The following is a 54,466-nucleotide window of genomic DNA, read 5'->3' as shown; positions in this document are numbered from 1 at the left end:
AGCTGTTGCAATGATCAACTTGTCAGTGTTGATGCAACCGGACAGAAACTCTGTTGCTGCGTCAACGCAGCTCGGCCTTGGGTAAAAGGATTATGCATGGCGAAAATGCCCAAGATAAGTCTGGTTATTCCAAACCTGAACTGCGCCGATTTTCTCGAGCAGACCATTACGTCAATTGTCAGCCAATCTTATCCTAATCTTGAGCTGATCTTGTCGGATGGAGGCAGCACAGACGGGTCGCTTGATATTGTCGAAAGATATCGCGGGGCATTCGCACATATCATATCCGAGCCGGATACAGGGCAGGCCAACGCTGTCAACAAAGGGTTTTCACGCGCCACTGGCGAGGTGATGGGGTGGATAAATTCCGATGATGTCCTGATGTCAGGGGGGCTGGGGCTTGTTGGGTCTCTTTTTGCGCTAAAACCAAAGTTGGATTGGGTGACGGGCAAGCTCACGACGATAGATGAAACGGGGCATGTTCTGGCCTCTCGACGCCCAAGGCCGATTTCGTACCAGCGGCTTCTTGCGGGCGACTATCAATGGGTGCAGCAGGAATCGACGTTCTGGCGGCGCAGCTTATGGGATAAAGCCGGTGGACAGCTTGACGAGCGCCTGTCCTTGGCTGTCGATGGTGAGCTTTGGCTGCGGTTTTCGCGCTGCGCCGAACTAATAGCAGTTCACGACAAGATCGGTGCGTTTCGGTTCCGCAAAGGCCAGCGCTCAGAGGCCATGGACGCCTATCATGCAGAAATGCTAGCTGTGATAGCCGCTGAAAAGCAGAAGGCAGACAGCGCGGACGCAGTTACGAAATCCATTGTGGCCGCGCCCACCATACTGCGGAGCCGGTCGGAAGCTGACAGCACCTTTCCCGGACTGATCGACTACGATCCTAAACCGTTGAAGCACTTGAGCCTTTGGAGACACCGGTGTGAACGAGCTATTCGGAAGCTTTGAACCCCGCTGACATTCAGGCGGTCCATCATGTCAGATCAACGCGTTTCATGATCCAGTCGCTGCCGCGCGATTTCTTCGTTCCGTAAAGCCTTTTGGTGATCTTGTGTGCATTGTTGAACGAAGTTCAGGTGTTTCTGAACAGCCTCGCGGGCGCCTTCCGGGTCGCGCGCCTGTAGCGCGGTATTGATTGCACGGTGCTGATCCAAGATGGCTTCTCGGGTTGTGCGTTGATTGAACATCATTTGACGGTTGTAAAAGACGCCTTGGCGCAACAGGTCGAACATCGACCGCATCATATGCAGCATTACGACGTTATGGCTCGCCTCGATAATGGCCATGTGGAATTGCGCGTCCAGATTGGCCTCATCTTTCGGAGCGTTGCGGGCATGGGCGGCCTCCATCTTTTCAAAGATCGTTTGGACCACTTTCAGGTCGCTTTCTGATCCCATTCTCGCTGCGCGCTCAGCCGCCAAGCCCTCCATGTCCCGACGGAATGAGAGATAATCGAAAACTGCTTCTGGATGACTGCCAAAAAGGCGGATCAGGGCGGGTGAAAAGGCAGAGCCCAACACCTCGGCCACATAGATCCCGGATCCGGCCTTGGCGGCCAAAAGACCTTGCTCCTGAAGCTCCGAAATCGCCTCGCGCAAGGATGGGCGCGACACGCCCAACCGCTCGGCGAGTTCACGTTCAGCGGGCAAGCGTTCGCCGGGGCGTAGAATGCCGCGCAGGATCAGCAACTCGATCTGCCGTACCACTGCGATTGAGAGCTTCTCGGTCTGAACTTTTTGGAAGGGCATAGGGATGTCGTCGCTGAAATTGGTCAATTCATATGACCATGGAATGCAGGCGGGTACAAGAATGTCGCGGCCTTGAGGTGAGAATAGGTCAGAATTATTGACTTTAAAAAATTCCTCGATACGCTGCCCATGTCCGAACAGGGAGGGGGCACATGTCGACACAAGCGCTGTTCGCTGCGCGCGCATCGCGAATGAAAGCGTCCGAGATCCGCGAGTTGTTGAAACTTCTTGATCAGCCCGGAATCATTTCCTTCGCTGGCGGTATTCCCGACCCGGCCTTGTTCCCGAAAGAAGAATTTGCGCAGGCGTTCCAGACCGCAATGACCGCAGATCACAGTGACCGCGCGCTGCAATATTCGGTCAGTGAGGGCTATGGTCCTCTGCGTGAATGGCTAGTCGATCATACGCGGGGCAACGGCATTGCTTGTGGGGCTGATAACATCCTGATCACCTCGGGGTCACAACAGGCGTTGGACTATCTTGGCAAGCTCTACCTATCGCCCGGGGATACCGCCTTGGTCGGTTGGCCAACCTATCTGGGGGCGATCAACGCGTTTGACGCCTATGAGCCGCGCTTCGACAGGCTGCACCTGAACGGCAACCAAGGAGCGGCGGAGTACGCCGCGGCAGCGGGCGAAGGGCGGGTGAAATTTGCCTATTTGTCACCGGACTTCGCCAACCCGACAGGTGAGACCGTTGATTTGCGCGCACGAGAGGGCCTGCTGGATCTGGCTGATGCGCTGGATATCGCGGTGATCGAGGATGGGGCCTATCAGGCGTTGCGTTACGAGGGCGATGCGATCCCGCCCATTCTGGCACTGGAGCAAAAGCGTAAGGGCTCGATCGAGGCGTGCCGGACGATCTATTGCGGCAGCTTCTCGAAAACCCTTTCGCCGGGCTTGCGTGTGGGTTGGATCGTGGCCGCGCAGCCAGTGATCCAGCAGCTTGTTCTGATCAAGCAGGCGGCTGATCTGCATTCGCCAACACTCAACCAGATGGCGACCGAGCAGGTGGCGCGCACCTGTTTCGATAGCCACATCCCGATGTTGCGCCGAACCTATGGCGCGCGCCGAAACGCGATGTTGCAGGCGTTGGAGGACCATATGCCCGACGGGGTAGAATGGACCCGGCCCGAAGGCGGGATGTTCATCTGGCTGACCTTGCCCGAAGGGGTCGACGGCGCCGCGCTGTTGGCGCGGTCGCTGGAGACAGTCAAGCTGGCCTTTGTACCCGGTCGGGCGTTTTTCCCCGATGGTAGTGGGGCGAATACCGTGCGACTTAGCTTCTCGAACTCTGATGAGGCGACGATCCGCGAAGGGATCGCACGATTGGGGCAGGTCCTGAAAACCCAGATCGGGTAAGGTTTCATTAACGGTTTGCCCGCAACACTGGGCGTATGATCCGATATCTGTCTCTCCTGGTGCTGGCCGCATGTTCGGCCGGCACGCCCCATTTTCGCGATGTGCCAGCCACGCGCGTGGCGGTGAATGGCAGTGTCTTTGACGTGCGCGTGCGTGGTGAACTGGCCGAGGCGGTGCGGATCAACATGCAATACGCGCCGCGGCTTGGTCCAATCCGCGACCGCGCAGCGTTGGCAATGGCACAGGTGTCGGGGTGTCCGATTCTGGATGTGCTGGGGGATGCCGCAGTCACCGTTGGTGTACTGGGCTGTGATCGAGAAATGGCCGAGCGCCTTTTGCTGACTGCAATTTCGCGCCCGAACTATGAATGCGTAGATACGGGCGTCTTCGACGATATCGGCGGCGATTACGGCTATCAGGTGTTTGAATGCACGCCCTACTGACTTGCGCGTAATCTTGCGTATTTGAGCAAGATGTTGTGGATAACTCAGGTCGAATTCCCATATCCTGCGCAACTGCGTTGACAGGTCCCCAATCCCTTGCGCAGACTTCAAGCATATAGGAATCACGGGACTCATTGCCTTTGCGCTTTAGCAAACTCAAACTCACCGGCTTCAAAAGCTTTGTCGATCCGACCGATTTGATCATCGCGGATGGGCTGACCGGTGTGGTGGGGCCAAATGGTTGCGGCAAGTCCAACCTGCTTGAAGCGTTGCGCTGGGTGATGGGCGAAAACCGTCCCAAATCCATGCGCGGCGGGGCGATGGAAGATGTGATATTCGCGGGGGCGGCTACGCGTCCCGCGCGCAACTTTGCCGAAGTGGTCCTGACTATGGACAATTCGGAACGGTTAGCGCCTTCGGGGTTCAACGACACCGACCAGTTGGAAATCATCCGCCGCATCACCCGCGACGTCGGCAGCGCCTACAAGACCAACGGCAAGGACGTACGCGCGCGCGATGTGCAGATGCTGTTCGCGGATGCCTCAACCGGGGCGCATTCGCCAGCGCTGGTGGGGCAGAACCGTATTGCCGAGCTGATCAACGCCAAACCCCGTGCCCGGCGGCGTATTCTGGAAGAGGCGGCTGGAATATCGGGCCTCTATCAGCGGCGGCATGAGGCCGAGCTGAAACTCAAGGGCACCGAATCCAACCTGACCCGCGTTGATGACGTGTTGGAACAGTTGGGCACGCAGCTGGCGCAACTTGCGCGTCAGGCCCGTCAGGCCGCGCGCTATCGCGAGATCGGTGAACAATTGCGGCAGGCCGAGGGAATGCTGCTTTACCGTCGTTGGAAAGAGGCCGATATGGCCCGCCAACAGGCCGAGGAGAAGCTGCGCGATCGGATCACAGAAGCCTCGCGTGCTGAGGCAGAGGCCCGTGTCGCCGCCGCAAAGCGCGCCGAGATCGAAGAAACCCTGCCGCCGCTGCGTGAGGAAGAGGCCATCGCCGCCGCCGTGTTGCAGCGCCAGCAGGTGCAACGTGACCAGCTTTCTGATCAGGAAACCCGCGCCCGTCAGACCATCGAAACGCTCACCAACCGTATTCAGCAGTTGAGCAATGATATCGAGCGTGAAACCGGCCTGAACCGCGATGCGGGCCAGATGATCGAACGGCTGGAATGGGAAGCCCGCGAGCTGACAAAGGCCGCGGAAGGTCATGATGACAAGGTGGCCGAGGCGGCCGAAATCGCGCGCGAGGCGGCGTCGGTCTTGCAGGATCGAGAAGATCACCTGTCACAACAGACCGAGGATATGGCTCGTTTGGTCGCCCGTCACCAATCGGCGCAGCGTCTGGTCGAAGACAGCCGCAAAACGCTGGCCCGGTCCGAGGGCGAAGAGGAAAAAGCGCGCGGTGCTGTGAATGAAGCGCACGAAGCGCTGACACGCGCCGCCGAAGCATTCGAAGCCGCGCAAGAAGGCGAGGAAGAAGCGCGCGAGGCCGCCGAGGCCGCCGAAGAGGCACTGGCCGCCGCCGATGAGTTGCGCAGCGAAACGCAAGCGCGCGAAGCTGAAGCCCGCGCGCAACGGTCTGAGGCCGAGGGAGAGTTGGGGGCCATAAGGGCCGAGACCTCCGCGCTGTCCAAGCTTGTTGAACGCGACACCGCAGAGGGCGGACAGGTGCTGGACCTGCTGCGCGTCGCTCCAGGCTATGAAAAGGCGCTAGGTGCCGCGCTGGCCGATGATCTGCGCGCGCCTTTAGTCGACGGTGACGGGCCGTCGGGCTGGGTGCAGGTTGCGGGCTATGACGCGGATCAACCCTTGCCTGAGGTTGCCGAACCTTTGGCGCTGCATGTATCGGGGCCGGATCGCCTCAGTCGCCGGATCGCGCAGATCGGGTTGGTTGATGCAGATCAGGGCGCGCGGTTGCAGGCAGCGTTGAAACCAGGTCAGCGGCTGGTGTCGCGCTCGGGCGATCTGTGGCGTTGGGACGGGTTCCGTGCTTGGGCCGAGGACGCGCCCAGTGCAGCGGCGCTGCGGTTGGAACAGCTGAACAAGCTGGAAGCGCTGAAACAGGAACTGGCCCGGACCGAGGCGCAGGCCGATGGCGCGCGGGCGGCGCATGAGGCGCTGTCGCAGCAACTGGCCGACGTGACCGAGGCCGACCGCCGCGCGCGCGAGGCCCGCCGGGCTGCCGATCAACGCATGGCTGAAACCGCGCGGCAACTCAGCCGGGCCGAGGCGGATCGCAATCTGGCGCAGGGCAAGCTGGAAACCCTGACGCTGGCCGTGGATCGCCACAAGGAAGACGCCATGTCCGCCCGCGCCCAACTGCGCGAGGCCGAGGGCGCGCTCGCTGGCTTGGGCGATCTGGACAGCGCCCGTGCGCAGGTCGAAGACATCAAACAAACGGTCGAGGCCGCGCGGATCACCATGCTGACCCACCGCTCGACCCATGACGAATTGCGCCGCGAGGGCGAGGCACGGACCCGTCGCAGTCAAGAGGTCAAGAAAGATCTCAGCGGTTGGAAACACCGGTTGGAGACGGCGGAAAAGCGAATCTCGGAGCTGGTCGAACGCAAGGAAAGTTCTGAGGAAGAGTTGTCCGAGGCGTTGGCTGCCCCCGGCGAAATCGCCGAAGCGCGCGAAGAACTCAACGAATTGATCGAAGCTGCCGAAGCGCGTCGTGCCGAGGCTGCGGACAAGCTGGCCCAAGCCGAAGCTCAGCAGCGCGAATGGGTGATGGCCGAACGTGATGCGGAACGTCTGGCCTCGGAAGCGCGCGAAAGCCGGGCCGCCGCCGAGGCACGCTGTGACGGCGCCAAGGAAAGCGTGACCGCTGCGGCGGAGCGTATTGCCGAGGATCAGCAGCTGACCCCGAACCAGTTGCTGAACCAGCTGGACGTGAACCCCGACCAGATGCCCGCCGCCGACGCGCTTGAGGCCGAGGTCAACCGCCACAAGCGTCAGCGCGACGCGATGGGTGCGGTGAACCTGCGGGCCGAAGAGGACAGCAAAGAGGTTCAGGAAGAATTCGACACGCTGAATGGTGAAAAGGCCGATCTGGAAGAGGCGATCAAGGCCCTGCGCAGCGGTATCGCCAGCCTCAACCGCGAAGGGCGCGAGCGGTTGCTGACGGCGTTTGAGCAGGTGAATTCGAACTTCGCCATGCTGTTCAAGCATCTGTTCGGCGGTGGAGAGGCCAATCTGGTCATGGTTGAAAGCGACGATCCGCTGGACGCGGGTCTCGAGATCATGTGTCAACCGCCGGGCAAGAAACTCTCGACGCTCAGCCTGCTCTCGGGCGGTGAACAGACCCTGACTGCAACCGCGCTGATCTTTGGCGTGTTCCTCGCCAACCCCGCGCCGATTTGTGTGCTGGATGAGGTCGACGCGCCTCTGGACGACGCCAACGTGACGCGGTTCTGCGACCTGCTGGACGAGATGTGCCGCCAGACCGACACGCGGTTCCTGATCATCACCCACCATGCGGTGACGATGGCGCGGATGGACCGGCTGTTCGGCGTGACCATGCAAGAACAGGGCGTCAGCCAGTTGGTTTCAGTCGACCTGAAGAAAGCCGAACAGATGGTCGCCTAACCTTTCACTGCAACGTTATGCCTGTTGCAGAGCAGTTCGGTCTAGACTGTTCCCATGACGCGACTATTGATCCTCGCCTTGCTGACCGCTGGCCCCGCCCTTGCCGCCGAATGGCCCACGAAACCCGGAGACGTCCCCCTGTCGCCCGAAGAGCTGGACGCTTTGGCCGGACGCACGCTGACATTTTTTGACGACGGTCAGGCAAAATTCTCGGCCGGAGGGGCCTATTCCTACACCTACGCCAGCGGAGACGCCGCCTTTGGCACCTATTCCATCGCCGAGGACGGCAGCGTCTGCATCGCCTATCGTAATGGGTTCAGCAGGTGCGATCTGTATGTGCGCAGTGGTGAGCGGTTGGTGCTGATTGACGAAAAAGGGGATCGTTATCCGGTGAGGCCAGAGTAACTGATCCATCAGGAAAGCGCGGTCTCCAAACGTTTTAGCGAACTCGGGGGCCACACTTCATCGAATTTGTAAAACTCCTCAAAGGCGGGAATGTCTTCGCTAAGTGGTACCCAAGCTTGTTTGCTGTTCGTGAAAATCTGCGCATCCGGAGGACACTTATCCGGGTTGTCCAATGTTCCAACACGCACGTACTTTAACTTGCCAAGACGGATCATGTAGCTGCTGAACACGGCGACGCCGCAATTCTTGCAACGCGTGATAATCTGACCTTTGCCGCTTGGGGTGGAAAGTTCATGTTCAGTGGTCGGCCCCTCAAGCTCTACGCGGTCAGCCTCAATAATGGCGTTCAAGACATAAGCCGCTCCGGTTTGTCGCTGGCATTCGCTACAGTGACAGCAATGGACGAACATAGGTGGTGTCGTCATCTGATACGTTACGGTTCCGCAGCCGCATTTCCCCTTGATCATTGCTTCCCCCAAGTTGTTGTTTGAATTCACGCCATCGTCTTTAATCGACCAGCTCATAGTGTTTGATCGAACGCGACTCGACCAATTCGGCCTCCGCGGGGTCGATGTGAGGACTCTGGTAGTCTTCGCCGACAAACGCCTTAAGTGACTCTAAATTTTCCCACACCATGACAAAGCTGAAGTCTCGGGGTGTGTCGGTGCGCGCGGCCCCAGGAAATATTTGAACGATGCCCTTGGTGCCTCTCATCAAGGGGATCGCTGTTTCATGGAAGAACTTGCTGAACTCTTGCTCTTTCCCCGGCCGAGTCACGACCTGAAAAATGCGCATGATCATTCTTCCGTCCTCCGTAAAGTTCGGTTCCTGCACGCACAATCGCCTCTGCTCCTAGGAGCATATCATTTTGCAATGACTTTGTCCGCTTTGGACTCAAACCAGACGCCGCTTCACAAACGACCCAGCAGCTCCACCGTCGGCCACGCATCTGCTGGCAGACCCAGTCGCTGTTGCTCAGCTTGCACCGCCGCCCGTGTTCCGGCTCCCAGAATGCCATCGATCTTGCCCACATCATGGCCGCGTGCCTGAAGTTTGCTCTGTAGCTGCTTCATCTGCGCGCCCGACAAGCCCTGCGCCGGGTTGCCCGCGTCATAGATCTGTGCGCCCTCAAGGCGGGTGCCGAAATAGGCGGCGGTCAGGACGTAGGTAAAGCTCTGGTTCCATTCGAAATAGACGTCGAAATTCGGATAGGCCAGAAAGGCGGGCCCTTTATGCCCCTGCGGCAGGATCAGCGAGGCGGGCAGGTTGGACAGCGACCCGCTGCGGGCCTGAACGCCCATCGCCTGCCACTCGGACACCGGGCGCGATTTGCCGGGGCCGGACAGGGACCAATCCATTTCGCCGGGCACAGTGACCTCTTGCAGCCAAGGCTGACCCGGTTGCCATCCCAGACCCGACAGCATCTTGGCCCCCGACATCAGCGCATCCGGAGCGGAGGTTTTCAGCGAGACCTTGCCGTCCCCATCCCCGTCCACGCCGTTCTCAAGAATATCGCGGGGCAGCATCTGGACCATGCCGATTTCTCCGGCCCAAGCCCCGGTGGTGCGGGCGGGGTCGAAATTGCCCTGCGCGTACAATTCGATGGCAGCGAAGATCTGCGGACGGAACAGCTCGGGCCGACGGCAGTCATGGGCCAGCGTAACCAGCGCATTGCGGGTGTTGAAATCGCCTTGAAAGGCACCGTAATCGGTCTCGAACGCCCAGAAGGCCAAAAGTACGCCGCGTGAGATGCCGTAGTCGCGTGCGATCCGGTCAAACACGGCGTCATATTTGCGCGACATAGCCTGCCCGCGATCAATGCGGTTTTGCGAGATCAGGCGGCGCGAAAACTCGATGAACGGTTTCTGGAACACGCCCTGCGCGCGGTCAGCTTTCAGCACCGCGCTGTCTTGCTGAACGCCTTTGAAGAAGGCGTCGACGGTGGCGCGGTCAAAGCCCTGTTGCAAGGCCTCGGATTTCAGGCCTTTGACAAAGGCGTTGAACCTGCCTCCGCATTGGGCAAAGGCGGGTGACACGAAAAGAGCGGCGGCTATAAGGCCAGAGAGCAAACGCATGAAACGGGTCCGTCAGAAAATGAAGCTGACCCCAACCGACACCGACACGAGGCCAAGCGCAAGCCCCCAAACCCGCCAGAGCATGTCGCATGCGCGGAAAACCTCTGACGCGCCGATATCGCGTGGGGCGTCGCCGTTGACCCAGGCCAGATCGCGCAGCTGCCCGTCATAGCTGCGCGGTCCAGCCAGGGCGACGTTCAAGGCGCGGGCCATGGCGGCCTCAGGCCAGCCAGCGTTGGGCGAGATATGGCGGCGGGCATCCGCGACCATCTGAGGCCAGCGCGCCCATTGGCCCGACAGCGCCACGATCATCACGCAGGTCAGGCGGGCGGGGATCAGGTTAAGTACATCGTCCAACCGTGCCGAAGCCCAGCCGAAGTCGCGGTATTTTTCGCTGCGGTAGCCGATCATGCTGTCGGCGGTGTTTACGGCCTTGTAAACCAGCAGACCGGGCAGGCCGCCGAGAAGAAACCAGAAAGCGGGCGCGATGACCCCGTCGCTGAGGTTTTCGGCCGCGCTTTCGATCGCTGACCGCGCGACCTGCGCCTGCGTCATGTCGCGTGTATCGCGCGAGACGATCATCGCCACTTTCCCCCGCCCGTCTTCCAGCGAGACGGCCAAACCGGCACCAACATCGCGCACATGGCTGACCAATGACTTCTGAGCCAGCAGAATGGCGCAGGCGATTATTTCGACTACTGGTCCCAGAAGGGTCAGCGCGCGCCCAATAATCAATGCGCCGCACACCAACAAGGCGACAACCGCGACACCTTTCAGACGCCGTTGCGCACCGTGGTTGAGGCGTTTGTCAAGCCAGCCAATAAGGTTGCCGATCACGACGGCGGGGTGTTTCACCCGCGACCACAGCCAGTCGGGCTCGCCCAGGGCCGCATCCAGACAGAGGGCGTAGACCAGAAGGAAGGCGGTGCTCACAATGCCGCCTCAAGCCGGGCCCAACCGTCTGCTGGTGGCAAGCCCAGACGCAAGTAAGTTGTCGAATAGGGGAAGATACGGCTCCAGATAAGGGCGCGGGCCAGACGGTCCTGCCACTCCGCGGCGTCTTCGACGGAGTAAAGGCGAAAGAGCGGTGTACCCCCGACCAAACAGGCACCCTGACCCGTCACGAGGGTATCCAGCCGGTCCGCGCCTTGCTGAAGATACCGTCGGGTGGCTGCGGCCCAATCGGTGTCTTGCAAAGCCCGCGCGCCAATTCGCAAAGCAGGACCCGAGACCGCCCATGGGCCAGTCAGATCGTTCAGCCGTGCGATCAGCTTTGGGTCGCCGATGGCAAAGCCAAGGCGCAGCCCGGCCAACCCCCAGAACTTGCCAAAGCTTTTCAGCACGATCACGCCGGGCCGCTCGGCCAGATGGATCAGCGAGGCTTCGGGGGCGACATCGCAGAAACTCTCGTCAATGATGGTCAGCGGCGCGTTGGCGTCGGCATCGGTCCAATAGCGACCATCGGGATTGTTGGGGTGAACGATCACACGCGCGTCGGCTGGACCTTCGGGCTGAACGCTCCAGCCTTGCGCGGAAAAGGCGGCGGCGTGCTCGTTATAGGTGGGGGTTGTGATCTGAACCCGCCCCTGCGGCGCCAAGGCCGGAATGCGGGCGATCAAAGCCGAGGCGCCGGGCGCAGGCAAAATCGCGGCGTTATCACGCACGGACCAGAATTGGCGGGCCGCGTTGGTCAGTTGCTCGAACGCGCCGTGGTCGGGCAGGGCGGTCCAATCCTCGGCACTCAGGTCAGACACCGGGTAGGGCTGCGGGTTGATTCCGGTCGACAGGTCCAGCCAGTCTTGCCGCGATCCGCCATAGGTTTGAATGGCGTCATCCAGCCCTCCGCCATGGTCGCGGCGCGCGCGCGGGTTCAAGTTTTTGTCAGAGCTTGTCATTAGGGTCTCGCCGGAATCGCCGATTTCGGCCCGTTTCAAGCGGATTTTCGCCATTTGCACAAGCGAATCCGTGCCTCGGCGGCAACCGGAAAACAGCGTTAACCCTTTGTTAAGGAATTGGCGTGATCACAAACTCAGGGGTCGGCACCGTTCACCACTTCATGTGCCGAGGTTGTTACTTATGAATGTTTTGATTGTTGAGAGTAATCCCGACCTAGGTCGGGTCTGGAAGCGGCACCTTGAACGTCAAGGCGCTGAGGTCACGCTTGTCGCCGGGCAAGAGGCCGCGATCCTCGCGCTTTACGGGGTCGCGTTTGACATTATCGTGCTGGATTTGGTGCTGGAGGCAGGCAGCGCGCTGGCCGTGGCTGATTTCGCCAGCTATCGCCGCCCTGAGGCGAGGGTGATCTTCGTCACGAACACCACCTTTTTCTCGGACGGGTCCATCTTTGCCCACAGCCCCAATGCGTGCGCCTATGTGCAAAGCGGAACGCCGCCAGAGGATCTGGCGGCGATGGTCGAACACTACGCGGCGGGTCGCTGACCGCGCCCATGCGGTTCCCCGTAATCCAGCACCGGGTTGGTCGGGATAATGCGGTGCGGATTGATGCTTTCATGGCTGTAGTGGTAGTGGCGCACGATGTGCTCCATGTTCACTGTCGGCGCGATGCCGGGCCATTGATACAGTTCGCGCGTATAGGCCCATAGGTTCGGATAGTCGATCAGCCGCCGCCGGTTGCATTTGAAATGCAGGTGATAAACCGGATCGAACCGGATCAGGGTCGTGAACAAGCGCCAATCGGCCTCGGTGATGCGATCCCCCATCAGATAGCGGTTTTGGGACAGGCGATCTTCGAGCCAATCCAGCGTATCGAATAGCGGCCCAACAGCGCTGTCATAGGCGGCCTGGCTGGTGGCGAAGCCGGATTTGTAGACGCCATTGTTCACGTCGGAATAGATCCGGGCGTTGACCGCTTCGATGTCATCGCGCATCGTCTCGGGCCAGTAATCGTCGTTATTGCCCGTGATGCCATCAAAGGCCGAATTGAACATACGGATAATCTCTGAACTTTCGTTCGAGACGATCGTTTCCTGCTCCTTGTCCCAAAGGATCGGCACTGTGACACGGCCGGAATATGACGGGTCCGCCATGGTATAGATTTGATGGGCATAGTCCAGCCCGTACAGATCATCCCCGGTTGCGCCTTTGTCGTCTGGCTGAAAGTTCCAGCCCTTGTCCAGCATATCCGGGTGCACGACCGAGACAGAGATCAGATTGCTTAGCCCCTTGAGTTCCCGGAAGATCAGGGTGCGATGCGCCCAGGGGCAGGCGTGGCTGACATAGAGGTGATAGCGTCCAGCTTCCGCCTTGAACCCGCCCTTGCCCGAGGGGCCCGCGCTGCCATCGGCGGTCAGCCAGTTGCGGAACTGCGCTGCGCTGCGTTTGAACGCGCCGCCGGTGGATTTGGTGTCATACCAAGTGTCGTGCCATTTGCCGTCGACCAACAGGCCCATCTTTGTCCCTCCGAAATCCGATTTCGGCAAACATAGGGTGTCGCTCGGGTCGGTTCCATGCGAGGGCGCGCGCATCTTGCCTGCGTCATTGCACAGGTCGATCCGGGATTTCCGCGCAACAGATTGAATTCGGTTTGTTTCAGGTTCTCAGCTTCATTGGATTTTTACGAAGAGTTGCTCACAATAGTATGTACTGCGGGGGAAAATTGTTATGACGACCTATGTTTCTAAGGAAATAAGCGCCGAATTGGATGCGGCGCGAATCGCGGGGTTGAAAAAGACCAGCCGCCTTCGTGTCGAAATCGGCGACAATACATATAAAATTCTGAGATTGTGGAAAGACGGCTTCACGGTTGAGGCCGCAACGACGCCGAAATTGCGCGGGTTGGTCGATATCTATGACGGTGCGAACCATCTGTACCAATGCCTGATCATCGCTGACGAAGATGAGGCGGGTGAGATGCGGTATGAGTTCAAGCGTAGCACTGCCGCCTCGGATAAGGCTCCTTTGGATTTCTACCGTGCGCCGGATGCGCCCATCGCGCTGCTAGGCCATAAGGACTAACGGGATGCCCGACGGACAGACCGCCGGGCCTTCCGATCACTGCAAATCTGCAAAAGCACGCTTCAGCCGGGCGCATGCGTCCTCGACACGGCTGCGCTGAGTAGCAAGGTTGAAACGCTCGAAGGTTTCTCCGCCTGCTCCGAAGCCGGGGCCGGGTGAGGTGGCGATTTTGGCATCTTCTCGCAGACGCCGGGTGAACTCGGCATGGTCCATGCCTGTGCCCGAAAAATCGACCCAGGCCAGATAAGTGGATTGCAACGGCATTGACCAAAGGCCGGGGATTTCAGCAATCGTCGCGTCGAACAGTTTGCGGTTTCCGTCCAGATGCGCGACCTGCTGGTCGACCCATGCGGCGCCCTCGGGCGTGTAGGCGGCGGTGATCATCGCCACACCTAGCGCGCTGGGGTCATAGTCCAGCGCCTGAATGCGGTGGCGCATGTCCGCGCGCAGCTTAGTATCGGGAATGATCATATTCCCGGTGCGTTGACCGGCGATGTTGAAGGTCTTGGAAGCCGCCGTCAGGGTCACCGTCCAAGGGCGCGCATCAGGTGCTGCAACATCCATCGGCACAAAGGTGCTGCCGGGATAGACCAGATCATGATGGATCTCATCCGACACCAGGATCAGCCCGTTCCGTTCGGCAAACGCCGCGACCGCGCGCAGCTCGTCCGGTGTCCAGACCCGGCCCGAGGGGTTCTGCGGTGAGCACCACAGCAGCATCTTTTCCGACCCGTCCAGTCGCGATTGCGCATCCTCGAGGTCAACGGCATAGCTTTCACCATCACGCACCAATGGGCATTCGACCACGCGGCGGCCGGATTTGTTCACTTTGTGCGCGAACTCATGGTAAACAGGGGAGAAGATCACAATCCCGTCGCCCGGCTGAGACCAGACATCCAGACACAGGGCGATCGCGTTGCCCAACCCCTGCGACGTCAGGACCCAATCTGTGTCAATCTCCCACCCGTGGCGATTTACCATCCACCACTGGACCGAAGCCAGATAGTCCGGATGCATCCAGGAATAGCCGAACACTCCGTGATCGACGGCCTGCTGCACGGCATCAATCACGCAAGGCGCTGTGCGATAATCAGAATCCGCGGTCCACATGGCCAGCCCGTCGTCTGGCGAAATGCCATAAAGGCGCTCCATCTTGTCCCATTTTGAACTGTTGGTGCCCCGGCGGTCGGTGAGGTCGTTGAACGTCATGTCATCTCCATCTGTCGCGACGAAAGCTAGCCACAATCGCGGCAGGTGCAAGGGGGGCGTTGCGGCGGGTCGCGCGATGGCCTAAATCAACTTCATGAAACGCACTATTCTGATCCATCCCGACCCCCGCCTGAAAAAGGTCTGTGCCCCCGTGGCCGATCTGACGGATGAGCTGCGCAAGCTGGCCGATGACATGCTGGAGACGATGTATGACGCGCCCGGCGTCGGGCTGGCCGCGCCGCAGATCGGTGTGCTGGATCGGTTGATCGTGCTGGATTGCGTCAAGGAAGAGGGCGAGGCCCCGCGCCCGTTGATCATGTTCAACCCCGAGATCATCGCGTCGTCCGACGAAACGAATGTGTACGAGGAAGGTTGCCTGTCGATCCCCGAGCAATATGCCGAGGTCACCCGTCCCAAAGTCGTGGATGTGGCCTGGATCGACCGCGACGGCAACGCGCAGCAGGAAACCTTCGACGGCCTTTGGGCCACCTGTGTGCAACATGAGATCGACCATCTGAACGGTAAGCTGTTCATCGACTATCTCAAACCGCTGAAACGCCAGATGATCACGCGCAAAATGCAAAAGTTGAAACGCGAAAAGGCCCGCGCATGACGGTCCGCGCCTGTCTGCCGTGGCCTGACAAACGTCTGCGCACCAAGGCGGAAGACGTGGCAGAGGTCACCGATGAAATTCGCGCCATCTGGAACGACATGATCGACACGATGGAAGCGATGCCCGGCGTCGGCCTCGCCGCGCCTCAGATCGGGGTGATGTTGCGGCTGGCCGTGGTGGATGGCTCGACCGAGCGGGGCCGGGCCGTGCGTCTGGCGAACCCGGAAATCCTGCACAGTTCCGTTGAACTTCGCGAACATGATGAGGCCAGCCCGAACCTGCCCGGCGTCTCGGCCAAGGTGAAGCGCCCGCGCGCGGTGACGGTAAAGTTCTTGAACGAACAGGGCATGATCGACCGTCGTGACTTTGTGGGGATCGAAGCCACCAGCGTGCAGCATCAGATCGACCATCTGAACGGGCGGATGTATTTCGATCGTCTCAGCAAGGTCAAACGAGACATGCTGTTACGCAAAGCCAAGAAACTCGGATAGCCCCAGGCGTCTGCCCTGCGCTTACCCCAACCACCGGAGCCCCCTCATGCGCATCATCTTCATGGGAACGCCCGATTTCTCGGTGCCGGTGCTGGACGCGCTGGTCGCGGCCGGACATGAAATCGCCGCCGTCTATTGCCAGCCGCCCCGCCCAGCAGGGCGTGGCAAAAAGAACCGTCCCACCCCGGTTCACGCACGGGCCGAGGTATTGGGGTTCGACGTTCGTCATCCGGTCTCGCTGAAATCGCCCGACGAACAAGCGGCGTTTGCGGCCTTGGACGCAGATGTCGCTGTCGTTGTCGCCTATGGCTTGCTGTTGCCGCAAGCCATCCTGGATGCGCCGAAACATGGCTGTTTGAACATTCACGCCAGCCTGTTACCGCGCTGGCGCGGGGCTGCTCCGCTTCAGCGTGCGATCATGGCGGGCGACGCTCAGACGGGTATCTGCATCATGCAGATGGAGGCCGGGCTGGATACCGGCCCGGTCCTGTTGCGTCGGGCTACGGATATTGGGCCGCTGGAAACCACAGCGCAGCTTCATGATCGATTGTCAGAAATGGGCGCTGCTATGGTGGTTGAAGCGTTGGAGGAGCTGCCGAACCTGACCCCTGAGGTTCAGCCTGAAGATGGCGTGACCTATGCTGCGAAGATCGACAAATCCGAGGCGCGCGTCGACTGGGCGCGTCCTGCCGCCGAGGTTGACCGGCAAATCCGGGGCCTGTCCCCGTTCCCCGGCGCCTGGACCGAGATCGAAGGCGAGCGGGTCAAGCTTTTGTCCTCTCGGCTGGCCGCTGGGCAGGGCGCTCCGGGAGAGGTTCTGAATGACACACTCCGCGTGGCCTGTGGCGACGGCGCGGTTGACCTTTTGCGGCTGCAACGGGCAGGGAAAGGGGCGCAGGATGTTGAAACCTTTTTGCGGGGGTGGCCTGTTTCGTCCGGAACGCGGCTCAGTTCGGAGTAAACCAGATGTTCATGATATTGATGGGCACCGTCGTGATTGCCGGGATCGTGGGGTATCTGGCTGAAAAAACCGGATTTACCCACAATGGATACCTGCCCTCGATCATCATTTGCGTGGGCGGCGCGTTCCTGTTCTACTTTGTGCGCATCATGTTTGGCATCAGCTTCGGCCCGCCCGGACTGGACGCGGTCCTGTCATCCATCGGGGCGCTGATCATCGTGCCCACTCATTGGAGGAAATAACTTGCCCGTTATCGCCCTTATCATCATCGGAGCCGCCGCCGGGTTTCTGGCGACACGACTGATGCGGATCGAGGCCGATATTCCCACAACCATGTTGATCGGCATCGTTGGCGCGCTGGTCGGCGGGTTCCTTCTACGTGCATTGATCGCCGTAGCGGGCTGGCTGTCGGGCTTTGTCGGTGCGGTTTTGGGTGCGTTGTTGGTGATCTGGATCTGGCAGACATACCTGCGCCGTTGACCTCTTGACCTTTCGGAATCAATTCGGCCAGATCGCCGCAGAATTTATCTGAAAGGTGTTCCATGCCACAGGATCTGAACCCAGGTGACGTCGCACTTATGGGGGTGCCTCTGGATCTTCATTCCTCGTTTCTGCAAGGGCCCGCCTTTGCCCCTGGTCGTATTCGCGAGGCTCTGCATTCCGGAGCCGCTAACCTGACCGCAGAGGATGGCACAGATCTCGGCGCGACCGACCGCTTCAAGGATACAGGCGACCTGGATGTGTTCGAGATGATCGGACAGGAACCTATCGACCGGATCGAAGCCGGTGCTGCTGCGCGGATTTCAAGCGGTGCGCGACTGTTATCTCTGGGAGGGGACCATTCGGTTGCCTATCCGCTGATCAAGGCGCATTCGGAACGGTATGAGGGGTTGAACATCCTGCATATCGACTCGCATCCCGACTTGTATGACAGTCAGCAAGTCGGTCCGCTGGGCCATGGCTGCCCCTTCGCGCGGGTAATGGAGACCTGCGCAATCAACCGTCTGGTGCAGGTTGGTATCCGTACCATGAACAAGCACCAGCAGGAACAGGCCGACAAGTTCGGCGTCGAAGTGATCGACATGCAAAGCTGGCGCCCCGATCTTGAAATCAGCTTTGATGGCCCTGTTTACCTCTCCCTGGATCTGGATGCGTTGGACCCTGCCTTTGCGCCCGGCGTGTCGCATCATGAACCCGGTGGGTTAAGCACCCGCGAGGTGATCAACCTGATCCGCCGTTTCAAGGGGCAGTTGGTCGGCGCTGACATCGTCGAATTGAATCCTCATCGTGACCCGTATGGGATGACGGCCATGGTGGCTGCGAAATTCGTCAAAGAGATCGGAGCCAGGTTGCTGTCACGCTGAGGTCATCGTGCGTCGCAGGTTGCGGATGATCCAAGTTGCGGCACATTACGGGTCGTGAGGGCGAACCGTTCAACTTCGGTCGCGCTCATCCAGTGCATGTCCTCGGCCGAGGCCGCGTTAAGCGTGTACCAGTAGAAGGCCGGGTCAACACCGATATCGGCATAGTAGTCCAGGTACCGGTCATGCTCTGGGTCGTCTTTGGGGATTTCGGTGGCCACGATGTTCCAGCCGCCCCAACTGTGCACGCCAACGCAGGCACCAGGTTCCAGAACGCGGCGGTTGCCTGCCAGAAACAGGTCCGTGCCGCCCGACGCCACCATGCCGTCCGACGGAACAATCGTGTCAAACCCCAGTTCCCGCACGACACGCGAGAAGACGACATTTGCGTCATCGTCCACGGAGCCTTCAATATATTGCAGGACAAGGGTTTTAGCCTGCGGATTGCTGCGGATGACCTCCTGAAAGGCATGCAAGGACGTGTGGTCGATAGTACCCGAGGCGACAATCCGGTCGCTCTGTGCCTCAAATCGCAGGGCGTCGTAGGATGGGGTACACCCGGCCATAAGGGCGAAACTGACTGCAAAGCAGAACTGTGGTTTCATGGCAGGCGTATTCCTTTTGGCGCGCCGTCTAGGCCTTTGCTTTCTTGGGTTTGAACGGGGCCATGCCCGTCCGGGCCAACTCGTCGGCTTTTTCGTTTTCAGGATGGCCCGCGTGACCTTTGACCCATTCCCAGGTCACGTCATGGCGGGTTTGTGCCTCATCCAGCCGCTGCCACAAATCTACATTCTTAACGGGCTTCTTGTTCGAGGTCTTCCAACCGTTCCGCTTCCACCCGAAAATCCACCCCGTGACGCCGTTTTTCACGTAGGCGCTGTCAGTCACAACGGTGATCTTCGAGGCCCGCTCCAATGTTTCTAGCGCGCTGATCGCAGCCAGCAGCTCCATCCGGTTGTTTGTGGTTTCGGCCTCGCCGCCGCTGAGTTCCCGTTCTTTCAGGACATTGTCGCCATCCATCGCGCGCAGCAGAACCCCCCAGCCGCCGGGGCCCGGATTGCCGGAACATGCGCCGTCCGTATAGGCGAACAGCTCAGGCATGGGCCAGCACCAGAATGAAACCGTCATATGAACCCGCAAGGCCGGCACCCACGCCCGTCGTGATCCGGTCGATGGTGAACCCGGACTTTGTCATAGCCTCCTCGATTTCAGTTTGTGAAAAATAGGTGTAGTAGCGATCCAGATCGTCGCGATGTTCACCCGTGCCCAGTTTCAGGCCCAGAAAAAAAACACCCTCGGGTTTCAGCGCTTTGTGGATGGCGGACAGATGCCGCGCAAAATCCGCGCGCGGGGCGTGCAGCAGGGAAAAGCTGGCATAGATGCCGTCATATTCAGCCTCTTCCGTCACGTCGTCAAACGTGCCCAGACGCGCGTCAATCCCGTTCTGCTGCGCATGTTCGACAAAGGCGGGCGTGGCATCAAGGGCACGGACACGCAGCCCTTCGCGTTGTAGAAAGGCGCTGTCCGATCCGGGGCCGGAACCGAGATCCAGCACATAACCGCCTTCCGCAACCGCTTCGGCAAAGGCCATGCGGGCTTCGATCTGTTCGGGGGGCAGGGGGATGCTCAGATATTCGGCCACGCGGGCAGTGTAGGCGTCAATCGTTCTCTTGTCGGTCACAGGTACACTCCAACGGCTAAGCAGGCCAGAACAACGGCCGTCAGCATCATGCGCAGACGCATCCACCAGACCGGCGTCAATCGCCAGTATGAGAACACAGCGTCCAGCAAAAGCAACCCGGCAAAACCCCACATCAGGTTGGTGCCTGCAGCGACCGGCCCGCCGCCCGTTTTCGCAAAGGCCCAAAGTGCGGGCAGAACCGAGAGCAGATAGCAGGTCGCCGCCTTGCTACCAGATGTCTTGGTCGAAAAACCCCACAGCACGCCGGACATAAAGCTGAGGATGACAGAGCCGTAGAACAACTGCACATAAGGTCCCACAAAACGAGCCCCAAGCGCCTGAGTACCCCAAGCGTGCAGATCGTCATTCAGGTAGGTCAGTGCGCCCCAGACAAAGGGGATCAGCCCGGCCAGCCCCAGAAATAACGGGGCTCTTGGTATGCCGCTCATGCCGGTTCGCGCAGCACGCGCGGGACTTTGAATTCAACGTTCTCAACAGCGGTTTCGACCATCTCGACCGTCACGTCGTAATGGTCGCGGAATGCGTCGATCACCTCGTTGACCAGCACTTCAGGGGCCGAAGCTCCGGCGGTGATGGCAACCGAGGAAATTCCTTTCAGCGCCCGCCAGTCGATATCAGTGGACCGTTGCACCAGTTGGGCATAATCGCACCCAGCACGCGCGGCGACCTCGACCAGACGGCGTGAGTTTGACGAGTTCGGCGCGCCTACAACCAACAGGGCGTCGGATCTGGGGGCGACGGCTTTGACGGCCTCTTGTCGGTTGGTGGTGGCGTAGCAAATATCTTCTTTATGCGGGCCGACGATGGCGGGAAACCGTGCCTCAAGCGCGGCGATGATATCCTTGGTGTCATCGACTGACAGGGTGGTCTGAGTGACAAAGGCCAACTTTTCGGGGTTGCGCACCTGAACGGTGGCCACATCCTCGACCGTTTCGACCAGCAGAACTTCGCCCTCGGGCAGTTGCCCCATGGTGCCGACGGTTTCGGGATGGCCCTTGTGGCCGATCATGATCATCTGCAACCCGGCCTCAGCATGGCGTTGCGCCTCGACATGGACCTTGGATACCAGCGGGCAGGTGGCGTCGACATAGATCATTTCGCGCTGTGCGGCTGTGGCCGGGACGGATTTTGGCACGCCATGGGCCGAGAAAATCACCGGGCGGTCATCGGGGCATTCGTCCAGTTCCTCGACAAACACCGCGCCTTTTTCGCGCAAGCCGTCGACCACGAACTTGTTGTGCACGATCTCGTGGCGCACATAAACAGGGGCGCCCCATTTTTGCAGGGCCATCTCGACGATTTTTATTGCCCGGTCCACACCGGCGCAAAACCCGCGCGGCGCGGCAAGGTACAAGGTCAGAGGGGGCTTATCCATGTCACATACTCCTTGAGGCCACAGGTAGGTCTTTTCCTTGCCATGGTCCAGACAGGACAGTGTCATTCATCTGACATGAATCAGTGGTATCCAGCAGATGTTTCAGCACCTGTTTCTAGTTAAAGCAACGCGGTCAGGGTTTTGCCCTGACCGTGTCGATTTTCATTTAGATAATATCGTTCAGGCGTGGGCCTGAGGCGTTACTGCCCACTTGCCGCGACGCTGCGCGGCTCCATCGGGACGTCACGCGGAGGGCGGCCGATTACGTCGCGCAGATCCTCCAGCTCGATGAAGTTGTCGGCTTGGCGGCGGAGCTCGTCCGAGATCATCGGCGGCTGGCTGCGGATGGTCGAGACGACCGAAACGCGCACGCCCTGACGTTGCAGGCTGGCAATCAGCGGGCGGAAATCCCCATCGCCCGAAAACAGCACGATATGATCAACGCGCGGTGCCAGTTCCATGGCATCGACGGTAAGTTCGATATCCATGTTCCCTTTGACTTTCCGACGCCCCATGCTGTCGGTGTATTCCTTGGCGGGTTTCGTCACCATGGTGAAGCCGTTGTAATGCAGCCAGTCCACCAGGGGTCGGATCGGGGAATACTCGTCATTTTCCAGTAGCGCTGTGTAGTAGAAAGCACGAAGCATCTTGCCGCGACGCATGAATTCTTGGCGCAGCAATTTGTAGTCGATGTCAAACCCCAGTGCTTTTGCGGCCGCATAAAGATTCGAGCCGTCGATGAACAGCGCTAGCCGTTCGTCTTTATAAAACATAAATAGGTCCTTCCGGTATCTACCAGAACGCCGGGTGTTACGTGAGTGAGCTTAGGAAATAGGCGGCGCGCTGATACGCCTATAATTAGTGTTTTTAATGTGTATCGCAAGTATGCAATTCACCGAATATAGGGAGTAGAATGCGCAATATTACGTCAGAATCGGTGATCGCACTGGGTGCAAATCTCAATTTGAGAGGTGATGGGCCCAAGGTGACACTTGAGAAGGCTCTTGACGCACTAAAGCGTCAGGGGGTGGTGATTCGCGCGGTCAGCCGCTTTTTTGAGACACCGTGTTTCCCAGCTGGCGCGGGGCCGGACTATGTTAATGCCGCGGCTTTGATTGAGACAGAAAAGACGCCTTCCGAATTGCTGCATCTGCTGCATGAGGTGGAGAAGGAATTCGGGCGCAAGCGGATTCAGCGCTGGGGGATGCGGACGCTGGATTTGGATCTGGTGTGTTTTGGTGACGGCGTATTGCCCGACCGGACGGAGTACGAACGCTGGAGGACATTGCCGCAAGATGACCAGATGCAACGCGCACCGGACCAGTTGATTCTGCCGCATCCGCGGCTTCAGGATCGCGCATTTGTGCTGGTTCCGATGGCCGATATCGCCCCGGATTGGGAGCATCCAGTCTTGGGTCAGAGCGTTCGGGAAATGCTGGCGCAGCTACCTGCCGATGAAATTGCCTCTGTCACCCCTTTGTGAAGGGTGCATTTGCAGCATTTCTTGCTTGTCAAGGCGGGGATTCGCCCTTAGATAAACCTCTTCCTGACATGGATTCAGAAACGGAGAGCGCCCCATGGCCCGCGTGACGGTAGAAGATTGCGTAGACAAGGTACAAAACCGGTTTGAGCTGGTGATGCTTGCCGCCCATCGTGCGCGTGAGATTTCAGCCGGTGCCGCGATCACCGTGGACCGCGACAACGACAAGAACCCGGTCGTGTCGCTGCGCGAAATCGCCGATGAAACCCAAAGCGCTGATGAGCTGCGCGAGCGCCTGATCGAGGCCAACCAGACCCAGATCGAGGTTGACGAGCCTGAAGAGGATCAGATGGCTCTGCTGATGGGTGCGGAATCCGACAAGCCCGCCGATGACGACATGTCCGAAGAGAAGCTGCTGCGCGCTCTGATGGAGGCTCAAGGCCAGGGGTAATCCCCAAAGACGAAGGTGCGGACCGGATGATTTCTGCTGAAGACCTGATTGCGCTGGTCCGCAACTACAACCCCAAGACAAATGCTGACCGCATAACCCGAGCTTATGAGTTTGGGAAACAGATGCACGAAGGTCAGTTTCGCCACTCGGGCGAGCCCTATTTCACTCATCCCGTTGCCGTTGCCGCCATCCTGACCGAACAGCGACTGGATGATGCCACGATCATTACCGCGCTGCTGCATGACACGATCGAGGACACCAAAGCCAATTACAGCAAGGTGTCCGAGCTGTTTGGCGATGAAGTGGCCAAGCTGGTCGATGGGGTCACCAAGCTGACCAACCTGCAGCTGTCCAGCCGCGAAACCAAACAGGCCGAGAATTTCCGTAAACTGTTCATGGCCATGTCCAAGGATTTGCGGGTCATTCTGGTCAAGCTGGCCGACCGTCTGCACAATATGCGCACGATCAAGGCGATGCGCCCGGAAAAGCAGATCGTCAAGGCGCGCGAGACAATGGATATCTACGCGCCGCTTGCCGGCCGGATGGGGATGCAATGGATGCGCGAAGAGCTGGAGGACCTGGCCTTCCGCGTGCTGAATCCCGAAGGCCGCCAGTCGATCATCCGGCGGTTCATCACTCTGCAACGTGAAACCGGCGATGTGATCCACCGGATCACGGGCGACATGCGGTTCGAGCTGGAAAAAGCCGGGATCGAAGCCGAGGTCTTTGGTCGCGCAAAGAAACCCTATTCGATCTGGCGCAAGATGCAGGAAAAGGATCAGGGGTTCTCGCGCCTGTCCGACATATACGGGTTCCGCATCATCACCCAGACGGAAGAAGATTGTTACCGGACGTTGGGCGCAATCCACCAACGCTGGCGTGCGGTGCCGGGGCGGTTCAAGGACTATATCAGCCAGCCAAAATCCAACGGCTACCGCTCGATTCACACCACAGTGTCGGGGCGCGACGGTAAGCGCGTCGAGGTGCAAATCCGTACCCGTCAGATGCACGACGTGGCTGAGACGGGTGTGGCGGCGCATTGGTCTTATCGGGATGGGGTGCGGTCGGAAAACCCGTTTGCAGTCGATCCAGCCAAGTGGATCGCGAACCTGACCGAGCAGTTCGATAGTGAGGATGACCACGAGGATTTCCTCGAAGCAGTTAAGCTTGAGATGTATTCGGACCAGGTGTTCTGCTTCACACCCAAGGGCGATGTGGTGAAACTGCCGCGTGGGGCGACACCAATAGATTTCGCTTATGCGATCCACACACGGATCGGTCATGCCTGCGTTGGCGCCAAGGTAGATGGTATCAGGGTTCCGCTATGGACCCGGATCAAGAACGGCCAATCGGTTGATGTCATCACCGCGGACGGTCAGACCCCGCAGGTCACTTGGCTTGAGATTGCTGTCACCGGCAAGGCCCGCACCGCCATCCGGCGCGCTCTGCGAGAGGTGGATCGCGAGCGCTTTATCAAACTGGGCAAAGAACTGGCGCGCTCGGGCTTCGAACATGTGGGGCGCAAGGCCACAGACAAGGCGCTGGAGACGGCCGCTAAACACTTGCGCCTGAAGGATCGAGACGAACTGTTGGCCCGGCTAGGCAGTGCCGAACTGACCGCGCATGATGTGGTCAGCGCCGTTTACCCAGAACTAACGCAGGACGAAGGCGACGCCATCCCCTTGCGCCGTGCCGTGATCGGGCTTGAGCCGGGGCAGAAATTTGACCGCGCGCCGTGCTGTCAGCCTCTACCTGGTGAACGCATCGTCGGCATTACCTATCGCGGCAAAGGCGTGGTGGTTCACGCCATCGACTGTAATCGTCTGACCGAGTTCGAGGGCGAGCCCGAGCGGTGGGTTGACCTGCATTGGCATACCGGAACCCATCCGGCGGTCTACGGTGCAACGCTGGAGTTGACCATCGGGAATGATGCGGGCGTACTGGGGCGTATTTGCACATTGATTGGCGAGAAAAAGGCCAATATCTCAAACTTGGAATTCGTTGATCGCAAACCGGATTTTTACCGATTGTTGATCAGTGTCGAACTGCGTGATCTCGAACAGCTGCATTCGCTGATGCTGATGCTTGAAGCCGAAAGCGACGTAGCGGCGGTGGAACGGTTCAGGGACAGGTCCAAGACCGCCGTGGCGGCTGGCTGAGAAGGGGTGATCAGGAGTGGTATTCAAGCGCCGAGATCGACGCTCGCCTGTCCAGATCGCATCTGAATTCGTCTACCCCCGTGGCGGATGGACCCGAGCCTTTCACTATGTCAAACACCGTGTACGCCGGTTGCCCGATTCCCCGGAACGTATCGCACGTGGGATCGGGGCAGGGGTGTTTGCTGCCTTCACGCCCTTTTATAGCCTGCACTTTGTGGTTGCCGCCCTTCTGGCGCGGTTGATTAATGGCAATATTCTGGCTGCGCTGAGTGGGACATTCTTTGGTAATCCGTTGACATATGTCCCGATCGGCGTTGTCAGCCTGCAAACCGGCCACTTCATTCTGGGTACCAAATTCGAAGAAGGTGACACCCACGGTCTGATGGGCAAATTCGCTGGTGCGCTCGGCGATCTGAAGAACAATTTTCTGGCGATCTTCACCGACCGCATGGCCGACTGGTACGGGCTAAGGATCTTTTATGATGAGGTGTTTTTTCCCTATCTGGTTGGGGGGATTCTGCCCGGTCTTGTCGCCGGGGCTGTGTGTCACTACCTGAGCCTGCCGTTGATCCGAACCTATCAGCAGCGCCGCCGGGCCAAGATCAAAGCCAAGTTCGACGAAATCCGGCGGTTGGCTGAATCCAAGCCTGCCGTTTCGGTTCCAAAACCACTAGGCTCGGGCCAGAATTCGGCAAAGGAATCAAACGATGTCTGACAATATCCTGCGTCTGGGCGTGAATATCGACCACGTAGCAACCGTGCGCAACGCGCGCGGTGGGGCGTACCCTGACCCTCTGCGCGCCGCCAAGCTGGCGGAAGAGGCCGGGGCTGATGGCATCACGGCCCATCTGCGCGAAGATCGCCGCCATATCTCGGACGCCGATATCGACGGGCTGATGGAGGTGCTGTCGGTGCCCCTGAACTTTGAAATGGCTGCGACGCCCGAGATGCAGCAGATCGCCCTGCGGCACAAACCGCATGCGGTGTGCATCGTTCCCGAAAAGCGCGAGGAACGGACGACCGAGGGTGGTTTGGAAGTCGCGCGCGAGGAAAACAAGCTGGCCCATTTCATCGCTCCCCTGCGCGACGTGGGCTGCCGTGTGTCCATTTTCATCGCCGCCGACCAGCGCCAGATCGAAGCCGCGCACCGTATCGGTGCTGAGGTGATCGAGCTGCACACCGGTGCTTATTGCGACGCCGTCTCCGAGGGCCACACAGACATAGCCACCCGTGAGCTGGACAGTCTGCGCCAAATGTCCACCTTTGCGCATTCCCTGGGCCTAGAGGTCCACGCGGGCCACGGCCTGACCTATGACACGGTGCAGCCTGTCGCGGCTTTCCCCGAGGTGCGCGAGCTGAATATCGGCCACTTCCTGATCGGAGAGGCCATCTTCCGCGGCCTCACCCCCGCCATTGCCGAGATGCGCCGCCTGATGGATGAGGCGCGGGCTTGAAACAGTGTCGGGCGAAAACCGTAGCAAAAGGTAGGGTGAAACTTGATTACATTACCTATTCTGCGCTCGTATTTTCGGTGTTGTCCGCACTCTATCTGATCAAACGCACTTTCGATTTGACCGAACCTTCGTTCCCTTTTTCCATGGGATTGGCACTTGTTCTGGCATCACTTTTCTATGGGGCGCGCAAAGGCATACGCGGCAACCGATGTGGGCCGTCTTGGAAGAGTTGGGTGCTTGCTGGAAACATGGTCTTTACCGGGCTGTTAACCATAGCCGGAATTGTTCTTGTCGCTGTTCTAGATCTCGGTTTTCCGGAAATCTCGGTGAATGAAGGCTATCTGACACGTTTTGTTGTTCAGGTGATTCTCGTTGGTGTGGTCTCCTTTATTTTGTGCCGATATGCGTTCATTTTGGGTGTAAAAAGAGGGTATTCGATGTTTTTGAAGAAGATGGGTCGAAACGCATGATCCTCGGCATCGGCACAGACCTCGCGAATATCGAGCGTATTCAGGGCACGCTCGACCGGTTCGGCGACCGGTTCCGCAATCGTGTCTTCACCGACATCGAACAGCGCAAGGCCGAACGTCGCCATGACACGGCTGGCACCTATGCCAAGCGCTGGGCCGCGAAAGAGGCGTGCTCCAAGGCGCTGGGCACCGGTCTGCGCATGGGCATCGCGTGGAAGGACATGGCCGTCACCAACCTGAACACCGGCCAGCCCGTGATGCATGTCACCGGCTGGGCCGCTGAGCGTTTGCGTGAGATGACCCCCGAAGGTCATGAGGCAATCATCCACGTCACCCTGACCGACGACCACCCTTGGGCGCAGGCTTTCGTGGTGATTGAGGCGCGCGCCATCACGAACGCAGCGGCCAGCCTTGACTAACCTCTCTGCGCCCCGCATGTAGCACCCCAACAAACCAAGGACCGGAGAGCAGTATGGCCGAGGACGTCAAAACCGGAAATCCCGTATGGGAGACGATCAAAACCATCGTCTACGCTTTGCTGATCGCAGGCGTTTTCCGCACGCTGTTCTTTCAACCTTTCTGGATCCCGTCGGGGTCGATGAAACAGACCCTGCTGATCGGGGATTTTCTGTTTGTCAACAAGATGGCCTATGGCTATTCCTACGCCTCCTGTCCCAGCCTGATCATTCCCCGCTTTGGCCTCAACATCGATGCCGAGGATATCTGCGGCTGGCTGCCGGGCGATGAAGACACGCGTATCTGGGGCGGTGAACCCGAGCGCGGCGATGTGATTGTGTTCCGTCACCCGGTCAATGGTCGCGACTACATCAAACGTCTGATCGGCTTGCCGGGTGACCGAATTCAGATCCGCGAGGGTCAGATCATTCTGAACGGAACGCCGGTTCCGCAAAAACCCGATGGTGTGTTCACCGAATTGGCCGAGCCTCAGGGTTCGCAAGGGTTGCGCCCGCGCTGTGAAAATGGCCCGGTCGGGTTTGGCGGTCGCTGCGAAAAATCGCGGATGATCGAAACCCTGCCCAATGGAGTCTCGTATGACGTGCTGAATATCGGCAACCAAGGGTCGGACAATACCGGAATCTACACCGTGCCTGAAGGCCACTATTTCTTCATGGGCGACAACCGCGATAACTCCAGCGACAGCCGCCTGCCGCAATCCGCGGGCGGAGTGGGATTTGTCCCTTATCAGGACCTGATCGGTCGGGCGGACCGGATCATGTTCTCGTCCGCTGGCCGGTCGATGCTCTTCTTCTGGACCTGGCGCGGGGATCGGTTCTTCAAGGCGGTGAATTGAAACTTTCGGCCGAGATAAAAGCGTTTCAGCAACGTTTGGGGTACCAATTTTCCGACCCTGAATTGCTGCTGCGCGCTTTGACCCATGGCTCGGTGTCCTCGCCGACGCGCCCCGATAACCAGAGGCTCGAATTTCTGGGCGACCGCGTGTTGGGTTTGGTTATGGCAACAGCCCTGCTGGAAGCCGACAAGAAGGCGTCAGAGGGGCAATTAGCCCCCCGTTTCAACGCGCTTGTGCGAAAAGAGGCCTGCGCCGATGTCGCTCGTCAGATCGATTTGGGTGCGGTGCTGAAACTGGGTCGGTCAGAAATGCTGTCCGGTGGCCGCCGCAAACAAGCCCTATTGGGCGACGCGATGGAGGCGGTGATCGCCGCCATATACCGCGATGCCGGGTTCGAGGCCGCCCGCGACGTGATCCTGCGCCTCTGGGGCGACCGGATCCACAAGGTCGAGGCCGACGCGCGCGACGCAAAAACATCACTTCAGGAATGGGCGCAAGCACGCGGCCAAACGCCGCCCTCTTACGTTGAAATCAAACGCAGCGGCCCCGATCACGCCCCGATCTTCACCATCGCGGCCCGTCTGCAAGACGGTGCCGAAGCGCAGGCAACCGCAGGTTCCAAACGCCAAGCGGAACAAGCAGCGGCCAAGGCCTTGCTGGACAGCCTACCTAAATAGTCCCACTCGTTTCTGCCCGGATCCCCTTCATCTGGCCAAAAATATCCCGGGGGTGAGCCCGGATAAAATCCGGGCGAGGGGGCCGGCCCCCTCCCGGTCGGATTGGCGCAGCCAATTCGAAGCACACAGGCGCGATGATCCACACACGCTCACCCTGACAAAACCCTCTGGCCCGCCGGTGCTTTCTGCTATAGGGGTGCGCACTTGCAAACAGGATCGCAATACACATGACCATACGTGCCGGATTTATCGCCCTGATCGGAGAGCCCAACGCGGGCAAATCCACCCTTCTGAACCGCATGGTCGGGGCCAAGGTCTCGATCGTGACGCATAAGGTACAAACAACCCGCGCCCGCATCCGGGGCGTGGCGATGGAAGGCGACGCACAGTTGGTTTTTGTCGATACGCCTGGCCTGTTCAAACCCCGCCGCCGTCTTGACCGCGCCATGGTCGCCGCAGCCTGGGGCGGGGCGGCTGATGCGGATGTCGTCGTTCTGATGATCGAGGCCCATCGCGGTATCACAGAGGGCGTTGAACGTATCCTCGAAGGGCTCGAGGAAATTGGTCAAAGCCGTACCGTCGCGCTTGCGATCAACAAGATAGACAAAGTGCCTTCGGAAAAACTGCTGGCGCTGACGAGCGACCTGAACGCACGCTATTCTTTTTCCGAGACTTTTATGATTTCCGCAGAAAAAGGTCACGGTGTCGACGACCTGCGCCAATGGCTGGCACGCGAACTGCCCGAAGGCCCATGGCTCTACCCCGAAGACCAGATTGCTGATCTGCCGCTGCGCATGATCGCAGCCGAGATGACGCGTGAAAAGCTAACCCTGCGCCTGCATCAGGAACTGCCATACCAACTGACCGTCGAGACTGAGAATTGGGAAGAGCGCAAAGACGGCTCGGCCAAGATTGATCAGGTCATCTACGTCATGCGCGACGGTCACAAGGGCATAGTGCTAGGCAAGCGGGGCGAGACGATTAAAGCCGTCAGTCAGGCTGCCCGCGCTGAACTGGAAGAGTTTCTCGACCGCAAAATCCATCTGTTTCTGCAAGTGAAAGTCCGGCCTAACTGGCTGGAGGAATCCGAGCGGTATTCGGAAATGGGTCTGGATTTCAAAGACGGCAACGCATGACACGGGCTAAGAATGTTCGACGAAAATTCTCGGCGCTTGTAAATGGATGGCGCACATGGCCCGTCTGACCGCAGAGTTTTGGGTTCACGCCTATCTGGCCCGATTGCGGTTTCAGGAAATACCCGCTTTTGTCGTCGCACATGGCGATGATACCGCAGGGGCCGTCCTGATCAAGCTGAACACGCTGGACGGGCAGGCCACAGCTTTTCACCGCAGCTTCGATCTGTTGAGCGGTGAGCGGAAATGGGTCGAGCTAACCTCGGGGTCCGAAAGGGATGTCGATGCTGCCATCGCGAAACAACGTAGTTTTGATCCTGACCTTTGGGTAATCGAGGTCGAGGATCGGCAAGGGCGTCATCTGCTGGGGGAAGAGGGGTTGCTATAGGCCCACGGAGCCAAGCCGTTTTTGTGTTTGGAAAGCAACAATTTCTTGGTTGATTGGTGCTGACCCCGAATGAGTGATTTCTTCTTCACTCAGGCTCGGCATCCTATTTTCTTAGGTGTGTGCGATGCCGCTGCGATAAAAAAATCTATTGGTATTGACGCAGTTTCTCTAAAAAAAGGAGATCGATTTGAACTTCCTGAAGACCTGCTTTTTGGGTTTAGGCCTTTATTTGATTGTCGCATTGCAATTACCTTCGATAGCGATTGCTCAACAACCCTTGGGGGGCGCAAGTGACAGTAGGCCTCAGAAGCAGTTGAGCGCAAACGACGTGCATCTGATGATATTGCACTTCGGAACGGGTCAAATGCCATTTGCCGGTGGCGTGTTTTGTCCTGTTAAGAACGGGACTACAAAAAAGTGCAGGGGGGATAACGGCGGTTACGTCATGGGCCCATTTGGCTTCAACATTAATGCAGAGTGGATATCGCGGAAAAAGAAAAGCGGTGTTCCTGGCGCTATGTTGGATAGTGTTCCTGTTCATTCTGGTGGTCAATTCGCGTTGTTTGAAGGTCAAAGAGGAGGTAACTCCAAAGTGCTGCCGAACGGGGGGACATACGCATTTGTGGCGAAGCGGGGGTGGTGTATGTCATTCCCGCCAGAACGCAGACAATGGAACAGGCTGTAGATTCAGCCCGAGCTATTTTAGCTTCTCGATACGGTAAGCAGTCAGACAGCCTGCGAGTCGAGCCGATTGCAGCGGTGGAGTACAATTGCTCTAGCAAGCGGCGGAACCGTGTCTGTACCGTGGGAAAACAGCTTGATCCAAGATCGTTGGTGGCGCGTCGAAACTAGAATAATGGTGAGTATCTTTAACAAACGTTTTGGATAATAAATGTACGACGGGCTCAGCCTTTTTCGATTTTTCTCAATCTGCGTTCCTGCCTGGTAGCAAAACAGTGGACTGGCGCGATCACGGCATACTCTTGACCACTCGCCGACATGGTGAGACGGCGGCGATCATTGAGGTATTTACCCAAGCCCATGGTCGGCATGCGGGCGTTGTGCGAGGTGGAACCAGTCGCAAGATCGCGCCAATCCTGCAACCAGGCGCGCAATTGGATGTGTTGTGGCGGGCGCGGCTTGAGGAACATATCGGGACGTTTCAGGTCGAGCCGCTCCGATCTCGCGCGGCCGCGGCGTTTTCAGGGCGTCTGGCGCTGGCCGGGTTGAATTCGGTGGTCGCCTTGCTGTCCTTTTGTCTGCCTGAACGTGAGCCGCATCCGGCAATTTACAAACATTCGGAACAGTTGATGGATTTGCTGGGGCAGGATGAGGTCTGGCCTTTGGCTTATCTGCTCTGGGAATTGGCGTTGCTGGAAGAGCTTGGATTTGGGCTGGATTTGTCTAGTTGCGCTGTGACCGGATCTACCGAGGGGCTGGTCTATGTCTCGCCCAAAACCGGGCGCGCGGTCAGTGCCCAAGGTGCAGGCGAATGGGCGGATCGGCTATTGCCGCTTCCACCTTGTTTACGGGGCGAGGGATCCGCGCCGGATGAGGAGATCGCGCTGGGGCTGCAGACGACAGGCTATTTCCTTGAGAACCATTTGGCCCCGGCGCTGGGGCACAAGCCAGTGCCCGAAGCGCGTGCCCGGTTTGTCGAGCGCTTTACTCGGCGGCTGTGAACACCATCTCGTGCTCGCCTTCGTTGCGCAGGATCAGCACATTGCCGGAGACCTCAGATTGGGTCATCGCCAGCAGAGCGGCAAAATACATCCCTTCAGCTTCCAGTCCCGCGCAAGCCGCACGTGTTGCGATCAGGTCCTGGATTTCGAACCACGGGTAGGGGGCGTTCAAGGTGCCGCTATAGCTGTTGCAGGGCGCGTGACCGCTGATCTTGCCATCCCCATGGAACTGCAACTGCGCGCTCGCGGCAAAGGGTTGGCTGTCGATTTCCTTTAAGGTCCATATCTGATCCGCTGCACCATAGCTGGCGACAGTTTCATCCGTGCCGCATTGAAACAGAGCCAGCAGAGGAAATGTCAGGATCAATCGTACCATGAGAGGTTTCTACCTCGCTGTTGCCGCCGTGGGAAGCCAGGTTCAATAGGGGTTCTCGCCACTTATCAACTCGGACCTGACCTCGCTGCGGGGGCGCCAGTTGTACCGGGTATCCTCGCGCGTGGGGGCCCAGGTCAGCGTACCGCTGTTGCGCCATGGATCAAGGATCAGCCCCTCGTACATGGACGCCCCCTTGGCGCTGATCAGTGCAGAATGGTGGATGATGCGAAACGCAGTTGGCGGAGACGTCGCCCAGTGCAAGTCCAACGTTTCGAAGTTTTCCTTCCGCAGACGAGCTGTCATGGCTTCTGCCCAATCGTTACACAGCCCCTTTTCTCGCAGGCCGTTTATGACTTTGGCGTTATGGATAATCGCCGAGTCAGTGACATTCCATTCGCGCGCCAGGTATTGAGAATACGTATAGGAGATGGTTGCAGCTGTTTGAGCTTCGGTTGGGTCCACGGTGGGGCTCAGGCTGCGGATCGCGCTGGCTAGCTCGTCTATTTCGTTCTGGCTGGCGGTCGGAGGCTGCGTTGCGCACCCTGCCAGTGCCACCGCCGCGAAGGTCAGGAAAAGGACCAGAAAATGTCGGATCATAACGATGAAAACCCTGCTGAGTGTCGTCGTTGATTAACGGCATTCCAGGGGCAGGTACAGGGGGCTATTTTCGGTCGGCGGCATAGGACCGATGGCAGAAAAAAGACCCGGCGCGTGCGCCGGGTCAAGTTAGGGAAACAGGAATGCCGTTTCAGCTCAGCAGACGTCTTGCGATAACCTGCGCCTGAATTTCGGCAGCTCCTTCGAATATGTTCAGAATCCGCGCGTCACATAGGACGCGGCTGATCTTGTATTCCAGCGCAAAGCCGTTGCCGCCGTGGATTTGCAGCCCGTTATCCGCCGCAGCCCAAGCGACGCGCGCACCCAGTAGCTTGGCCATGCCCGCCTCAAGATCACAGCGCTGGCCGTGGTCTTTCTCCCACGCGCTGAAATAGGTCAGCTGGCGCGCGATCATGATCTCAACCGCCATCATCGCAAGCTTGCCAGAGACGCGCGGGAAGTTGATCAGGGATTTGCTGAACTGCTTACGATCTTGTGCGTATTGCATGGCGATATCCAGCGCTGACTGAGCCACGCCAATGGCGCGGGCGGCGGTCTGGATACGGGCGGATTCGAAGGTCTCCATCAGCTGTTTAAAGCCTTTGCCTTCTTCGCCACCCAGCAGGTTTTCGCCCTTGACCTTGAAACCGTCAAAGCCCAGTTCGTATTCCTTCATGCCGCGATAGCCCAGAACCTCGATCTCGCCGCCGGTCATGCCGGGGGTTGGGAAAGGGTCTTCATCTGTTCCGGGCGTTTTCTCGGCCAGGAACATCGACAGACCACGGTGGTCGGTGCTGTCGGGGTTGGTGCGGGCCAGCAGGGTCATAACATGGGTCCGGGCCGCATGGGTGATCCAGGTTTTGTTGCCGGTGATTTCATAATCGCCGTCGGCGTTCTTGACCGCGCGGGTGCGCAGGCTGCCAAGGTCGGACCCGGTGTTGGGCTCGGTGAAGACGGCGGTAGGTAGGATTTCAGCGCCGGCCAGTTTCGGCAGCCAGTTGGCTTTCTGCTCGTCCGTGCCGCCGGCGATGATCAGCTCGGCCGCGATCTCGGACCGCGTGCCCAGAGAACCCACGCCGATATATCCACGAGACAGTTCCTCGGACACCACGCACATCGAGGCTTTGGACAGGCCGAACCCGCCGAATTCCTCGGGGATGGTCAGCCCAAAGACGCCCATCTCGGCCAGTTCCTCGATGATTTCCATCGGGATCAGTTCGTCTTTCAGGTGCCATTCATGGGCGTGTGGCTCGACCTTTTCGACGGCATAGCGCCGAAACTGGTCGCGGATCATTTCCAGTTCTTCATCCAACCCTGAGGCGCCAAACATTGTGGCACCAGCCTGATCCTCCATCAATTCGACAAGGCGGCTACGAGCGGCTTGCGAGTTTGCCTGCGCCATCAAGCTCTGGACTTCAGGAATTTGGAAACCAGACAGCGCGTCCCATCCCAGACCCATGTCTTGCAGGCGGATAATTTCGCCCTGATTCATGGGGATGCCGCCAGCGACCTGATGTAGGTATTCACCAAAGGCGATCTGGTGCAGCAACTGTTCGATCTCGCCGAACTTGCCGTCGGCCTCCAGCGCTTCGGCCCAGCGTTGCATCTGTTGCAGAGACTGGTTGTAGGTGGCCAGCCATGCAAGGCCATGGGCGGCAGTCTGGTTGGCTTCGATCAACGCTCCGGATACCCGGCCCTCGGCGCTTACCATTTCGCGCACTGATGCGTGCGCGCGATCAAACACCGCCTCCACAGCCGGAATGGCGGCGCGGGTCAGTGTCAGAAGGTCGGGCAAAATCGCGGATGCTGTCATCTGGGTCATATCCTGTCCGTCATGGGCCATGAATCACGTCCTTTTCTGGGTCGATTGGTCATACCATGCTGCACATGCAGCGCAACAAAAATACGTGCAAAGGCAAAAAAAAGTTCAATAATTACTCAAGAGATTTTGCGATGCAGAAACCGACAGGAGTGATATCACGGGCGGATGACACTGTTTTCGCTTTTATCTCCACAGGATTTTCTGTTCGCGCTGCTCGTGGCTTTTGCAGCGGGATGGATCAAGGGTATGGTCGGTTTTGCCATGCCGATGGTTCTGATGTCGGGGATGAGCATTTTTTTACCACCGCAACTGGCGTTGGCCGGATTGATCCTGCCTGCATTGGTAACAAACGTCGTTCAGGCTCTTCGCGGCGGGCTTCCGGCTGCTGTCGATGCAGTGCGCCAGTTTCGCGTTTTCTTGCTAACTGGACTTCTGTTTCTCCTGGCTGGCGCGATGCTGGTCAGTCTTGTCCCCGAGACCACGTTTCTGTTTTTGATCGGCATTCCGGTGACAGTTTTTGCGCTGATTCAGGTTGCTGGGCTGAAGTTGACGCTTTCGGAGCCGTCTCGATGGATTGAAGCCACGATTGGTGCCGTTGCTGGGTTTGTCGGAGGGATTTCGGGGATTTGGGGACCGCCGACGGTGCTCTACCTGACGGCGATGAACACGCCAAAAGACATTCAAATGCGGGTGCAAGGCGTTATTTATGGGTTGGGCGCCGTGGCGCTGGTCGTGGCGCATCTGGGTTCAGGAATTCTGCGCGCCGAGACGGTGCCTTTTTCAGCGATCTTGGTTGTCCCTGCGCTTGCCGGAATGTGGATTGGGCTGCGGTTGCAAGCCCGTATTGATCAGGCGCGTTTTCGCAAGATTACATTGCTGGTGTTGCTGTTTGGGGGGCTAAATCTGTTGCGGCGTGCCGTCTTTGGCTAGGCACGCCCATCTGCAAACCGAAACGCAAAGTAGAGCCCGAGCATAAGGAAGAACAAACCCGAGATATCGCCGATCAAATAGGCGACGTATTCAACGCGGGCGCTGCCAAAAGCCATATTGGTCAGGCCTGAGACAAGGAAGGACGTGATGACTCCTACACCCATGATACAAGCCCAGCAGGGTTTGCGGTCGCTGCGTGGGAATAGGTCCCAACCGGCCCACTTCAGCAAATAGAACACTGCTGGAACCGTCGTAACGGCAATAGTTATTGCAGCAAGTCGGCTGGGTAAAAATACGTCGGCTCCGCCGATGACGGCGAATACAATGAAAACACCTGGCAGCAGCGCGAAGATGGCTCGCCATCCCAACAACCATGCAGAAAGAACCCGCACGCCATGCGGAAGAAACAGAAGACTGGCCCGGCTTGGATATTCTGGGAAGAACAGGTTTTGCAGCGGCATCAAAACCTCGAACGTGAGGAATGATGCCACGACATAAGCCAACGAGGCGAAGAAGGTTTCAGAGGCCCATTTGCGCACGATGGTCAGCCATCGCCGCGCGCATTGGGGGCATCATCTTGGGGCATGAACGATATATCGGCCCCGATTTGAGTTGCCGCTTTGCGACAGGTATCCCTTTTGTACCAGCGATTTCAGCGCCCGGAAAAACGTTGGGCGAGAGACGCTTTGTACCAGCGTGTGTTCGATAAGACCGAATGTGCGAACTTCTTGATCATTCTTCGACAGTTCTTCCGCTGCGTAGTAGATGTCGCGCTCAACCGGAGAGAGTTGCTCCAGCCCCAATGTGCGCTCCATGCTTTGCATCAGCTTGCGAAGTTCTGTCAGTTTCGAAATCTCAGTCATGTTGTCTCCTGTGTCGCCCGCCGAGTTTATGAAGCGGAAGAAACATACCGGTCTCAGAATTTTCCAGCACGTCTCATATTGACACTCATCCCCTTTTTTGGTTCTTTAGTACTTGATTAGGCGGCCAAATTCGCAAATGTGAGTGTGCGATCAGGCAGCCCTTAGGTTTTTTGGTTTTGCCCGGCGCGTCAAGCGCCGGGCTTTGTCATGCTAATGACATGGTGAGATACCTCAATCCGACACTTCGGGCAACGGCATTGTAAATACAACGTGCATATTACAACTTATGCGTGATCACGATGCGGTGAGACTCCTCAAGCGAAAAGAGGGGCGAAAGTGCCCCTCTGTCTTCTCACCCGATTGCGACGGCTTTGATATCTTCGTCTATGAATGGAAGATATTGTTCAAAGTTCGCGGCAAACATCTGCACCAATTTCTCGGCCTGTTTGTCGAAGGCCGCCTGATCATCCCAAGTACGGCGCGGGTCCAGCAGAACCTCGGCGACGCCGGGCACCGAAACGGGTACGTCAAAGCCGAAATTGGCATCCTTGCGGAACTCGGCATCACGCAGGGACCCGTCCAGAGCGGCCGTCAGCAGTGCGCGGGTTGCGCGGATCGGCATCCGGCTGCCCACACCATAGGCCCCACCGGTCCAGCCGGTGTTGACCAGCCAGCAGGTTGCGCCATGCTGAGCAATCTTGTCCCGCAGCAGGTTGCCATATTCTTCCGGACGACGCGGCATGAAAGGCGCACCGAAGCAGGTCGAGAAGGTGGGTTGCGGTTCGGTAATACCACGTTCGGTCCCAGCCACTTTGGACGTGAAGCCCGACAAGAAGTGATACATGGCTTGCGCAGGCGTTAGCCGCGCGATCGGAGGCAGCACGCCGAACGCATCACAAGTCAGCATGATAATGTTCTTGGGGTGACCACCCAGGGCGCTGCTGGACGCGTTCGAGATGTATTCCAGCGGGTAAGCGCAGCGCATGTTAGCGGTCAGCGAGTCGTCTTCGAAATCCAATTCTTTGGTCTCGGGATCAAACACCATGTTTTCGATCACAGTGCCGAACTTGCTGGTGGTCGCATAGATTTCGGGCTCGGCCTCAGCGTTCAGGTTGATCGTCTTGGCATAGCAACCGCCTTCGAAGTTGAAAGTGCCGCGATCTGACCAGCCGTGCTCGTCATCACCGATCAGGGTGCGGGCCGGGTCAGCGGACAGGGTGGTTTTGCCCGTGCCCGACAGGCCAAAGAACACGGCCGTATCAACCGGGTTGCCAACGGCATGGTTGGCCGAGCAATGCATCGGCATCACGCCCTTTTCCGGCAGCATGTAGTTCAACAAGGTGAAGACGGATTTCTTGTTCTCACCCGCATATTCGGTGCCGCCGATCAGGATCAGCTTTCGGTCAAAGTTCATCGCGATCACGGTCTCGGACCGGCAGCCATGCTTTGCCGGGTCGGCTTGAAAGCTTGGGCAGTTGATGACGGTGAAATCTGCGGTGAACTCATCCAGGTCCTCACGATCCGGACGGCGCAGCAGGTGGCGGATGAACAGGTTGTGCCAAGCCAGTTCAGTGACCATGCGCACGTTGATCGAATAGGTCGGGTCGGCGCCCCCGACGAGATCCTGCACGAAATAGTCACGACCCTTCATATGGGCCAGCATGTCTTCGTAAAGCGCATCAAAGCCTTCGGGGCTCATCTCGGCGTTGTTTTCCCACCAGATGTGGTCAGCGACGCTGTCGGTGCGCACGACGTGTTTATCTTTGGGCGAGCGGCCGGTGAACTTGCCGGTGGTGACCAGAAAGGCCCCGCCATTGCCCAGAGTACCCTCGCCGCGCTTCAGCGCTTCTTCGATCAGCGCCGGTTCCATGAAGTTGTAATAGACATTGCCCAGACCCTCGATGCCCTGATCTTCGAGGCGGAATTGCGGGTTAACCCGTCCAGATGTCATGTGTGTCTTCTCCGTGTGGCGGCGCAGGGCGATTGGACCGGATGCGCCATTTGGGCAATTAGCCGGGAAAAACCGGCGGGTGGGCGCGTCTTACCATGGTCATTCAGGACATGAACAGGCGGGTTTGACGCAGTTAGCGCAACCAAGTCCAAGTTTAGCGCCATCACTTTTTTCACGACCGAAATAAGGGCGCTTTTCCGGCAACATTAACGGCTTTTTTGCCGCATCTGTGTGACAACAATCGCACGATTCGCAGATACGGATTGATTCGCGGCCTTAAAAACGCCAGAAATACCTTACTAATAACGATATATTGCATGAGTGAGCAGGAATAGGGGCTAACCCGATGTCGAAGATTGCATTGGTGGACGACGACAGAAACATTCTGACGTCCGTGTCCATGACGCTTGAGGCCGAAGGCTTTGAGGTCGAGACGTACAATGACGGACAGGCCGCGTTGGACGCATTTAACAAGAAACTGCCGGATATGGCAGTTCTGGATATCAAGATGCCGCGCATGGATGGCATGGACCTGTTGCAACGTCTGCGGCAGAAAACCCAGATGCCGGTGATCTTTCTGACCTCGAAAGACGACGAGATCGACGAGGTTCTGGGCTTGCGGATGGGCGCGGATGACTATGTCAAAAAGCCGTTCTCGCAGCGTCTTCTGGTCGAACGTATCCGCGCGCTGCTGCGCCGGCAGGAGGCGACCTCGGGAGATGCCACCGCTGCAACCACTGGCGATGCTAAAGTCATGGAGCGGGGAGAACTGCGGATGGACCCGCTGCGCCATGCTGTTAGCTGGAAAGGATCAGATGTGTCGCTGACGGTGACCGAGTTCTTGCTGCTTCAAGCGCTTGCGCAACGTCCCGGTTTCGTCAAAAGCCGCGATCAGTTGATGGATGTGGCCTATGATGATCAGGTCTATGTGGATGACCGCACCATCGACAGCCATATCAAGCGTCTGCGCAAAAAGATGCGCGCCGCCGACCCTGAGTTTTCGGCAATCGAGACGCTGTACGGCATCGGTTATCGGTACAACGAAGAATAACTTTGACTGAATAAGCAAAGGTAGTCGGGTCTGGTGCGCGATACGGAACACGCCAATGAGCTTCGCGACGGGGATGTCGTATTGGGGGATGACTGGGTCATCCCGCAGGATGCCGACGCGGCCGAACTGAACGCGACGCGCAGCCGTCGCAACCTGTTTGCCCTGCGCGGCTCGCCGCTGGCACGCAAGATCATCACCTTCAATCTGATCGCTCTAGTTACGTTGGTCACCGGATTGCTGTATCTGGATGACTCGCGGGAAGAGCAGGTTGCGCAAACCGCGCAGAACCTGATGGGGGACGCCCAGCTTGTCAGTAACGTGTTCGAAGCGCAGTTGCGACAAAGCGAATTTGGCCTGTCTGAATATGCCGGAGAGCTGGATGTCAAGGATACTCTGGCCGAGTTGAGCCTGCCCGAAGGCGGTGAAGTCTTTGTTTACGATGGCTCAGGCACTCTGATCGGCTGGACACGCGGCGGTGAGACACAAATGCCGGGTCTGCTGAGCGTTGATGCGGATATTCAGACAGGCAGTACGTTGATCAGCGACGCGCTCAATGCGGTCTGGACGGGCTTGTCACGGGTTTTCACCAGTGACGATCAAGGGGTCGCTCCGACGCTGGCGCAACGGGTTCAGGCCATTATTCCCGGTGCCCTCGAGGGGCAGACGCAGGTTCAGGCAGTCAAGGATGACGCAGGTGAGACGGTGATCGTCGCGGCCTCGGCAATCCAGCTGGAAGGCGTGCCGGTTGGTGCCGTCGCCATGGCAGGACCCGCGGGCGAGATTGACGCTTTGGCCCGGCGCGAGCAGGAGCGGATCCTGCAAATGTTCGTCGTGGCGCTGTTGGTTTCCATTGGGCTCAGCCTTGTTCTGGCGTCGACCATTGCAAACCCACTTGCCGATCTTGCTGCGGCGGCAGAAACCGGAAAAGACCGCGGAACAGGGGTCAATCCCGGACGTATTCGTATCCCCGACTTGTCGGCGCGACCGGATGAAATCGGACGCCTCAGCCGCGCGCTGCGGGGGATGGTGACGGCGCTTTACAACCGGATTGATGCCAACGAACAGTTCGCAGCCGATGTCTCGCACGAAATCAAAAACCCGCTGGCCAGTTTGCAATCGGCCGTTGGCACCCTGCGTATGATCAAGCGCGAGGATCAGCGCGACAAGCTACTGGATGTGATCGAACACGACGTGCGCCGCCTCGACCGATTGGTCAGCGATATCTCGAACGCGTCGCGTCTGGATGCCGAACTGGTGAAAGAAGAGGAGCAGCCCTTCGACCTGCTCAAGCTGCTTGGCAATATCGGGCAATATTTGGGTGAGGATGCGCGCTCGAAAGGGATCGACTATATCACCGATCTGCCCAGCCAACCCATTGTCATCAACGGGCTTGAGGCGCGTCTGGCGCAGGTTTTCGTCAACCTGATCACCAACGCGATTTCGTTCTGTGAAGAAAACGATGCAATCCGCGTTTGGGTGCGGCGGCGCGAAAACCGCGTGCTGATCGTGGTCGAAGATACCGGCCCTGGCATTCCCGAACAGGCGCTGACCAAGGTCTTCAAACGCTTCTATTCGCAACGCCCGGCCGAGCATTTCGGCAACAATTCGGGCCTTGGTCTGGCGATCTCGAAACAGATCATCGAGGCGCATGGCGGTGTGATTTGGGCTGAAAACATTCGCCCGACCGAGGCCGACATCACCTCGGACCCGTTGGGTGCACGATTTGTGGTGGGGCTGCCGGTTTAACCCATGAGTGGCTCGCCCCTCTCTGATACTGAAAATCAGGACAAGGCCATCATCCACGCCAGTTGCGTTGCCGTAAATAGCCTGGGCGTTGTGATCATCGGCGCATCGGGGTCCGGCAAATCCGGCCTTGCGTTGCAAATGATGGCTTTGGGCGCCGGGCTGGTGGGCGACGACCGTGTAGTGTTGTGCATGGACGGCCAAAACATCGTCGCAGAGGCCGCTCCCAATATCGGCGGATTTATCGAGGCGCGGGGCGTCGGCCTGCTGCACGCCACCAACGTTGGGCCTGTTCCCGTCGCCTACTTCGTGGATATGGATCAAACAGAACAGGCCCGACTACCCGACCAGTTGGAAATCCGCGCCCTGAGGCAAACTGTTCCCTTGCTACGGGGCTGCGGCGTGCCCAATTTGGCCGCAGCACTCTTCCAGATGTTAAAAATGGGACGCGCGAACCCGGAATGGCCCAACACATGACACGGCAACGACGCATCGTTCTGGTGACCGGTCCTTCGGGGGCCGGGCGTTCAACCGCGATTCGCGTACTTGAAGATCTGGGGTTTGAGGCGATCGACAACCTGCCGATGGGATTGCTTCTGCACCTGCTGGACGGCTCACAAGGGGACCGACCGATGGCGCTGGGAATTGATGCGCGCAATCGCGATTTCTCGACCATTGGATTTATTGAACTGGCCACGAAATTGCGCCGGATGGAGCAAGTGGACCTGACGACGCTTTATCTGGACTGTACGGATGATATCTTGTTGCGGCGATTCTCGGAAACACGCCGCCGCCACCCTGTCGCTGCAAATGCCAGCCCTGAAACTGGTGTGGTACAGGAAAAGGAACTGCTCGCCCCTATTCGCGAGATTGCAGACACCCTGATCGACACCAGCCCGTTGAACGTGCACCAGTTGCGCGAAGAGGTAGAACGCTGGTTCGCGCCCAAAGGGGGCCGTCATCTGGCGGTTTCCATCGAGTCCTTTTCCTATAAACGCGGCCTGCCGCGCGGGCTGGATATGGTGTTTGACTGCCGGTTTTTGGCCAACCCATATTGGCGGCCGGAATTGCGGGCAGAGGATGGTCGAAACCCGGATGTGGCGCACTATGTTCAGTCAGACGCGAGCTATGCACCGTTCTTCGAACGCGTGGTCGATTTGCTCAAACTGCTGCTTCCGGCCTATCGCGCCGAAGGAAAGGCCCATCTGTCGGTTGCCTTTGGTTGTACCGGGGGCCAACACAGATCGGTCGCCACCGCCGAGGCGGTTGCAAAAGCCCTTGCGGAGGAGGGGCAGCAAGTGGCAATTAGGCACCGCGAAATGGAACGTCGCTTGTTGAATGTGAGGCCGGATTGATCGGGATCGTACTTGTTGCACATGGTGGATTGGCCCAGGAATACCTGGCGGCCATGCAGCATGTCGTCGGACAACAACCCGGCCTGGTCGCAATCTCGATCGAGGCCGATCATGACCGGAACGCAAAGCAGGCCGAAATTTGCGCCGCTGCCGACAGCGTGGATGCTGGCGACGGCGTCGTTGTCGTGACCGACCTGTTCGGCGGCAGCCCATCGAATCTCAGCCTGCGGGCCTGTGCGCCACAGGATCGGCGCATCCTGTATGGCGCAAATCTTCCTATGCTGATCAAACTGGCCAAATCTCGCCATTTGCCGATTGGCGACGCCGTGCGATTGGCGATGGAGGCTGGACGAAAATATATCAATGCGCAAAATGTGACATTGGACGAAGACCGGATTGACCATACATGACCACCCGAAGCTTGAAGATCGTTAACGAAAAGGGCCTTCACGCCCGTGCCTCGGCCAAACTGGTTGAGGTGGTGGAAGGGTTTGATGCTCAGGCAGAAGTGTCGAAAGATGGGCTTTCGGCCTCTGGTGACAGCATTATGGGCCTTTTGATGTTGGCAGCGTCGCGTGGAACGACTATTGACGTCGAGACGTCCGGACCGGATGCTGAGGCGTTGGCCGATGCGTTGGAAACTCTGGTGAACGACAAGTTCGGCGAGGGGTTCTGACCGCACCTGCCGCAGGACCAAGAACGGGAAGACCAGGAATTGGCGGAAACAACGCACGAGACCAAGACAGGCCCGGTTGTAAACGGGGTCGAGGATCAGGGGGAAATCTACGACCGTAGAACTCTGACCTATGCAAATTCCTTTGACGATGCGTGGACGTCGACAGCCATCCGCGCGATCGAATGGTGCACCGGCAAACTGACCATTTTGCGCATGGTCAACAAGTTCGAAAAGAAGAACGAGTATTATCGAGGGCAACGGTTCTGGGGCGGTGCGCTCGAGGTTATGGGAATTGACCTGACCACCCCGCCGGAGCAAATCGCAAATATTCCAAAGGAAGGGCCGGTCGTTGTGGTTGCCAACCATCCGCACGGCATGGTCGATGGGATGATCTTCGCCGAACTGATCGGGCGTGTGCGCAGCGACTACCGCATCTTGACTCGCTCGGTTCTAACCGGGCTTGACGAGGCGGCGACGTCGTTCATGATCCCGGTGCCCTTCCCGCATGACCCCGAAGCACAAGCCAAAATGCTGGAAATGCGCGGCAAAGCCATGGAGCATCTCAAAAACGGCGGCGTCGTCGCACTGTTTCCCTCTGGCGTAGTGATGTCCTCCGATGACTGGTTCGGTCCCGCGATTGAGCGGGAATGGAATGTCTTCACTGCCAAAATGATCCGCCGCTCCGGCGCTCAGGTCGTGCCAATCTTCTTCCCAGGCAGCAATTCGCGCGCTTACCAGATCGCCAACAAACTATCAGCGATCCTGCGTCAGGGTCTGTTACTGCATGAAATCGTGCGCTCCTGCAACAAACCGCAATCCCCCGTGATCGGCGAACCGATCTCGGACGAAGATATGCAGCTGCTCGAAACCGACCCGCGCGGTTTCATGGCCTGGCTCAGAAAACACACATTGTCCCTGCGCCAGGCACCCAAACACTGATCCGCCTCTTCATCTGGCTAGAAATATCCCGGGGGTGAGCCCGGATAATTTCCGGGCGAGGGGGCTGGCCCCCTTACCGCGTCGGTACTGGGGCATCACCCCTATAATCATAAAACCCACGTTGCGTCTTGCGACCCAACCACCCGGCCTCGACATATTTCGTCAACAGGGGGCACGGACGATACTTGGTATCGGCCAACCCGTCATGCAGTACATTCATGATCGCCAGACAGGTATCCAGGCCAATGAAATCCGCCAGTTCCAGCGGCCCCATCGGGTGGTTTGCACCTAGTTTCATCGATTGATCGATGGACTGTACATTCCCGACTCCTTCATAAAGGGTATAGACGGCCTCGTTGATCATCGGCATCAGGATGCGATTTACGATAAAGGCGGGAAAATCCTCGGCGCTGGCAGCGGTTTTGCCTAGCTTGTCGACCACCGCCTTGCAGGCACTGAAAGTGTCCTCATCCGTGGCAATCCCGCGGATCAATTCCACCAGTTGCATGACAGGGACCGGGTTCATGAAATGAAACCCCATGAACCGTTCCGGCCGGTCCGTGCGGCTGGCGAGCCGCGTGATCGAAATCGACGAAGTGTTCGACGTTAGAATCGTATGCGGCAGCAAATGGGGTTGTAGGTCTTCGAAAATGGCTTGTTTGACGGCCTCGCGCTCGGTCGCAGCCTCGATCACCAAATCGGTTTGTCCAAGCCGGGGCAATTCCAGCGTTGTTGTGATGCGCTTCAGCGCGTTCTGCATCGCTTCATCCGAGATCTTGCCGCGCGACGCCTGGCGGGCCAAATTGCCTTCAATTGTCGCCAGAGCATTATTCAGCGCATCCTGACTGACATCATTCAAAAGAACATCGTAATCCGCCAGGGCAAGGACATGAGCAATACCGTTGCCCATCTGTCCTGCGCCTATCACTCCGACTGATTTTACATCCATTTTTCGGTGCCTTTGTCTCACGGGTCAGGGCGACAGTATCGGTAGATTGGGGCGGGCGGCAAGAGCATCGGGTGCATCCAATTTGCTTCAAATGCGCACATTAGAGAATTCTCAAGACTTACGGCTGCAAGATGGCACCCGGGTGAAAAATGGGTGAGTGTTATGAGCTATCATCAAACAGGCTCGGGGATACCCGAGGATGCCGTTTGCCAATATTCTAGTGCGCGGCTTTGGTTTCGGGGGCCCAAGCGGTCCTTGGATACACCATATATGGCTTGCGCAGGAGGGACAGAAACCTTCGGTCGTTTTGTCGATCGTCCCTTTGCAGCAGTGCTTGAGGACCGGTTGGACCGGCGTTGTCTCAATCTCGGCAGTCTGTTTTGCGGGGTCGACGCGCTTTGTCAGGAAAAAGGCCTGCAGTCCCTTTTAAACGCTGCAGAGCTATGCGTCTTGCAGGCTCCAGACCTTTTGGGGCAATCGAATCGCTTCTATCGTGTGCACCCAAGGCGGAACGACCGGTTTCTTGCTGCAACCGATGACCTGATCTCACTCTATCCCGAGATTGATTTCGCTGATGTCAATTTCGTGCATCATCTGATGAAACTGCTACAGGGTCATCAGGATGCGAGGTTCGAAGCAGTGGCGGAAGAGTTGCGCCGAAACTGGGTCCGGCAGGTCGGCGGCCTGCTGCAAAGCCTGCAATCACCGGTGATTCTTTTGTGCCTTCGCGTCATACGACAATCGGAAGACTCTCGACCAGTTCAGGAAACAGAAGTGCCGTTGACGCATGAGATGCTGAACGCCGTCAGACCCTATTGCGCACGGATTGTGCGGGAAACGGTGAGTGTCTCGGGCCAGTCGGATGAGTTGGAGGATATGTTGTTCGGCACGCTGCAACAACCGATGGCCGAGTTTATGATCGGACCCGCAGGGCATCGGTCGATTGCCGATGCGTTGGTCGGACCAATCCAGAATCTGCGCTAAAGAAAAGGCCCGCCAATCCGGCGGGCCCATCAGATTTTTCGTCGAAAAATCTCGGTCTAAAGATCAGCCGAGTTTCTCAGTCAGTTCCGGTACAGCCTGGAACAGGTCGGCAACCAAACCGAAATCGGCAACCTGGAAGATCGGTGCTTCTTCGTCTTTGTTGATTGCAACGATGACCTTCGAGTCCTTCATACCAGCCAGGTGCTGGATCGCGCCCGAGATGCCTACGGCAACGTACAGGTCGGGGGCAACAACCTTACCAGTCTGACCCACCTGCCAGTCGTTCGGAGCATAGCCTGAGTCAACGGCGGCACGCGATGCGCCAACGGCAGCACCCAGTTTGTCTGCCAGACCTTCGATCAGCTTGAAGTCCTCTTCCGAGCCGACGCCTCGGCCACCCGAAACAACAACGCCAGCCGAGGTCAGCTCAGGTCGGTCGCTTTCGGCAACCTTGTCTTCAACCCAGGACGACAGACCGGGGTTGTCGCCGACCGAGATGGTCTCGACGGCAGCCGAACCGCCTTCGCCTGCTGCATCAAAGGATGCGGTACGGAAGGTGACGACTTTCTTGGCGTCGTTCGATTTCACGGTCTGGATCGCGTTGCCTGCGTAAATCGGACGCTCGAAGGTCGAACCGTCAACCACGCCGGATGCATCCGAGATCACCATCGCGTCCAGCAGGGCCGCAACGCGGGGCATCACGTTCTTAGCGTCGGTGGTCGCCGGTGCGACGATGTGCTCATAGCCATCGGCCAGGCCTACGATCAGGGCTGCCGTCGATTCCGCCAGACGGTGACCCAGCGATTCGTCTTCGGCGACCAGAACTTTGGCAACACCGTCGATTTTGGCAGCGGCCTCACCAGCAGCAGCAGCAGAACCGCCTGCAGCCAGAACGGTGATGTCACCCAGCGCTTTCGCAGCGTTGACGGCCTTGGCGGTGGCGTCCAGCGCCAGCTCACCATTGTTGACTTCGGCGAGAAGAAGAACAGCCATTACACAGCCCCCGCTTCTTTGAGTTTCGCAACCAGCTCGTCAACCGAGCCCACGACGATACCAGCGGCACGTGCCGGCGGCTCTTCGGTTTTGACGATTTCCAGACGAGGAGTGACGTCGACGCCGTAATCGGCGGCGGTTTTCTCATCCAGAGGCTTTTTCTTCGCCTTCATGATGTTGGGCAGCGACGCATAGCGCGGCTCGTTCAGGCGCAGGTCAACGGTCACGATGGTCGGCATCTTGACGCTGATGGTCTGCAGACCGCCGTCAACCTCGCGCGTGATCTTGGCGCTGTCGCCTTCGATATCCACCTCAGAGGCGAAGGTGCCTTGGCTCCAGCCCAGCAGAGCCGACAGCATCTGACCGGTGGCGTTCATGTCGTTGTCGATCGCCTGTTTGCCCGCCAGAACGATGCCCGGCTGCTCTTCCTCGACCACTTTGGCCAGGATTTTGGCAACGGCCAGCGGTTCGATATCGGTGTGCACGTCGTCGGCTGCGACCACCAGGATGGCGCGGTCTGCACCCATGGCCAGCGCGGTACGCAGAGTTTCCTGCGCCTGCTTGACGCCGATGGAAACGGCAACGACTTCGTCAGCCTTACCCGCTTCTTTCAAGCGGATCGCCTCTTCGACGGCGATCTCGTCGAACGGGTTCATCGACATTTTGACATTGGCGAGATCAACACCGCTGCCATCCGCTTTGACGCGAACTTTCACGTTATAGTCAATCACGCGTTTGACAGGCACGAGTACCTTCATTTTGCGCTTGCTCCTCACAAATAACGGTAAGCCGCGACGCGACTCCACCAATGCTCTCGGACGTCTGAATAACGTCTCAAGTCACGCGACAACAGGGCAAAATCGTCATCTCGTGGGCTTGGGACGTCGCGTTTCATGTTTTTTGACGCTACGGCGCGCAACAAAGGTGCCGTAGAGTCAACGCCTCAGCGGTTTGCGCCTGGAATCCACAGCACATCGGCCGCGCCATTTTCATTGGCACAGCGTGCGGCCACGAAGAACCAGTCGCTCAGGCGGTTAAGGTATTTCACCGCCGTTTCATTCACCGGTTCCATATTGGTCAGCTCAACCGCTAGACGCTCGGCCCGGCGCGAGACGGTACGGCACACATGAAGATGCGCTGCCAGTCGAGACCCACCGGGCAGGATGAAGCTGCGCAACGGTTGCAGCGCCTCGTTCATGGCGTCAATTTCGGCTTCCAACCGGTCGATCTGCGAGGGGACGATGCGCAGCGGCGTATATTCGGCCTCGGCATCCTTATCCATGTCGGGGCGGCAGAAGTCGGCACCCAGATCGAACAGGTCATTCTGGATGCGCGACAGTGCGGCCTCGACCTCACCATCAGCTTCAGTTCGGGCGACACCGACGAATGAGTTCAGCTCATCCACTGTGCCATAGGCGGCAACACGACCCGAATACTTGGCAACGCGCTCCCCATTGCCCAAGGCTGTTTTGCCGTCATCGCCTGTGCGCGTGTAGATTTTGTTAAGCACGACCATTTACTGACCTCCCTGTCCGCGCAGCCAGACGTAGAGCACGATCAGCACTACGGCAATGAATTGAAACAGGATGCGCAGCTGCATCATCTTGTTGCTTTTCAGCGCGGCACTTTTCCCGGCCTTGCCGAAGTTTGAAATGCCGATCACCAGCACGACGACAACCGCCGCCATGGCCAGCAACAATACGACCATCAAAAGGTCCATGGGTCCACCGTCCGCGTTTATTACATTGGCCTATCATCTAGACCCGCGAGACCAAAATGCGAACCGGTAATTTCGTCTCAGACATCCGACAGGATGCGGTCGATGACCCGCGTCGGCAAAATCCGACGCAGCCAGCCTGCGATATATGTGGGCGTCGTGACGTAGTAGCGGGGGCGGGGGCGTTTGGCCTCGACCGCGTGCGCCAGCTTGTCGGTCACGGCCGAGGCCGGCAGTTCAAACCGGTCGGGTCCCGAGGATTCGTAAAGCCGTTTCAGCAGCGATCCTTCGTACCGGCTGCGAAGGGCCGAGTTTTCCCAATCGATAAACCGTTCGAAGATCGGGATGGCGTTCTCTCTCAGCCGCGAGGTGATGGGGCCGGGTTCGATCAGGATGACCTTTATCTCTGTGTCGCGCAGTTCCAGTCGCAGCGTGTCGGTCAGGCCTTCGATCGCGTATTTCGTCGCCACATATGCGCCGCGCCAAGGGTACGCGACCAGTCCCAGTACGGATGAATTCTGGACGATTCGGCCACGCCCCTGCGCGCGCATCACCGGGATGACCTGGCGGGTTAGTTCGTGCCAGCCAAAGAAATTGGTTTCGAAGATGGCGCGCAACCCGTCGGTGGGAAGGTCCTCGACTGCTCCGGGCAGGCCGTGCGCGCCATTGTTGAACAGCGCGTCGAGAGTGCCTCCGGTTGCCTCAAGTACTTCGGCGAGCCCTGTGGTGATGCTGTCGGTGTCGGTATAGTCGATGCGGGGGCTTTCGAACCCTTGGGCGCGCAGCCGGTCGCAATCACGTTGCTGACGGCACGAAGCAAAGACGCGCCAGCCCCGTGCACGCATTCCATGTGCTGCGTCCAGCCCGATACCGGACGAGCAGCCAGTGATTAGAATTGATTTCTGCATCATGTCCCGAACCTGAGTCTGGCCCATAGCTAGGGTGAGGCTGAGCTCGGGACAATTGCTGCTTTGGCTAGTTCGTCGATTTTCCGACCAGCGAGGCAGAAATCCATCCGACCTGTTGCTGTGGCAACACGCGCAGACGCAGCCAGCCGGTGCCCGAATCGCTGAGAATTTCGACCTTCTGGCCAATCGTGGCCTTGCCGATGATCGGATAGATCGTGCCCGGCCCATCGCGCATATTGACCCGCGTGCCCGAGATTTCGCGGATGTCCTTTTCCGGCTCTGCCGGTGCTATCGGGTCAGCCTGTTGGGTTTCGGCAGGGACTTGTTTCAGACCCGTCACACCGTCCTCAAGCGACGCAAGCTGGATGCCGCTGGTTTGGGTGTCAAACACCGACAAGCCATTGAACCCCTCTAGGCTGGCGGGTTCGGCTACGAATTCGACAATCTCGGGTTGCTGTTTGATCGGTGTGATGCGCACGGTCGGCGTGCGCGCGGCCACGTTGGTGACAAGCGCCTCGGCGGGTGCTGGTGCGATCTGTGTCGGACTGGGCTGGGCCGCAATGCGCACGGGTTGTTCTGACCGTAGGCCGCGCGGTTCAAACTCGGGCCCTCCGCTCATGACATAGAAGCACCAGCCGAGTGCAGCGAAACTAATAACGATAAGGCGCGTCATGGCGCATCCCCCAGGTAATCGTGAAACATGAAATAGGCAGCAGCTTAATGATCCGGAGCGTACCATATCTTAGGCCCCGAGTCGAAAGATCGGGGGAAATCCAGCAGTTGCCTCCCCCTGTTGCAAAAAGCGCCACTTGTCCCCAGCAAAATGAGTGCCGGTTGCTTTACCGCGGCGCGCTTGCGTCGTATCACATCATATATGAACGACACGATCGACGACCCCAACATGGAGGCCCCCGAAGGTGGGGGCGAGGTAGCCGAACCGCTGCGCCGCGCGATTGGCGAACGCTATCTGACCTATGCTCTGTCAACCATCATGCACCGGGCTTTGCCTGATGCGCGGGATGGTCTGAAGCCGGTTCACCGGCGAATCCTTTATGCGATGCGCGAGCTGCGACTCAGCGCGACGGGCGGATTCCGTAAGTCCGCCAAGATCTCGGGCGACGTGATGGGCAACTATCACCCCCACGGTGATGCCGCGATTTACGACGCGATGGCGCGTCTGGCGCAGGATTTCAACGTGCGTTACCCCCTGGTCGACGGGCAGGGGAATTTCGGCAATATCGACGGCGACAACCCGGCGGCTTCGCGATACACCGAGGCGCGGATGACCATCGTGGCCGAGGCGCTGCTTGAGGGTCTGAACGAAGACGCTGTCGATTTCCGCGACAACTATGACGGGACGCTGACTGAACCGGTCGTGCTGCCCGCACAGTTCCCGAACCTGCTGGCAAATGGGGCAAGCGGTATCGCGGTGGGGATGGCGACGAATATCCCGCCGCACAATATCTCGGAACTCTGCGATGCTTGTCTGCATCTGATCAAAACGCCGGATGCGCGGGACGACACGCTGTTGAACTACGTGCCCGGCCCGGACTTTCCGACCGGTGGCGTGATCGTAGAGCCACCCGAGAATATCGCGCAGGCCTATCGCACCGGGCGCGGGTCCTTCCGTCTGCGGTGCAAGTTTGAGGTTGAGGATCTGGGTCGTGGGCAATGGCAGATCGTCGTTACCGAGATCCCCTATCAGGTCCAGAAATCCAAGCTGATCGAGAAGATCGCGGAGCTGATCCAGACCAAGAAAATACCAATCCTCGGCGATGTCCGCGACGAATCCGCCGATGACATTCGCCTGATCCTCGAGCCACGGTCCAAGAACGTGGACCCCGAAGTGCTGATGGGGATGCTCTATCGCAACTCGGACCTCGAAGTGCGGTTCAGCCTGAACATGAACGTGTTGATCGACGGTGTGACGCCCAAGGTCTGCTCGATGAAGGAAGTGCTGCGCGCCTTCCTCGATCACCGGCAAGAGGTCCTGCTGCGTCGTTCACGTCACCGCATGGCCAAGATCGACCACCGGTTGGAAGTGTTGGAGGGCTTTATCGTCGCCTTCCTGAACCTCGACCGCGTGATCGATATCATACGCTACGACGACGACCCCAAAGCCGCGTTGATGCGCGAGGATTGGGGCATCGACCACGTCCGCGCAACCGATGAATCCGATTACATCTCGCCCAAACCGGGCGAGGGCGAGTTGTCCGAAGTTCAGGTCGATGCGATTCTCAACATGCGCCTGCGCAGCCTGCGCCGTCTGGAAGAGATGGAGCTGGTCCGTGAGCGTGACGCGTTGATGGAAGAGCGCGCCAATCTCGAAGACCTGCTGGCTGATCCGGCCCTGCAATGGGCCAAGATCGCCGAGCAGTTGAAAGAGACCAAGAAGACCTTCGGCAAAGACTATGAAGGCGGCGCGCGCCGGACCCAGTTTGCCGAGGCCGGACAGGTCGAAGAAGTCCCGCTTGAGGCGATGATCGACAAGGAGCCGATCACGGTCGTCTGTTCGCAGATGGGCTGGATTCGAGCCATGACCGGCCATATCGACCTGAAACGCGAGCTGAAGTTCAAGGACGGCGACGGCCCGCGATTTATCTTCCACGCCGAAACGACTGATCGCCTGTTAGTATTCGCCTCAAACGGGCGGTTCTACACCGTCAGCGCCGCCAACCTGCCCGGCGGACGGGGCATGGGCGAGCCACTGCGCCTGATGGTCGATCTTCCGAACGAGGCGCAGATCATCGACATCCTGATCCACAAGCCGGGGCGCAAGCTGCTGGTGGCCTCGGATGCGGGCAACGGGTTCATGGTGCCCGAGGACGACGTGCTGGCGCAAACCCGCAACGGTAAACAGGTCCTCAACGTCAAGGGCGACGAGACGGCAATGATCTGTAAACCGGTCGATGGGGATCACGTGGCTGTCGTTTCGCAAAACGGCAAGTTCCTGGTCTTCCCCACCGAAGACCTGCCCGAGATGACCCGGGGCAAAGGCGTGCGCCTGCAAAAATACAATATGGCACGAGGGCGGCAGGGAACGCTGGAGCTGGATGGTGGATTGTCTGATATCACGACCTTCAACTGGGAAGAGGGCCTGAAATGGTCCATGGGCGGTGACAAGACCCGGCACGAGGCGGATATGTCTCAATGGCTGGCCAAACGCGCCAGTGTGGGGAAAAAACCGCCCTACGGCTTCCCGAGGGACTATAAATTCTCGTGATCTCGCGCCCGCTTGCGGGGAATTTTGCCGATACGGCTTGGCACAGTCCGTATCGGTGCGCTAGATCAAAGAAAACAGGCATATCGAGACGAGAGACATGTTGCGCATTCTGACCTTGATCACCGGACTGGCCCTGACGGGCGCTTGTACGCAGACACAAGTGTATGAAGAGCCCGAGTCGCTGGGTGAATTTAAACTGCGCGTCAACTATGCCTTTGCCGAAAAGGCGGTGCAGGGCCCGGTTTCACGCGATGCCACACCCGATGAGTGGACCGCGGCGATTCAGAATGCGGTGGATATCCGTCTCGGCCGCTATGAGGGCGCGCAGGATTACGACATCGGCATCAGCCTGGAAGGATACATGCTTGCGCCTCCGGGCATTCCATTGATCTACAACCCGCGCAGCACTGCAATCGTGCTTGTGAATGTCTACGACGTGAACAAGAAAGAGTTTCTGGCCAAGGGTAAAAAATTTCAGGTTCTGGAAGACACCACAGGCGGCAGCGCGTTCAAAGGCTCAGGCCATGAGCGCACCAAGGAAGAGCAGATGAGCGGTCTGTCCCTGAAGGTAGCGGACCGAGTCGAAGAATGGCTGGCCGAGGAACATCAGCAGAACGGTTGGTTCAAAAGCCGCCCCGATCTGATCCAGCCGCTGGATTCCGGTGAACTCACGCAAAATCCAGCGTCGTAAACGGCTTTTCCCGCAGGATGTGCTTGATTTTCCCCTGCGAACCAAATATCTCGCGCGCGCAGATGTAACCACGGGACCACGGGTCCCCCAAATCGCAAAAGGGCGCCTGAGGAATGGCAAAGGAAAAGTTTGAGCGTACAAAACCGCACGTCAACATCGGCACGATTG

At 58.6% G+C, this 54,466-nt stretch carries 66 protein-coding genes (1 of these 66 cut by a window edge); 38 read left to right on the top strand and 28 right to left on the bottom strand.

Features of this window, described 5'->3' with window-relative positions; genetic code table 11:
• Together GOV80_RS20360 and GOV80_RS20355 are read left to right on the top strand one after the other, a co-directional pair.
• On the top strand, window positions 1-14 hold the final stretch of the coding sequence (locus tag GOV80_RS20360; RefSeq protein ID WP_170787323.1) for a glycosyltransferase family 2 protein. 802 nt of this gene lie to the left of the window's left edge; the window shows 14 of its 816 coding nt (coding positions 803-816); its start codon lies beyond the left edge, outside the window; its stop codon occupies window positions 12-14.
• Window positions 15-105: 91 nt separating this feature from the next.
• Window positions 106-957, top strand: a complete 852-nt coding sequence (locus GOV80_RS20355) for a glycosyltransferase family 2 protein (protein WP_170775267.1) — start codon at window positions 106-108, stop codon at window positions 955-957.
• Between the two features lie 35 nt (window positions 958-992).
• Here GOV80_RS20355 and GOV80_RS20350 read toward each other — a convergent pair whose 3' ends face one another.
• A complete protein-coding gene (locus GOV80_RS20350) occupies window positions 993-1,757 on the bottom strand; it encodes an FCD domain-containing protein (RefSeq protein WP_170787321.1) in 765 nt (254 codons plus the stop codon).
• Window positions 1,758-1,909: 152 nt separating this feature from the next.
• Between GOV80_RS20350 and GOV80_RS20345 the strand changes: the two genes are divergently transcribed.
• From GOV80_RS20345 to GOV80_RS20330, 4 genes are all read left to right on the top strand, one after another.
• On the top strand, window positions 1,910-3,118 hold the full coding sequence (locus GOV80_RS20345; RefSeq protein WP_170787319.1) for an aminotransferase-like domain-containing protein: 1,209 nt from the start codon (window positions 1,910-1,912) through the stop codon (window positions 3,116-3,118).
• Between the two features lie 35 nt (window positions 3,119-3,153).
• Window positions 3,154-3,561, top strand: coding sequence for a hypothetical protein (locus GOV80_RS20340; RefSeq protein ID WP_170775274.1), 408 nt, complete (start codon window positions 3,154-3,156; stop codon window positions 3,559-3,561).
• A 140-nt stretch (window positions 3,562-3,701) separates the two neighbouring features.
• A complete protein-coding gene (locus GOV80_RS20335; RefSeq protein ID WP_170787317.1) occupies window positions 3,702-7,157 on the top strand; it encodes a chromosome segregation SMC family protein in 3,456 nt (1,151 codons plus the stop codon).
• 54 nt (window positions 7,158-7,211) lie between these two features.
• Entirely contained in the window at window positions 7,212-7,562 is a 351-nt protein-coding gene (locus GOV80_RS20330) for a hypothetical protein (RefSeq protein WP_170775278.1), read from the top strand.
• Window positions 7,563-7,570: 8 nt separating this feature from the next.
• Here GOV80_RS20330 and GOV80_RS20325 read toward each other — a convergent pair whose 3' ends face one another.
• From GOV80_RS20325 to cobD, 5 genes are all read right to left on the bottom strand, one after another.
• Window positions 7,571-8,086 carry a GFA family protein gene (locus tag GOV80_RS20325; RefSeq protein WP_237215958.1) on the bottom strand — a complete coding sequence of 172 codons (516 nt, stop codon included), beginning with the start codon at window positions 8,084-8,086 and terminating at the stop codon, window positions 7,571-7,573.
• Window positions 8,070-8,363 carry an antibiotic biosynthesis monooxygenase family protein gene (locus tag GOV80_RS20320; protein ID WP_170787315.1) on the bottom strand — a complete coding sequence of 98 codons (294 nt, stop codon included), beginning with the start codon at window positions 8,361-8,363 and terminating at the stop codon, window positions 8,070-8,072. Before GOV80_RS20320 ends, GOV80_RS20325 begins: the two co-directional genes overlap by 17 nt.
• A 110-nt stretch (window positions 8,364-8,473) precedes the next feature.
• Complete coding sequence (locus GOV80_RS20315) at window positions 8,474-9,637, bottom strand: lytic murein transglycosylase (protein ID WP_170787313.1); 1,164 nt, start codon at window positions 9,635-9,637, stop codon at window positions 8,474-8,476.
• A 12-nt stretch (window positions 9,638-9,649) separates the two neighbouring features.
• Window positions 9,650-10,570: an adenosylcobinamide-phosphate synthase CbiB gene (cbiB, locus tag GOV80_RS20310; RefSeq protein WP_170787311.1), complete on the bottom strand. Its 921-nt coding sequence runs from the start codon at window positions 10,568-10,570 to the stop codon at window positions 9,650-9,652.
• Complete coding sequence (cobD, locus tag GOV80_RS20305) at window positions 10,567-11,532, bottom strand: threonine-phosphate decarboxylase CobD (protein ID WP_170787309.1); 966 nt, start codon at window positions 11,530-11,532, stop codon at window positions 10,567-10,569. The genes cbiB and cobD overlap by 4 nt, the downstream gene beginning before the upstream one ends.
• A 181-nt stretch (window positions 11,533-11,713) precedes the next feature.
• Between cobD and GOV80_RS20300 the strand changes: the two genes are divergently transcribed.
• The gene (locus GOV80_RS20300) at window positions 11,714-12,076 is read left to right on the top strand and encodes a response regulator transcription factor (RefSeq protein ID WP_170775286.1); all 363 of its coding nucleotides are present in this window, start codon (window positions 11,714-11,716) and stop codon (window positions 12,074-12,076) included.
• Here GOV80_RS20300 and GOV80_RS20295 read toward each other — a convergent pair.
• Window positions 12,058-13,047 (bottom strand): glutathione S-transferase family protein, encoded by a 990-nt coding sequence (locus GOV80_RS20295; protein WP_170787307.1) that lies wholly within the window; start codon window positions 13,045-13,047, stop codon window positions 12,058-12,060. The genes GOV80_RS20300 and GOV80_RS20295 overlap by 19 nt on opposite strands.
• Window positions 13,048-13,258: 211 nt before the next feature.
• Between GOV80_RS20295 and GOV80_RS20290 the strand changes: the two genes are divergently transcribed.
• Window positions 13,259-13,612, top strand: coding sequence for a hypothetical protein (locus GOV80_RS20290; protein WP_170775290.1), 354 nt, complete (start codon window positions 13,259-13,261; stop codon window positions 13,610-13,612).
• Window positions 13,613-13,648: 36 nt separating this feature from the next.
• Here GOV80_RS20290 and GOV80_RS20285 read toward each other — a convergent pair whose 3' ends face one another.
• A complete protein-coding gene (locus GOV80_RS20285; RefSeq protein ID WP_170775292.1) occupies window positions 13,649-14,821 on the bottom strand; it encodes a MalY/PatB family protein in 1,173 nt (390 codons plus the stop codon).
• A 94-nt stretch (window positions 14,822-14,915) separates the two neighbouring features.
• Between GOV80_RS20285 and def (GOV80_RS20280) the strand changes: the two genes are divergently transcribed.
• The 6 genes from def (GOV80_RS20280) to speB all read left to right on the top strand — a co-directional run bounded on the left by def (GOV80_RS20280) (window position 14,916) and on the right by speB (window position 18,250).
• A complete protein-coding gene (gene def, locus GOV80_RS20280; RefSeq protein WP_170775294.1) occupies window positions 14,916-15,434 on the top strand; it encodes a peptide deformylase in 519 nt (172 codons plus the stop codon).
• Window positions 15,431-15,925 carry a peptide deformylase gene (gene def, locus GOV80_RS20275; RefSeq protein ID WP_170787305.1) on the top strand — a complete coding sequence of 165 codons (495 nt, stop codon included), beginning with the start codon at window positions 15,431-15,433 and terminating at the stop codon, window positions 15,923-15,925. The genes def (GOV80_RS20280) and def (GOV80_RS20275) overlap by 4 nt, the downstream gene beginning before the upstream one ends.
• Window positions 15,926-15,971: 46 nt before the next feature.
• Window positions 15,972-16,886 (top strand): methionyl-tRNA formyltransferase, encoded by a 915-nt coding sequence (gene fmt, locus GOV80_RS20270; protein WP_170787303.1) that lies wholly within the window; start codon window positions 15,972-15,974, stop codon window positions 16,884-16,886.
• Between the two features lie 5 nt (window positions 16,887-16,891).
• Window positions 16,892-17,128, top strand: a complete 237-nt coding sequence (locus tag GOV80_RS20265; RefSeq protein ID WP_170775300.1) for a hypothetical protein — start codon at window positions 16,892-16,894, stop codon at window positions 17,126-17,128.
• A 1-nt stretch (window position 17,129) separates the two neighbouring features.
• Window positions 17,130-17,366 carry a GlsB/YeaQ/YmgE family stress response membrane protein gene (locus GOV80_RS20260; RefSeq protein ID WP_170787301.1) on the top strand — a complete coding sequence of 79 codons (237 nt, stop codon included), beginning with the start codon at window positions 17,130-17,132 and terminating at the stop codon, window positions 17,364-17,366.
• 62 nt (window positions 17,367-17,428) lie between these two features.
• Entirely contained in the window at window positions 17,429-18,250 is an 822-nt protein-coding gene (speB, locus tag GOV80_RS20255) for an agmatinase (RefSeq protein WP_170787299.1), read from the top strand.
• Between the two features lie 2 nt (window positions 18,251-18,252).
• Here speB and GOV80_RS20250 read toward each other — a convergent pair whose 3' ends face one another.
• The 6 genes from GOV80_RS20250 to GOV80_RS20225 all read right to left on the bottom strand — a co-directional run bounded on the left by GOV80_RS20250 (window position 18,253) and on the right by GOV80_RS20225 (window position 22,097).
• On the bottom strand, window positions 18,253-18,852 hold the full coding sequence (locus GOV80_RS20250) for a COG3904 family protein (RefSeq protein WP_170787297.1): 600 nt from the start codon (window positions 18,850-18,852) through the stop codon (window positions 18,253-18,255).
• Window positions 18,853-18,880: 28 nt separating this feature from the next.
• Complete coding sequence (gene rnhA, locus GOV80_RS20245) at window positions 18,881-19,348, bottom strand: ribonuclease HI (RefSeq protein WP_170775307.1); 468 nt, start codon at window positions 19,346-19,348, stop codon at window positions 18,881-18,883.
• A complete protein-coding gene (locus tag GOV80_RS20240) occupies window positions 19,341-19,928 on the bottom strand; it encodes a class I SAM-dependent methyltransferase (protein ID WP_331252145.1) in 588 nt (195 codons plus the stop codon). The genes rnhA and GOV80_RS20240 overlap by 8 nt, the downstream gene beginning before the upstream one ends.
• A complete protein-coding gene (locus GOV80_RS20235; RefSeq protein WP_170787294.1) occupies window positions 19,925-20,377 on the bottom strand; it encodes a DUF3429 domain-containing protein in 453 nt (150 codons plus the stop codon). Before GOV80_RS20235 ends, GOV80_RS20240 begins: the two co-directional genes overlap by 4 nt.
• The gene (gene ispH, locus GOV80_RS20230) at window positions 20,374-21,324 is read right to left on the bottom strand and encodes a 4-hydroxy-3-methylbut-2-enyl diphosphate reductase (protein ID WP_170787291.1); all 951 of its coding nucleotides are present in this window, start codon (window positions 21,322-21,324) and stop codon (window positions 20,374-20,376) included. Before ispH ends, GOV80_RS20235 begins: the two co-directional genes overlap by 4 nt.
• Before the next feature lie 200 nt (window positions 21,325-21,524).
• The gene (locus GOV80_RS20225) at window positions 21,525-22,097 is read right to left on the bottom strand and encodes a LabA-like NYN domain-containing protein (protein WP_170775314.1); all 573 of its coding nucleotides are present in this window, start codon (window positions 22,095-22,097) and stop codon (window positions 21,525-21,527) included.
• A gap of 140 nt (window positions 22,098-22,237) precedes the next feature.
• On the opposite strand from GOV80_RS20225, the gene folK reads away from it, so the two are divergent.
• The 13 genes from folK to recO all read left to right on the top strand — a co-directional run bounded on the left by folK (window position 22,238) and on the right by recO (window position 32,530).
• Window positions 22,238-22,807 (top strand): 2-amino-4-hydroxy-6-hydroxymethyldihydropteridine diphosphokinase, encoded by a 570-nt coding sequence (folK, locus tag GOV80_RS20220; RefSeq protein WP_170787289.1) that lies wholly within the window; start codon window positions 22,238-22,240, stop codon window positions 22,805-22,807.
• A 94-nt stretch (window positions 22,808-22,901) separates the two neighbouring features.
• Window positions 22,902-23,255 carry a DNA-directed RNA polymerase subunit omega gene (gene rpoZ, locus GOV80_RS20215; RefSeq protein ID WP_170356736.1) on the top strand — a complete coding sequence of 118 codons (354 nt, stop codon included), beginning with the start codon at window positions 22,902-22,904 and terminating at the stop codon, window positions 23,253-23,255.
• 26 nt (window positions 23,256-23,281) lie between these two features.
• Entirely contained in the window at window positions 23,282-25,414 is a 2,133-nt protein-coding gene (locus tag GOV80_RS20210) for a RelA/SpoT family protein (protein WP_170775318.1), read from the top strand.
• A 16-nt stretch (window positions 25,415-25,430) separates the two neighbouring features.
• A complete protein-coding gene (locus GOV80_RS20205) occupies window positions 25,431-26,129 on the top strand; it encodes a DUF2062 domain-containing protein (protein ID WP_170775320.1) in 699 nt (232 codons plus the stop codon).
• Complete coding sequence (locus tag GOV80_RS20200) at window positions 26,122-26,868, top strand: pyridoxine 5'-phosphate synthase (protein ID WP_170787287.1); 747 nt, start codon at window positions 26,122-26,124, stop codon at window positions 26,866-26,868. Before GOV80_RS20205 ends, GOV80_RS20200 begins: the two co-directional genes overlap by 8 nt.
• A gap of 35 nt (window positions 26,869-26,903) precedes the next feature.
• Window positions 26,904-27,338 carry a hypothetical protein gene (locus GOV80_RS20195; RefSeq protein WP_170787285.1) on the top strand — a complete coding sequence of 145 codons (435 nt, stop codon included), beginning with the start codon at window positions 26,904-26,906 and terminating at the stop codon, window positions 27,336-27,338.
• Complete coding sequence (gene acpS / locus GOV80_RS20190; protein ID WP_170787283.1) at window positions 27,335-27,757, top strand: holo-ACP synthase; 423 nt, start codon at window positions 27,335-27,337, stop codon at window positions 27,755-27,757. Before GOV80_RS20195 ends, acpS begins: the two co-directional genes overlap by 4 nt.
• Before the next feature lie 53 nt (window positions 27,758-27,810).
• Window positions 27,811-28,650, top strand: a complete 840-nt coding sequence (gene lepB, locus GOV80_RS20185; protein WP_170775326.1) for a signal peptidase I — start codon at window positions 27,811-27,813, stop codon at window positions 28,648-28,650.
• Window positions 28,647-29,327 carry a ribonuclease III gene (gene rnc / locus GOV80_RS20180; protein WP_170787281.1) on the top strand — a complete coding sequence of 227 codons (681 nt, stop codon included), beginning with the start codon at window positions 28,647-28,649 and terminating at the stop codon, window positions 29,325-29,327. Before lepB ends, rnc begins: the two co-directional genes overlap by 4 nt.
• A 227-nt stretch (window positions 29,328-29,554) precedes the next feature.
• Window positions 29,555-30,463 carry a GTPase Era gene (gene era / locus GOV80_RS20175; protein WP_170787279.1) on the top strand — a complete coding sequence of 303 codons (909 nt, stop codon included), beginning with the start codon at window positions 29,555-29,557 and terminating at the stop codon, window positions 30,461-30,463.
• Between the two features lie 55 nt (window positions 30,464-30,518).
• Window positions 30,519-30,848: a DUF1491 family protein gene (locus GOV80_RS20170; RefSeq protein WP_170775332.1), complete on the top strand. Its 330-nt coding sequence runs from the start codon at window positions 30,519-30,521 to the stop codon at window positions 30,846-30,848.
• A 187-nt stretch (window positions 30,849-31,035) separates the two neighbouring features.
• Window positions 31,036-31,533: a hypothetical protein gene (locus tag GOV80_RS20165; RefSeq protein WP_170787277.1), complete on the top strand. Its 498-nt coding sequence runs from the start codon at window positions 31,036-31,038 to the stop codon at window positions 31,531-31,533.
• Between the two features lie 271 nt (window positions 31,534-31,804).
• On the top strand, window positions 31,805-32,530 hold the full coding sequence (recO, locus tag GOV80_RS20160; protein ID WP_170787275.1) for a DNA repair protein RecO: 726 nt from the start codon (window positions 31,805-31,807) through the stop codon (window positions 32,528-32,530).
• Here the strand turns inward: recO and GOV80_RS20155 are convergent.
• The 3 genes from GOV80_RS20155 to GOV80_RS20145 form a co-directional block, all read right to left on the bottom strand.
• On the bottom strand, window positions 32,514-32,906 hold the full coding sequence (locus GOV80_RS20155) for an META domain-containing protein (protein ID WP_170787273.1): 393 nt from the start codon (window positions 32,904-32,906) through the stop codon (window positions 32,514-32,516). The genes recO and GOV80_RS20155 overlap by 17 nt on opposite strands.
• A 42-nt stretch (window positions 32,907-32,948) precedes the next feature.
• Window positions 32,949-33,503, bottom strand: a complete 555-nt coding sequence (locus tag GOV80_RS20150) for a YajG family lipoprotein (RefSeq protein ID WP_170787271.1) — start codon at window positions 33,501-33,503, stop codon at window positions 32,949-32,951.
• A 151-nt stretch (window positions 33,504-33,654) separates the two neighbouring features.
• The gene (locus tag GOV80_RS20145) at window positions 33,655-35,346 is read right to left on the bottom strand and encodes an acyl-CoA dehydrogenase family protein (RefSeq protein WP_170787269.1); all 1,692 of its coding nucleotides are present in this window, start codon (window positions 35,344-35,346) and stop codon (window positions 33,655-33,657) included.
• Between the two features lie 144 nt (window positions 35,347-35,490).
• Between GOV80_RS20145 and GOV80_RS20140 the strand changes: the two genes are divergently transcribed.
• Complete coding sequence (locus GOV80_RS20140; protein ID WP_170787267.1) at window positions 35,491-36,255, top strand: sulfite exporter TauE/SafE family protein; 765 nt, start codon at window positions 35,491-35,493, stop codon at window positions 36,253-36,255.
• Here the strand turns inward: GOV80_RS20140 and GOV80_RS20135 are convergent.
• From GOV80_RS20135 to GOV80_RS20125, 3 genes are all read right to left on the bottom strand, one after another.
• Window positions 36,252-36,716 (bottom strand): hypothetical protein, encoded by a 465-nt coding sequence (locus GOV80_RS20135; RefSeq protein WP_237215955.1) that lies wholly within the window; start codon window positions 36,714-36,716, stop codon window positions 36,252-36,254. The two genes, GOV80_RS20140 and GOV80_RS20135, sit on opposite strands and share 4 nt — an antisense overlap.
• Before the next feature lie 111 nt (window positions 36,717-36,827).
• Window positions 36,828-37,118 carry a hypothetical protein gene (locus tag GOV80_RS20130; protein ID WP_170775348.1) on the bottom strand — a complete coding sequence of 97 codons (291 nt, stop codon included), beginning with the start codon at window positions 37,116-37,118 and terminating at the stop codon, window positions 36,828-36,830.
• A gap of 352 nt (window positions 37,119-37,470) precedes the next feature.
• On the bottom strand, window positions 37,471-39,069 hold the full coding sequence (locus tag GOV80_RS20125; protein ID WP_170775350.1) for a phosphoenolpyruvate carboxykinase: 1,599 nt from the start codon (window positions 39,067-39,069) through the stop codon (window positions 37,471-37,473).
• Between the two features lie 346 nt (window positions 39,070-39,415).
• Between GOV80_RS20125 and GOV80_RS20120 the strand changes: the two genes are divergently transcribed.
• Genes GOV80_RS20120 through GOV80_RS20090 form a run of 7 tightly spaced genes read left to right on the top strand, consistent with a single transcriptional unit; the run spans window position 39,416 to window position 44,833 of the window.
• On the top strand, window positions 39,416-40,120 hold the full coding sequence (locus GOV80_RS20120) for a response regulator transcription factor (protein ID WP_170775352.1): 705 nt from the start codon (window positions 39,416-39,418) through the stop codon (window positions 40,118-40,120).
• Window positions 40,121-40,153: 33 nt separating this feature from the next.
• Window positions 40,154-41,866, top strand: coding sequence for an ATP-binding protein (locus GOV80_RS20115; RefSeq protein WP_170775353.1), 1,713 nt, complete (start codon window positions 40,154-40,156; stop codon window positions 41,864-41,866).
• Window positions 41,867-41,869: 3 nt separating this feature from the next.
• Complete coding sequence (locus tag GOV80_RS20110) at window positions 41,870-42,340, top strand: HPr kinase/phosphorylase (RefSeq protein ID WP_170787263.1); 471 nt, start codon at window positions 41,870-41,872, stop codon at window positions 42,338-42,340.
• Window positions 42,337-43,218 carry an RNase adapter RapZ gene (gene rapZ / locus GOV80_RS20105; RefSeq protein ID WP_170787261.1) on the top strand — a complete coding sequence of 294 codons (882 nt, stop codon included), beginning with the start codon at window positions 42,337-42,339 and terminating at the stop codon, window positions 43,216-43,218. Before GOV80_RS20110 ends, rapZ begins: the two co-directional genes overlap by 4 nt.
• Window positions 43,215-43,628: a PTS sugar transporter subunit IIA gene (locus tag GOV80_RS20100; protein ID WP_170775360.1), complete on the top strand. Its 414-nt coding sequence runs from the start codon at window positions 43,215-43,217 to the stop codon at window positions 43,626-43,628. Before rapZ ends, GOV80_RS20100 begins: the two co-directional genes overlap by 4 nt.
• Window positions 43,625-43,894: an HPr family phosphocarrier protein gene (locus tag GOV80_RS20095; protein ID WP_170356715.1), complete on the top strand. Its 270-nt coding sequence runs from the start codon at window positions 43,625-43,627 to the stop codon at window positions 43,892-43,894. The genes GOV80_RS20100 and GOV80_RS20095 overlap by 4 nt, the downstream gene beginning before the upstream one ends.
• A 39-nt stretch (window positions 43,895-43,933) precedes the next feature.
• A complete protein-coding gene (locus tag GOV80_RS20090; RefSeq protein ID WP_170775368.1) occupies window positions 43,934-44,833 on the top strand; it encodes a lysophospholipid acyltransferase family protein in 900 nt (299 codons plus the stop codon).
• A 73-nt stretch (window positions 44,834-44,906) separates the two neighbouring features.
• On the opposite strand, the gene GOV80_RS20085 is transcribed toward GOV80_RS20090, so the two are convergent.
• Entirely contained in the window at window positions 44,907-45,782 is an 876-nt protein-coding gene (locus tag GOV80_RS20085) for a 3-hydroxybutyryl-CoA dehydrogenase (protein WP_170787259.1), read from the bottom strand.
• A gap of 162 nt (window positions 45,783-45,944) precedes the next feature.
• Here GOV80_RS20085 and GOV80_RS20080 point away from each other — a divergent pair, with 162 nt between their 5' ends.
• Window positions 45,945-46,766 (top strand): DUF6473 family protein, encoded by an 822-nt coding sequence (locus GOV80_RS20080; protein WP_237215953.1) that lies wholly within the window; start codon window positions 45,945-45,947, stop codon window positions 46,764-46,766.
• A gap of 63 nt (window positions 46,767-46,829) precedes the next feature.
• Here the strand turns inward: GOV80_RS20080 and GOV80_RS20075 are convergent, their stop codons facing one another.
• The 6 genes from GOV80_RS20075 to GOV80_RS20050 all read right to left on the bottom strand — a co-directional run bounded on the left by GOV80_RS20075 (window position 46,830) and on the right by GOV80_RS20050 (window position 51,057).
• Window positions 46,830-47,759, bottom strand: coding sequence for an electron transfer flavoprotein subunit alpha/FixB family protein (locus GOV80_RS20075; RefSeq protein ID WP_170775372.1), 930 nt, complete (start codon window positions 47,757-47,759; stop codon window positions 46,830-46,832).
• Window positions 47,759-48,517, bottom strand: a complete 759-nt coding sequence (locus tag GOV80_RS20070; protein ID WP_170775374.1) for an electron transfer flavoprotein subunit beta/FixA family protein — start codon at window positions 48,515-48,517, stop codon at window positions 47,759-47,761. Before GOV80_RS20070 ends, GOV80_RS20075 begins: the two co-directional genes overlap by 1 nt.
• Before the next feature lie 185 nt (window positions 48,518-48,702).
• Window positions 48,703-49,275 carry a cob(I)yrinic acid a,c-diamide adenosyltransferase gene (locus tag GOV80_RS20065; RefSeq protein WP_170775376.1) on the bottom strand — a complete coding sequence of 191 codons (573 nt, stop codon included), beginning with the start codon at window positions 49,273-49,275 and terminating at the stop codon, window positions 48,703-48,705.
• Window positions 49,276-49,479, bottom strand: coding sequence for a twin transmembrane helix small protein (locus GOV80_RS20060; protein ID WP_170356709.1), 204 nt, complete (start codon window positions 49,477-49,479; stop codon window positions 49,276-49,278).
• Between the two features lie 77 nt (window positions 49,480-49,556).
• A complete protein-coding gene (locus GOV80_RS20055) occupies window positions 49,557-50,384 on the bottom strand; it encodes an SDR family NAD(P)-dependent oxidoreductase (protein WP_170787358.1) in 828 nt (275 codons plus the stop codon).
• 67 nt (window positions 50,385-50,451) lie between these two features.
• Window positions 50,452-51,057 (bottom strand): SH3 domain-containing protein, encoded by a 606-nt coding sequence (locus GOV80_RS20050; protein WP_237215951.1) that lies wholly within the window; start codon window positions 51,055-51,057, stop codon window positions 50,452-50,454.
• A gap of 201 nt (window positions 51,058-51,258) precedes the next feature.
• Here GOV80_RS20050 and parC point away from each other — a divergent pair, with 201 nt between their 5' ends.
• Together parC and GOV80_RS20040 are read left to right on the top strand one after the other, a co-directional pair.
• On the top strand, window positions 51,259-53,607 hold the full coding sequence (parC, locus tag GOV80_RS20045) for a DNA topoisomerase IV subunit A (RefSeq protein ID WP_170787257.1): 2,349 nt from the start codon (window positions 51,259-51,261) through the stop codon (window positions 53,605-53,607).
• A gap of 97 nt (window positions 53,608-53,704) precedes the next feature.
• Complete coding sequence (locus tag GOV80_RS20040) at window positions 53,705-54,298, top strand: hypothetical protein (RefSeq protein ID WP_170787255.1); 594 nt, start codon at window positions 53,705-53,707, stop codon at window positions 54,296-54,298.
• Here GOV80_RS20040 and GOV80_RS22270 read toward each other — a convergent pair.
• Window positions 54,276-54,466: hypothetical protein (locus GOV80_RS22270; RefSeq protein WP_214646858.1), on the bottom strand; the 191-nt coding region annotated here is incomplete at its 5' end. The two genes, GOV80_RS20040 and GOV80_RS22270, sit on opposite strands and share 23 nt — an antisense overlap.

Origin of the sequence: Ruegeria lacuscaerulensis (genome assembly GCF_013034685.1) — a bacterium.
Classification (GTDB): domain Bacteria; phylum Pseudomonadota; class Alphaproteobacteria; order Rhodobacterales; family Rhodobacteraceae; genus Ruegeria; species Ruegeria lacuscaerulensis_B.
This window is presented reverse-complemented; position numbering and strand designations above follow the sequence as displayed.

Coding starts and splice junctions, on each gene's coding strand:
- GOV80_RS20170 (WP_170775332.1), top strand. CDS start 30,519: ATGGCCCGTCTGACCGCAGAGTTTTGGGTTCACGCCTATCTGGCCCGA.
- era (WP_170787279.1), top strand. CDS start 29,555: ATGACCATACGTGCCGGATTTATCGCCCTGATCGGAGAGCCCAACGCG.
- GOV80_RS20095 (WP_170356715.1), top strand. CDS start 43,625: ATGACCACCCGAAGCTTGAAGATCGTTAACGAAAAGGGCCTTCACGCC.
- GOV80_RS20235 (WP_170787294.1), bottom strand. CDS start 20,377: ATGAGCGGCATACCAAGAGCCCCGTTATTTCTGGGGCTGGCCGGGCTG.
- speB (WP_170787299.1), top strand. CDS start 17,429: ATGCCACAGGATCTGAACCCAGGTGACGTCGCACTTATGGGGGTGCCT.
- GOV80_RS20290 (WP_170775290.1), top strand. CDS start 13,259: ATGACGACCTATGTTTCTAAGGAAATAAGCGCCGAATTGGATGCGGCG.
- GOV80_RS20150 (WP_170787271.1), bottom strand. CDS start 33,503: ATGATCCGACATTTTCTGGTCCTTTTCCTGACCTTCGCGGCGGTGGCA.
- GOV80_RS20065 (WP_170775376.1), bottom strand. CDS start 49,275: ATGGTCGTGCTTAACAAAATCTACACGCGCACAGGCGATGACGGCAAA.
- GOV80_RS20055 (WP_170787358.1), bottom strand. CDS start 50,384: ATGCAGAAATCAATTCTAATCACTGGCTGCTCGTCCGGTATCGGGCTG.
- rnhA (WP_170775307.1), bottom strand. CDS start 19,348: ATGCCTGAGCTGTTCGCCTATACGGACGGCGCATGTTCCGGCAATCCG.
- GOV80_RS20345 (WP_170787319.1), top strand. CDS start 1,910: ATGTCGACACAAGCGCTGTTCGCTGCGCGCGCATCGCGAATGAAAGCG.
- GOV80_RS20050 (WP_237215951.1), bottom strand. CDS start 51,057: ATGACGCGCCTTATCGTTATTAGTTTCGCTGCACTCGGCTGGTGCTTC.
- GOV80_RS20125 (WP_170775350.1), bottom strand. CDS start 39,069: ATGACATCTGGACGGGTTAACCCGCAATTCCGCCTCGAAGATCAGGGC.
- GOV80_RS20060 (WP_170356709.1), bottom strand. CDS start 49,479: ATGGACCTTTTGATGGTCGTATTGTTGCTGGCCATGGCGGCGGTTGTC.
- GOV80_RS20295 (WP_170787307.1), bottom strand. CDS start 13,047: ATGGGCCTGTTGGTCGACGGCAAATGGCACGACACTTGGTATGACACC.
- GOV80_RS20285 (WP_170775292.1), bottom strand. CDS start 14,821: ATGACGTTCAACGACCTCACCGACCGCCGGGGCACCAACAGTTCAAAA.
- GOV80_RS20315 (WP_170787313.1), bottom strand. CDS start 9,637: ATGCGTTTGCTCTCTGGCCTTATAGCCGCCGCTCTTTTCGTGTCACCC.
- GOV80_RS20320 (WP_170787315.1), bottom strand. CDS start 8,363: ATGATCATGCGCATTTTTCAGGTCGTGACTCGGCCGGGGAAAGAGCAA.
- GOV80_RS20330 (WP_170775278.1), top strand. CDS start 7,212: ATGACGCGACTATTGATCCTCGCCTTGCTGACCGCTGGCCCCGCCCTT.
- rpoZ (WP_170356736.1), top strand. CDS start 22,902: ATGGCCCGCGTGACGGTAGAAGATTGCGTAGACAAGGTACAAAACCGG.
- GOV80_RS20355 (WP_170775267.1), top strand. CDS start 106: ATGCCCAAGATAAGTCTGGTTATTCCAAACCTGAACTGCGCCGATTTT.
- GOV80_RS20250 (WP_170787297.1), bottom strand. CDS start 18,852: ATGAAACCACAGTTCTGCTTTGCAGTCAGTTTCGCCCTTATGGCCGGG.
- GOV80_RS20140 (WP_170787267.1), top strand. CDS start 35,491: ATGACACTGTTTTCGCTTTTATCTCCACAGGATTTTCTGTTCGCGCTG.
- GOV80_RS20075 (WP_170775372.1), bottom strand. CDS start 47,759: ATGGCTGTTCTTCTTCTCGCCGAAGTCAACAATGGTGAGCTGGCGCTG.
- GOV80_RS20120 (WP_170775352.1), top strand. CDS start 39,416: ATGTCGAAGATTGCATTGGTGGACGACGACAGAAACATTCTGACGTCC.
- rapZ (WP_170787261.1), top strand. CDS start 42,337: ATGACACGGCAACGACGCATCGTTCTGGTGACCGGTCCTTCGGGGGCC.
- fmt (WP_170787303.1), top strand. CDS start 15,972: ATGCGCATCATCTTCATGGGAACGCCCGATTTCTCGGTGCCGGTGCTG.
- folK (WP_170787289.1), top strand. CDS start 22,238: ATGCGCAATATTACGTCAGAATCGGTGATCGCACTGGGTGCAAATCTC.
- ispH (WP_170787291.1), bottom strand. CDS start 21,324: ATGGATAAGCCCCCTCTGACCTTGTACCTTGCCGCGCCGCGCGGGTTT.
- cobD (WP_170787309.1), bottom strand. CDS start 11,532: ATGACAAGCTCTGACAAAAACTTGAACCCGCGCGCGCGCCGCGACCAT.
- GOV80_RS20155 (WP_170787273.1), bottom strand. CDS start 32,906: ATGGTACGATTGATCCTGACATTTCCTCTGCTGGCTCTGTTTCAATGC.
- acpS (WP_170787283.1), top strand. CDS start 27,335: ATGATCCTCGGCATCGGCACAGACCTCGCGAATATCGAGCGTATTCAG.
- def (WP_170787305.1), top strand. CDS start 15,431: ATGACGGTCCGCGCCTGTCTGCCGTGGCCTGACAAACGTCTGCGCACC.
- parC (WP_170787257.1), top strand. CDS start 51,259: ATGAACGACACGATCGACGACCCCAACATGGAGGCCCCCGAAGGTGGG.
- GOV80_RS20350 (WP_170787321.1), bottom strand. CDS start 1,757: ATGCCCTTCCAAAAAGTTCAGACCGAGAAGCTCTCAATCGCAGTGGTA.
- GOV80_RS20070 (WP_170775374.1), bottom strand. CDS start 48,517: ATGAAGGTACTCGTGCCTGTCAAACGCGTGATTGACTATAACGTGAAA.
- GOV80_RS20085 (WP_170787259.1), bottom strand. CDS start 45,782: ATGGATGTAAAATCAGTCGGAGTGATAGGCGCAGGACAGATGGGCAAC.
- GOV80_RS20200 (WP_170787287.1), top strand. CDS start 26,122: ATGTCTGACAATATCCTGCGTCTGGGCGTGAATATCGACCACGTAGCA.
- GOV80_RS20040 (WP_170787255.1), top strand. CDS start 53,705: ATGTTGCGCATTCTGACCTTGATCACCGGACTGGCCCTGACGGGCGCT.
- lepB (WP_170775326.1), top strand. CDS start 27,811: ATGGCCGAGGACGTCAAAACCGGAAATCCCGTATGGGAGACGATCAAA.
- GOV80_RS20130 (WP_170775348.1), bottom strand. CDS start 37,118: ATGACTGAGATTTCGAAACTGACAGAACTTCGCAAGCTGATGCAAAGC.
- GOV80_RS20340 (WP_170775274.1), top strand. CDS start 3,154: ATGATCCGATATCTGTCTCTCCTGGTGCTGGCCGCATGTTCGGCCGGC.
- GOV80_RS20300 (WP_170775286.1), top strand. CDS start 11,714: ATGAATGTTTTGATTGTTGAGAGTAATCCCGACCTAGGTCGGGTCTGG.
- GOV80_RS20145 (WP_170787269.1), bottom strand. CDS start 35,346: ATGGCCCATGACGGACAGGATATGACCCAGATGACAGCATCCGCGATT.
- GOV80_RS20210 (WP_170775318.1), top strand. CDS start 23,282: ATGATTTCTGCTGAAGACCTGATTGCGCTGGTCCGCAACTACAACCCC.
- GOV80_RS20080 (WP_237215953.1), top strand. CDS start 45,945: ATGAGCTATCATCAAACAGGCTCGGGGATACCCGAGGATGCCGTTTGC.
- GOV80_RS20265 (WP_170775300.1), top strand. CDS start 16,892: ATGTTCATGATATTGATGGGCACCGTCGTGATTGCCGGGATCGTGGGG.
- GOV80_RS20325 (WP_237215958.1), bottom strand. CDS start 8,086: ATGAGCTGGTCGATTAAAGACGATGGCGTGAATTCAAACAACAACTTG.
- GOV80_RS20135 (WP_237215955.1), bottom strand. CDS start 36,716: ATGCCGCTGCAAAACCTGTTCTTCCCAGAATATCCAAGCCGGGCCAGT.
- GOV80_RS20110 (WP_170787263.1), top strand. CDS start 41,870: ATGAGTGGCTCGCCCCTCTCTGATACTGAAAATCAGGACAAGGCCATC.
- def (WP_170775294.1), top strand. CDS start 14,916: ATGAAACGCACTATTCTGATCCATCCCGACCCCCGCCTGAAAAAGGTC.
- GOV80_RS20225 (WP_170775314.1), bottom strand. CDS start 22,097: ATGTTTTATAAAGACGAACGGCTAGCGCTGTTCATCGACGGCTCGAAT.